This window comes from Ellagibacter isourolithinifaciens, assembly GCF_008831035.1.
In the GTDB taxonomy this organism is placed as follows: domain Bacteria; phylum Actinomycetota; class Coriobacteriia; order Coriobacteriales; family Eggerthellaceae; genus Ellagibacter; species Ellagibacter isourolithinifaciens.
Genome location: NZ_WAJR01000013.1, coordinates 1 through 54,259 on the forward strand (window position 1 = coordinate 1; position 54,259 = coordinate 54,259).

Sequence of the window (54,259 nt, forward strand, 5' to 3'; positions counted from 1 at the left end):
GGGATCACCCGATCCCATTCCGAACTCGGAAGTTAAGCCCCTCCTCGCCGAAAGTACTGCGGAGGAAGTCCGTGGGAGGATAGGGCGTTCCGCTCATGGGCGGCGCTTTTTCTTTTGCGCAGGGGGGGCCGCGGCCCGGGGGGACCCGGCCGCGGCCCCCTTTCCTTTGCGCCCGGGCGCATGTGCGCCCTCTGGGCGGGGCGCCGGTCGCGCAGGCGTGCTTCCCCTGCCATGGGCGGGCCTCCTTTTCCTTCTGCACAGCTGTGCCCGCGTCGCCGAAGATGGCGTTTTCTGCCTCTTGTATGTCGCGTTCTTAGATACTACTGAGCTTAACAATTTGTTTCGCCATTCGCGCGCTTCTTGCGGCCATTGTCGGGCTTTTACGGTGAAGACGCCGTCTCGTTCCCATTCAGTTTCATTTCGTGAAGTACAATAATCCAGTTTGAGTCGCATACCCAATCAATGGGTTTGATACTGCATATCGAGGAGCTTATTCAATGACGGACTTCAAGAACGAGTTTTGCATGCATACCGCAACATGCGGCGAGCTGCGTAAGAGTGATGTTGGGCGTGAGGTTGTGCTTACTGGCTGGGCTTGGCATAATCGCGACCATGGTGGGCTGATTTTCTGCGATCTTCGCGATCGCGAGGGCTATACCCAGGTTGTTGTTGACCCCGACTGCGTCAGTGAAGAAGAGTTCCATATCGCCGAGCATCTTGGGCGCGAATATGTTTTGCAGATTTCCGGTCGTGTGCGCGCTCGTGGTGAGGGTGCCGAGAATCCGAACATGGTTACAGGTGAAATCGAGGTTCTTGCGACCTCTGTCAAGGTTCTCAATACTTCCGTCACTCCGCCATTTTCCATCGAAGACGGCATCGAGACAGATGAAACCACTCGTATGAAGTGGCGTTACCTCGACCTTCGTCGCCCTGAGATGTATGCGAATCTCTTGCTTCGCCATAAGGTTGCGCAAGCGATGCGCCAGGCTCTCAACGAGCGTGGTTTCATCGAGGTTGAAACTCCGATTCTTGCAAACTCTACTCCTGAAGGCGCGCGCGATTACCTCGTGCCTTCCCGTCCGAACCCGGGCAAGTTCTATGCTTTGCCGCAGTCTCCGCAGCAGTTCAAACAGATGCTCATGGTCGGCGGCATTGAACGCTATTACCAGATTGCCCGTTGCTTCCGCGACGAGGATCTGCGCGCTGACCGTCAGCCCGAATTCACCCAGGTTGACATTGAGATGTCGTTTGTTGAAGAGACTGACGTGATGGATCTCATGGAAGGTGTCTTTAAGGAAGTCCTCAGCGCTGCCGGTGTGGAGCACGAGTTCCCTCTTCAGCGTATGCCTTGGAAAGAGGCGATGGAGCGCTTCGGTTGCGACCGCCCCGATGTCCGCTTCGGCATGGAGCTCGTCGATCTGACCGACCTTATCAAGGACTGCAATTTCAAGGTGTTCACGGGCGCTGCTGCCAATGGCGGTGTTGTGAAGTGCATCAACGCGAAGTCTGCCGGCAATTGGTCGCGCGGCGAGATTGAGAAGCTTGCCGACATCGCTGCCGCAAATGGCGCGAAGGGCATGGCATGGATCGCCTACACCGATGCTGATACCGAGCTTGTGGGCAAGAGCCCCATCATCAAGTTCCTCGGCGAGGAGACTCATAATGCGATCAAGGAAGCCGCAGGTGTCGAGCCGGGCGACCTGCTTCTCTTCGCGGCCGATACCTTCGACACGGCAAGCGCCGTGCTCTCCGCGTTGCGCCTGCATATGGCCGATGCTCTCGGTATCGAGCGCAACGGTCATGCTCTTCTGTGGGTCGTCGACTTCCCCATGTTCCGCTACGACGCGGTCGAGAAGAAGTACGCCGCCGAACACCATCCGTTTACGATGATTCCTGAAGAGGATTGGGAGAAGATCGAGTCCGATCCGCTTGCCTGCTCGAGCTATAGCTATGACATCGTTATGGACGGTTTCGAGATGGGCGGTGGTTCTATCCGTATCCATAATGCGGAGCTGCAAAAGCGCGTCCTTCGTCGTCTTGGCGTGGAAGATGACCAAATGGAAGAGAAGTTCGGCCACCTGATCCATGCGCTCGAGCTTGGCGCTCCTCCGCATGGCGGCATTGCACTTGGCCTTGACCGCCTGGTCATGCTGCTTGCAGGCAAGCAATCCATCCGCGACGTCATCGCTTTCCCGAAGACTTCGAGCGCATCCGACCCGATGACGGGCGCGCCGAATGAGGTAACTGGCCGCCAACTCAAGGAAGTCAACTTGCGACTTTTGTAATTCCCGATTCGCCTGACGGCAAATCGGGAACCGTCGACGCTGCGAGCCCGGTTGACGGTGCAGCTGGCGTTCCAAAGATTTGCAGGTTCGGCTTTGCCTTGCGGCAAACCCGGCCCGTCGACGCTGCGAGCCCGGCTGACGAGTGCAGCTGGCGTTCCAAAGATTGCTCACGTACCCAAGGTACGCTTCGCAATCTTTTCGCGCCATCTGCACTCGTCAGCTGGGCTCTCGCTGGCTTTAGGGCGGATAGGGCGTTCTCCCAACGCTTCTTCCCATCATTTGAAAGGACCCTTATGAAAACTCTACGCCCGTATCCTCGCGCGACCATTACGTCGAAGGGCGAGCATGCCTTGGAGAAGGGGCATCCTTGGGTGTACGAGGCGGAGGTTGTTTCGCTTGAGCCGGCGCCGGGCGAGGCTGCAGTTGCCAACGGCTCGATCGTCGACGTCGTGAGCCACAAGGGGTCGTATCTGGGGTCGGGCTTGTTGTCCGAGAAGAGCAAGATTCGTATTCGCCTCATCACCCGCAATGCGAACGATCGCTTCGACCGTGCCTTTTGGAAGCGGAAGGTGCAGTGGGCGTGGAATTACCGGAAGACGGTGATGGGCGCCGATGCAAGCGCATGCCGCGTTCTGTTCTCCGAAGCTGATGGGTTCCCCGGCCTTGTCGTCGATCGCTTCGAGGATGTTCTCGTAGCCGAGACGCTTTCGGTGGGGATGGAGCGTTTGAAGCCGATGATCTTCCCCGCGCTTCTCGAAGTGCTGGCCGAAGACGGCATCGCGATTCGCGGACTCTATGAGCGCAACGACGCTTCGACCCGCTCTCTCGAAGGACTCGCCCAGACTGCGGGATGGTTTGCGGGCGCCGCGGAGGATGCGGCCTGCTCGCTCGATCCGATCAATCCCAGCCAACCCGAGGCTGCGGTGTTCGGTCCCACGACGACGCAGATTATGGAAAACGGCGTTCGTTATGAGGTGGATTTCGAGAACGGACAGAAGACGGGCTTCTTCCTCGACCAGAAGTACAATCGGCGTGCCGTCGCGCAGCTCGCGGCGGGAAGGCGCGTTCTTGATTGCTTTACGCATACGGGCAGCTTTGCTCTGAATGCCGCCCACGGCGGGGCGGAGTACGTGAACGCGGTCGATATCTCCGAGCTTGCCGTCGCTCAAGCGCGTAAGAATGCCCAGCTCAATGAACTTGACGGCAAGATGGACTTCACGGCGGCGAACGTCTTTGACCTGTTGCCCCAGCTCGAGGCGGCGCACAATCGCACTTATGATTTCATCGTGCTCGATCCGCCTGCGTTCACGAAAAGCCGCAAGACCATCGACTCAGCGGCGCGCGGCTACAAGGAAATCAACTATCGTGCGATGAAGTTGCTGCCTCGTGGAGGCTATCTCGCAACGTGCAGCTGCAGCCATTTCATGGACACGGAACGCTTCCGACGTGTCGTGTCCTACGCCGCGCAGGATGCTGGCGTCCAGCTGCGCCAGATCGAGGAACGTCAGCAGGCGCCTGACCACCCGATTCTATGGGGCGTCCCCGAGACGGATTACCTGAAGTTCTTCTTGTTCCAGGTGGTGTAGAGAGGCTGCCCGCTGATGGAAGCCTCGCGTTTCCTTCATGACAGTTTGTTGACAGCCTGACGCCTTCGCGGCATCTGCACAACTTATGCGTATCATTGACCCTGTTCAACGAGTTCGAGGCGTTCTAACTCGCGTCCCGAGCAGATTTGAGGCCCGTGCATCTCGCGCGGGCCTCCTCGATTATTGGCGAAGGCGGGTGCACATTCGGATGAAGGGTTTTCTCGAGCGGATGCAGTGGAAGATGGCGGGCGCTATGCAGGGAAGGCGCGGCGCCGACTCCCTGTCGAATACGCTGGTCGTTGCAGGCATCGTCTGCCTGGTGCTGTCGGTTCTCCCCCATATGGGCCTGTTCTCATGGCCTGCGCTGGCGCTTTTGGCCTATGCGCTCTTCCGCACCTATTCGAAGAACATCGCTGCGCGCGATCGCGAGAACGAGGCGTTCCTGCGCGCGACTGAGAAACCTCGTCGCGCGCTTTCCATCGGACGGAAGAAATGGGAGAACCGTGAGACCACGCTGTACTTCAAGTGCAAGGGCTGCGGGCAGGAGCTTTCGGTCCCGCGTGGCAAGGGAACGCTTCGCGTGGTGTGCCCAAAGTGCAAGACCGAAACCGTAAAGAAGTCGTAGCAGCGCATGTTCGGCTACATCATGGCAGATGAGAAGCAACTTTCTCCTGAGGAGGTTGCCCGTTACCGCAGGGTGTACTGCGGTGTTTGCCATTCGCTGAAGGAACAGAACGGCCAGCTGTGTCGCTTGACGCTCACCTACGACATGACGTTTCTTGCGCTTCTGCTGAACTCGCTCTACGAACCGCTCGAGCACGAGGATTCTGCGCGGTGCGGGGCTCATCCTACCAAGCCTCAGCCATTTGCGACGAGCGAGTGCACGGAGTATGCCGCCGATGTAGCGGTGCTGCTCGCGTACCACAAGCTCATGGACGATTGGCATGACGATCACAAGGTCTCGCGACGGGCGATGGCGCAGGCGCTCTCTTCAGCGTATCGTGCGGCGTCGGCAAGACGCCCCGCAGTTGCCCAGGCCATTGAGTCGGGCATGGCTGATATCCGCGCAATCGAGCAGCGTGGGGACGAGTCTCTCGATGCTGCCGCCAATCGTTTCGGCATGATTTTAGGCTGTGTGTTCTCGTATCGGGAGGATTTCTGGGCAGGCGAGCTGCGCCGCATGGGAGCATGGCTCGGCAAGTTCGTGTACCTCATGGATGCGGTCGTGGATTACGATGAGGACCTGAAATCGGGCAGCTACAATCCGCTCGTCGCGGCTGGCGCGGTGCCCGGCGATGTTTCTGAGGGGCTTCGCTCGATTGCGGCCCAGGCGGCGCAATCGTTCGAGCGTTTGCCGCTTGAGCAGGATATTCACATTCTCCGCAACGTGATGTACGCGGGGATATGGGGACAGTATTGCGGGAAGTTCGGCGATACTGCCCATGATGATGGCGAAATGTCGTCGGCGGCTGCAAGGGCCGCCGACGACGATGATGGCGAATAGGGAACGCAATGGCAATGGACCCGTATAGCGTACTCGGTGTGTCGAGGGATGCCTCGCAAGACGAGGTGAAGAAGGCATACCGCAGGAAGGCGCGCGAGAACCACCCCGATTTGAACCCCAACGATCCGAACGCCGCCGAGCGGATGAACGAGGTCAACGAGGCGTACGATCGCATCATGAACCCCGAGAAATACGCCGCTGCCGATCGCCGTGCCTCCGCGGCTTCGGGCGGGGCTGCCGGTGGCGCGTCGTCGCAAGGCGCGTCGGGGTATGCAGGGTACGGTGGAGCGAACCCCTTCGGTGGCGCCTCGGGCGGCGGCTCGTACGGAGGCGGGCAGCAGGGCAATCCCTATACCTCCAGCGGCCCATACGGTTGGGCGGGAGGCTTCGGCTTCGATTTCGACGACTTTTTCGGATACGGTGCCTCCACGGCGTCCGGTCCGATTCATCCCGAGGCGAATGCGAGCGATCCGGCGGAATTTCGCGCGGCGATCGACCTGATCAACTCAGGGGATGCGGCGCAATGCAAGCGTGCGGCCGACATTCTGGCAACGGTAACGAGCGGCGGGCGTAACGCCCGGTGGTACTACCTTTCGGCGCTCGCGAACAACGGCGCGGGCAACACGGTGATGGCGCTCGATCAGATTCGCCGCGCTGTTCGCATGGATCCGAACAATGCCGATTACCAGCGCGCATACCGTGCATTCCAAAGCGCGGGGCAGTCGTACACGCAGGAGCAGCAGACGCGCGGGTTCACCATTTCCTCTATCGATCCCACGACGCTGTGCTGCGGCTGCTGCATGCTCCAGCTGTGCCTGCAGCAGTTCATGCGCTACGGGTTCATGGGTTTTTAGGGCGCTCGTGGCCCGTCGGCTGACGCAATGTGCCTCGCTTGCTGGCTTTGGTGCTGCTTGAATGAATCACCTTGTTCTCTCGGAAGGAGACTGATATGGCAACTATCGGGATTGACTTGGGCACAACGAACAGTTGCGCCGCGGTGGTCGAGGGCGGGAAGCCGGCCATCATCCACAACGCCGAGGGCTCTCGCACGACGCCGAGCGTCGTCGCCTTCACGAAAGATGGCGAGCGCCTCGTCGGTGCGACAGCTTGTCGGCAGGCGGCAATCAACCCCGAGCGCACTATCTCCTCGGTGAAGCGCCACATGGGAACCGACTGGCGTGCGAGCATCGACGGTAAACGATTCACGCCGCAGGAAATCTCCGCGATGATCCTGCGCAAGCTGCGCCGCGACGCTGAGGCGTTCCTCGGCCAGGAGGTGACGCAGGCTGTCATCACCGTCCCCGCCTACTTCAACGATATGCAACGCCAGGCCACAAAGGATGCGGGCCGCATCGCGGGGCTCGAAGTCCTGCGCATCATCAACGAGCCGACAAGCGCGGCGCTCGCGTACGGGCTCGACAACGGTGACCCTCAGAAGGTGATGGTCTACGACTTGGGCGGTGGCACGTTCGATGTGTCGATTATCGAGATCGGCGAGGGCGTGATCGAGGTGCTTGCGACTGCGGGCGACAACCATCTGGGCGGCGACGACTTCGACGAGCGCATCGCCGATTACCTGTTCGGAGTCTTCAAGCGGGAATCGGGCGTCGACGCGAGTCGCGATTCCGCCGCGGCGCAGCGCGTGCGCGAGGCGGCGCGCCAGGCGAAAGAGGAGCTGTCCTCTATGGAGACGGCGCGCGTGAACCTGCCGTTTCTGGCGCAGGGCGCATCCGGTCCGCTTCATCTGGAGGCGCAGGTCACGCGCTCGGAGTTCAACCGCATGACTGCCGATTTGGTCGAGCGCACTGAAGGCCCCGTGTCCCAGGCGCTCAACGACGCGGGCATTGCCGCCTCCGAGCTGGGAAGCGTGCTGCTCGTCGGCGGGTCGACGCGCATCCCGGCGGTTCAGGACAAGGTTCGCTCCCTTACGGGGAAGGAGCCTTCGTCGTCGATCAACCCCGACGAGTGCGTCGCCGTGGGTGCGGCCATCCAGGGGGCTACGCTCGCGGGGTCTTCGACGGGGCTTGTGAAGGCGAACTCCATCCTGCTGCTCGACGTGACGCCGCTTTCCCTTTCCCTTGAGACCGTCGGCGGCGTGGCGACGCGCATCGTGGAGCGCAACACGACGCTCCCCGTGCATTACTCGCAGATCTTCACGACGGCGGCGGCGTTCCAGACGAGCGTGGAAATCAACGTGCTTCAGGGCGAGCGCCCGATGGCGCGCGACAACAAGTCGATCGGCAAATTCCGTCTGAAGGGCATCAAGCGTGCTCCCGCGGGCGTTCCCCAGATCGAGGTGACGTTCGACATCGACGCGAACGGCATCCTCACGGTTTCCGCGGAGGACAAGGGGACGGGCAAGGAGCAGTCGATTACGATCGACGAGTCGGGCCGCATGTCCGACGAGGAAATCGATCGCGCCATCCGCGATGCGGAGGCCTATGCGGCGCAGGACGCGACGCGTCGCGATGCGATGGAGGTGCATGCGGAGGCGGCGCGCCTGGTCCAAGAGGTTGATGCGGCGCTCGCAAAATCGGGCAAGCAGTTGGAAAAGGAAGAGAAGAAGCAGGTCAAAGCCGATTCGAATGCGCTTCGCAAGCTCCTTTCGAAGAAGACCGAGAAGCTGGAGGAAGCGGACATTGCGGCAATCCGCTCCGCCAAAGAACAGCTCGACCGCTCAAGCGAGCATGTGAGGTCTTTGGGGTAGAGGGAGTCTTGGGGCGCGGGGCTTTCTAGGGCGGTGCGCTTCGCGGCTCGTTGCAAGACATTGCGCCAAGCGCTAGCTCTCGTGCGCTTAAAGCAAGGCGGACAACTGCCTTAAGTGCACGATGCGCGGCCAAGCAGTTGCCGGGGCGGCTTCCAAGGGGTTTAGGGAAGCCGCCCCTCCGCGCGGATCCTCGCGGTGCTTACGCGATATTGGCCGTGCTTTCGCGCTGCTTGCGGTGTTCGCGGCGCTCCCGCTTCGTCATGAGCGATTCGGGCAGTTCGCGGCGGCCTTGCTCTGCAAGCTTGCGCATGTCGGTGTCGGCCATGCCCTGCGTGAGGTCGTTTTTGCGCTTGTCGTAGAGCGGGTCGCCCTCGTCGTTCCAAATGCGCTCGGCGACAGGCGTCCATTCCGCGATGGAGTCATGGCATTTCGCGCAGAGATCCTCTGCGCTTTCTTTCTCCTGAAGGTCGGTGGAATGCGCGCCGGCGCGCTTCACCATGTCGGCGAGCAGCCCTTCGTTTTCCAAGATGGGGCATGGCTTGAGTAGGTTGTCGTTGAAGGGCTGGCCCTCGTAATACTGCATGAACAGAGGGGAGCGCAGCGCGTCGAGAAGGCTTGTTTCCCGAATGTTGACATTCGCGTAATGTGCGAACACGCACGGCTCCACATCGCCTGCGGCGTTGATGTGCAAGTAGCGGCGCCCGCCGGCGATGCAGCCGCCGACGAACTCGCCGTCGTTCTGGAAGTCAAGCGTGAACAGGGGCTTCTTCTCGCGCATCTCGCGGATGAAGCGGTAGAGGTGCTCGCGCTGGTCGGCGTGCACCATAAGCGAGGTGGGCGAGCCGACGCCAACGGGCATGTACGTGAAGACCCACGCGAAAAGAGCCCCCTTCTCGATGAGCCAGTCGAAGAACTCCTCGCTGGCGATGGAGCTTGCGTTGGCGCTGGTATAGCAGCATGACACGCCGAAGGGCAGGCCGTTTTCGCGCAGGAGCTCCATGGCGCGGGACACCTTGGCGTACGTTCCCTCGCCGCGGCGGGCGTCTGTGGCCTCCTCGAAGCCCTCGACGCTGATGGCGGGCACAAAGTTCGCGACGCGAATCATATCCTGCACGAACTCCTCGTCGATGAGCGTCGCGTTGGTGAACGACAGGAACGCGCAATCGGGATGCGCTTCGCATAGGTTGATGAGGTCGTGCTTGCGGACGAGCGGCTCGCCGCCGGTGTAGATGTAGACGTGGGTTCCCAGCTTGACGCCCTGGTTGATGATGGAATCGATTTCCTCGTAGGTGAGGTTTTGCTTGTGGCCGTATTCCGCTGCCCAGCATCCGGTGCAGCGCAGATTGCAGGCGCTCGTCGGATCGAGCAGGATGGCCCAGGGAATGTTGCAGTGGTACTGATCGCGCATCGCTTCCTGCTTCGGCCATGCGAGCATGTTCGCGTCAACGATGAATGTCTTGATGAGGCGGTCTCTGACCTGGGGATTCATGTCGGTGAGAATCTTCATGATAAGTTGATACCAATTCGATTCGTCATCGATTGCCTGGTGGAAGGCGGCGCGTTGGGTGGGGAACACGTCGTCGGGCGCAACTTTGTCGATCATGTCCATGATCTTCGCGACATTTCGCTCGGGATTTTCAAGTAGGTAGTCGATGGCTTTGTTGAGGGCTGCCCGCTTGATCTGGTCGGTTGCTTTCATAGTGTTGTACCTCCCATAAAATTATTCAACAAATGTGGAATAACTCTCTTAAGCGTGAGTATAGGTCGATGAAATAAAAATACAAGTGACAAATAAACAACGTTTGTGGTAAAACCTGCAGATGAAGTTATGCTGTCCATTTTTTGCGAGGGAGAGATATGGGCGACGTGGGGGAGAAGATGGCGAACGAGATTCAGCCGACTGGAGAGGGAGCCGCCTGTCGGGAATCCGGGGAGCGCACGGCGCCCGACCGCCGTGTTGTGCGCACGCGAAAGGCGATCCGCCAGGCGTTTTTGACCCTCATGCAGGAGACGGAGTACCAAAAGATTACCATCACCGGAATTGCCCGCGAGGCGGACATCGACCGGAAGACGTTCTATCTGCACTACCAGTCGGTCGAGGATCTGGCGAACGAGATCGTGCAGGACGAGGCGGACCGGATCGTGCGCACATGCCTGGACTCCCTCGAGAACAGCGACGACGGCGAGAACGTGGTCGACCTGTTCAAACGGCTTTCGCTGGGGCTGGCGCCCGACCTAAAGAGCATGAAGCTCATTGCCTCGCACACTCCCTACGAGCTCGTTTTGAAGAAGCTGGAATCGTCGCTTACTGCGTCGCTTATCGAGCAGGACACGCTTGGCCTGAAGAAGTTGGGGCCGTATCTCGATTTCTGCGTCGCGTATTTCAGTGCGGGGCTCGTGGCGGTGATTCGCCGCTGGATCTTAGACGAGTCGGAGATTCCCCTCGAGGATATCGCCCAGGTGACGCACGCGCTCGTCCATAGCGGTCTTGACGGCATCGTGCGGACTGTGGCCGAGGGCGGCGTAAAGGAATAGCCCCGCGTCCCTCGTGTCCGTTTGCACGGCTGAGCTGTGTGCATTTGGTTTAAGGCCCGCTCGCGCCATGCCACCTCGCGTATACTGGGAAACAACTTGAACTGAGCATTCTGAATGGGGCGGGGCGGCGACATGTTCCGAACCTGGTCAGGTCCGGGAGGAAGCAGCCATAAGGGGCCTCTGACGAGCGCCCTGTCCTATTCAGAATGCTCTATCTTGCAGGCGGCCACGAGCCGCCTGCTTGCTGCATGGGCCTCTTCTTGTAAGGACGCTATGGACATCATCAACTTCTTCGTCAGTCTCCTTTCCGACCCCCGCTCGGCGATTGCAGGGTGGATTGTGGCGTTGGGCGCCGCATGGGTGTACACCCCGTTGTTCCTGATCGTGTTTGTGGAGACGGGCCTTGTGTTCTTCCCGTTTCTGCCAGGCGACTCGCTTTTGTTTGCGGCCGGCGTCTTCTCGGCTGACGGGGGCGGTCTGCACCTGTGGGCGACGCTCATCGTGTTCTACGCCGCCGCCATCTTGGGCAACACGTCCAACTACTGGATAGCCCGCTTCTTCGGCAAGCGCATCATCGACTCGGGGAAGATCAAGGCGCTCACGCCCGAGCGTATGGCGAAGCTCGACCACTTCTTCGAGCGCTACGGCGGGCTGACTATCGTGATCACGCGCTTCATGCCTTTCTTCCGTACGTTCGCCCCGTTCATTGCGGGCACCGGCCACATGAATTTCGGCAAGTTCACGCTGTTCAACGCGATTGGCGGCATTTCTTGGGTCTCGCTGTTCGTTTTGGTGGGATACTTCTTCGGTGGCATTCCGTTTGTGCAAGAGCACTTCGAGATCATCGTTTTGGGCATCGTCGCGGTATCGGTGGCCCCTGCGTTTATCGGTGCGGTGAAGGCTGCGATGAGTTCGAAGAAGGGCGACAAGGCCAAAAACGCCAAGCACGCGAAATAATGCCGACACGTGCCGGCGAGGGGCGATCGGTCCCGGATACGAGGAGGCACGTGTCCGAGCTTCTATCAATACGACGAACTCTTTCCAGGAGCGTCCGGCAACCCCGGGCGCTTCTTCTATAATGGAGCGAAATGAACCGGGCGCCTTGCGCGCCGCATACGAATGCGAAGGACTCGCGCGATGTCGGAAGCTTTATACCGTAAATATCGCCCCCAGACGTTTGAGGACGTGGTGGGCCAAGAGCATATCGAGCGCACCATCAAAAATGCCATTGAACAGGATAAAGTCAGTCATGCATACCTGTTCTGCGGCCCGCGCGGCACGGGTAAGACGACCACTGCCCGCCTGCTTGCGAAGGCGCTTTTATGCGAGGGTGGCCCGACTGCAGACCCCGACGGAACGTGCGAGGACTGCCAGCTTATCGCCGCGGGAGAGCACCCCGACGTCTACGAGCTCGATGCGGCAAGCCGCACGGGCGTCGACAACGTCCGCGAGGAGATCATCAACCGCGTGCAGTTCGCGCCGACGCGCGGGCGCTACAAGGTCTACATCATCGATGAGGTCCACATGCTCTCGGTGGCAGCGTTCAACGCGCTGCTGAAGACGCTCGAGGAGCCGCCGAGCCATGTGGTGTTCATTCTGGCGACGACCGACCCGCAGAAGGTTCCCGAGACCATCCATTCCCGCTGCCAGCGATTCGATTTCCGCCGCATCTCCGCCGAGGCTATGGTCGCGCGTTTGGGTGCGGTATGCGTGTCCGAAGGGGTCGAGTTCGAGGGCGAGGCGCTCGATTTGATCGCGCATCGCGCGGAAGGCGGCCTTCGCAACGCGCTCACCTCCCTCGAGCAGATCATCGCGTTCGGCGAGGGCAAGGTGACGCTTGCGGGTGCCGAGGCGATGCTCGGGTCGCTCGATTCGAGCGAGATGTCCGAAATCATGAACGCGGTCGGCACCCGTGATGCTGCAGCGTGCTTCCGCTGGACGGCGCAATATGTGGAAACAGGCGCCGACCTGGCCCGATTTGTGGGCGATATGGCTGAGCGCGTGCGCAACCTGTACGTGATGTCGCTTGTGGGCGCCGACGTGGCGCTGGAGGTGTCCGAGTCCGAGCGCCGAGAGCTCACAAGCGAGTTGCCGTTGTTCGGCCCCGATCGCCTGGCGCGCTTGCTCGGCGTTTTGGGCGATCTGTCGGCCGAGTTGAAGACGTCCACCAATCCTCGCCTGTCGTTCGAGATTGCGCTTACGCGCATGGTGCGGCCCGACAGCGACCTGACGCTCGAGGCGCTCGCCGAGCGCATCGAGGCGCTCGAGTCGGGGTATTCGGCCTGTTCGCGGGTGATTGCCCCTGCTGCCGCTCCCGCCGCCGTCGCTCCCGCTGCTGCTGCGGCGACGGGTGCGCCGTCGGAGCCGAGCGCCCGGGCGCATCGGGGAGCGGCGAGCTCGGCGGGCTCGGCGATGGGGCAGGCAGGCGCGTCGTTTGATTCCCCCCATGCCCGCACCGCGGCAAGTGAAATGCCGGCTTCGCAAGAGGCTGCCTCTCGGGGGGCGGGCTCTCCCGCGGGGGGCTTCCAGGCGTCGGTCGAGGCTGTTCCTGCCGTGAACGCAGCGACGGCTGCGGCGGCGACCGAAGCGGCGCCCCGTGAGAACGCCGCTTCGACGGCTGCTGCGGTTGCTGGCGCTTCCGCAGTATGTGGCGCGATTCCCGCTGAGCTTGTGGGCACGCTGCGCAACGAGGCGGCGCTGCAGCGCATCTGGAGTTCGGCCATCGCCTCGCTCAAGAAGAGCAAGGCGGCCTACGGCGTGCTCTTCTTGAACACGAAGGCTGTGCTCGACGAGGGCCGCGGTATGCTCGTCATCGAGTTCCCCGTGGAAAACGCCTTTGCGTTCAATGCTGTGCAGAAGCCCGACGTGCAGGACGCCGTTTCTGCGGCGCTCGCGCAGTCGTGCGGTGCGGCAATCCCGTTTGCCTTCTCGAAGGGCCCTTCCCAGGGTGCAAGCGCGGCGGCGGCCCCGTCCGCTTCCTCGTCAGGGGTCTCTGCTCGATCGGCGACGCAGCAAGCGCAGCCTCGGGCGTCCCATGCTGAAAGACCAAGCGCCGCTCGCGAGGCCGCAGCTGCGGCGATGCGCGCGGTTCGGGAGCGAGAGGCGGCTGCGGCGTCTGCTGAACCTGCGCGCTCGACGGCTCGACAGCCCGTTTCATCTGCGAATGCGCGCCAGGCAAGCCCGCAGGTACGCGAGCCGCAGATGCGGGGCGCCCAGAACACGGGCGCGTTCGTTCCCGAGCCAGACTCCGTTCCGCTCGATGCATACGGCGACGCTCCCTACGACGAGCCGGTCCCCTATGGCGACGAGGACGCGTTCGTCGGGGATGCTCCCGCGTATTCTGCCGCGCCGGCTTCCCCTGCTAAACGACGCGACGACCGGGAAGCCCGCCGCTCGCCGGCCGCAGCTTCCTCCGTGCCTGACTTCAACCGCATGGCACGTGAGGCGGCGGCGCGAACCTCGGCGGCGGCTGGCCTTCCCCCTGAGCCGACCGATGCGAACACGTCGGCGTCGATCGACGCGACCGGTCCGAACGGCGAGCCTGCGGGCAGCGAGTTCGGCTCGCCCGATGACCTGGCCGCTATGCTCGCAGCGGGAGGTTTCGAGGGCTCGCGCGTCGAAGAAGTGAGAGAATAGCCCGACAGATAAGACGGGTTTTGCCCCGACAACGCGTTTTCGCGCGGGGCGTCGATACGTAAAGAACACTACCAGGAGGAAAAATGGCGAAACGAGGCGGATTCCCCGGCGGCATGGGCAACATGGGCGCTATGATGAAGCAGGCTCAGAAGATGCAGGCCGAGCTCGCGAAGGCACAGGAGGAAGTGAAGACGATGTCGTTCGAGGCTACGGCCGGTGGCGGCATGGTGAAAGTCACGGCGCTCGGCGACAACACGATCCAGTCCATCGTGATCGACCCCGAGGCTGTCGACCCAGAGGATGTCGAGATGCTGGAGGACATGGTCCTCGCTGCGGTGAACGAAGCGCTTCGCGGTGTCTCCGACATGGCGGCCGCCCGCATGAGCGCGGCGACCGGCGGCATGAACATCCCCGGCTTGGTGTAGGCGCTTTTCGTGAACTCCGCACCTGCGATTCAGAAGCTTCTCGATGAGCTCGAGCGTCTTCCTGGCGTTGGGCCGAAGTCCGCGCAGCGCATGGCGTATTGGATCTTGAACACCGATCGCGCGACGGCGCTGCGCTTGGCTCAGTCGATCATCGAGGTGAAGGACACCGTGCATTTCTGCTCGCGGTGCTTCAACTATGCGGAAGGCGACGTGTGCGAGATCTGCGCGTCGACCAAGCGCGACGGCGGCATCATTTGCGTGGTGAGCGAGCCACGCGACATTCCCCCCATCGAGCGCACGGGCGTTTTCGGGGGCGTATACCATGTGCTCGGGGGCGCGTTGTCGCCTCTCGAGGGCATCGGTCCTGATGACTTGCATGTGGCCGAGCTTATGGCGCGATTGGGCAGCGAGGGCGTGAGGGAAGTGGTGCTCGCGACCAATCCCAACGTCGAGGGGGAGACGACGGCGTCGTATCTTGCTCGACTCATCAAGCCCCTGGGTGTGAAGGTGACGCGCTTGGCGAGCGGCTTGCCTGTCGGTGGCGACTTGGAGTTCGCCGACGAGGTGACGCTCGGTCGTGCCCTCGAGGCGAGGCGCGAGCTTTAGCGTTTAGGGGCGGCGTTTATCGGACAAGGGTGGCAGGCGGTTCCGGCGATGACCCTTGATGGGTCACAAATCGGGACACGGTTGCTTCGTGGGCCAAACTTCAGGTCCTCGTAATGGCAAAAAATAAAGGCTCGCGTTTGCGAGCCTTTATTTGCTTCGTCCAACAGTGAGGAACCTGTCCCCTCCAAAAACAGGATTCTCGCTGTTGCCGAAGTCCGAACTGCGTAGTAGATCGTTGCATAGTATAGCACCATTTGGCCGAATGCGCGTAACTCTTTTCATCCTGCTTGAGTGATGCGCCTCGCCTCGAGCGATTGCGCGATTGGTACCCCGCTCAGCCTCTGGGGATGGTGAAAATCGAACGAATAGATCGAAGTGCGTGCACCTGCCAGGCGAGGTGCATACTCCTTGCCGCTCCCTTCAGTGATATACTTTCGCCTTACGGAATAAAGACGGGAGAATCTCAATGGTCAACGTGCCGAGCCCGGCAGTCTCGATCGTCGGGCGCCACAATTCGGGGAAAACGACCCTCATCGTGAAGCTTATCGAGGAGCTTGTTGCTCGGGGACACGACGTGGGAAGCGTGAAGCATCACAGCCACAAGGGCTTCGATATCGACTATCCGGGCAAGGATTCCTACCGCCATCGTGAAGCGGGCGCTTCGGAGACTGTCATCGCAGCGCCGGGGCAGATCGCCCGCATGAAGACGCTCAAGGGCGAGGCGGAATGCTCCGATATCGTGCGAAGCATGCCAGGCCACGATATCGTCGTCGTGGAGGGTTATCGCAAAAGCGGCCTGCCGACCATCGAGCTCATGCGTTCGGGAAACGAGGCGGACCAGCGCGTCGCTGAGGCGTTTGCCTTGGGCGCGGAGCGAGGCTGGGCGCTTGGGACCGACTTCACCCAGATTGCGAAATGCCTTTTCACGCCCGAGGGCGAGCGCATCGAGGGCGCGGAAGAGTCTTTGGACGACGACCTTCGCAACGACGGGGACCGCGCCGCGCAGGAACTTGCGGACGAAGCCCCCGGCGAGCCGGCGGTTGCGGATGCGGAAGATGGCGTCCACCCCGACCTTGCGCGCAAGATGCCCGGCGTGAACACCGTCGCCATCGTGACCGATATTCCCCGCGCAATCGAGGCTGCAGCGATTTACGGCATCCCCGCGTTCGACCTTAACGACACGGTTGTCCTCGCCGATTTCGTGGAATCCCATTTCGTGCGACCGCGCGTGACGGTGGTCATCCAGGCAGGCGGCGAGAGCCGGCGCATGGGCCGCAGCAAGGCGACGGTCCCGTTTTTGGGTCGTCCGCTCATCTGCCGTCTGGTCGAGCGGCTAAGCCCCGTGGCTGACGACTTAGTCATCACGACTAACGAGCCCGACAACTTGACGTTTTTGCACCAGGAGTTTCCGCAGCTCAATATCCAGCTTGTGTGCGATATCTTCTCGAGTCGCGGTGCTCTGCCAGGTCTGTACACGGCGCTCCAGGCCGCGCGCAACCCCTACGTCGCTATCGTGGCGTGCGACATGGTGTTCGCATCGGGCGCCCTCGTGGTCGCCGAGGCGCTGTGCATGAACCAGACCGGGGCCGACGTGGTCGTCCCTGTGAACAAGCACGGTTTCGAGCCTTTCCACGCGATGTACCGTCGCATGGAGTGCCTGCCTGCCGTGCGCCGTGCGCTCGATCGCGGCGAGAAGCGCGCCCAGTCGTTTTTCGGGGACGACTCCGTGGTTGTCCACGAGTTCCCGCAAAGTAAGGTGCTCGAGGCGGAGCCGATGGGCGGCTGCTTCATCAACGCGAACACGCCCGATGAACTGCATGCGCTCGAAGACATGGTGATGGAGGGCTAGGCTCTCCATCGAGGGGATGGCGCCTCGCCGCAGGTGCGAGGCCCGCGAAAGGCAGTGATCCCAAAATGCCGAACCTTTCTGACATAGCCGATGTTGCCGAGGCGCTGGGGGGCAAATCGGTCCTCGTGGTCGAGAAGCGTTGCGTGGCGGTGCGTAACCGCCATTCGTCGTGTCGCAAATGCATCGAAGCGTGCGTCGCGGACGCAATCTCGGTCGGCGACAACAACGTGAAGATCGACCCGGAGGCCTGCGTTTCCTGCGGTGCTTGCACGGTCGTCTGTCCCACCGAGGCGCTTGTTCCCGTCGAGCCTGCCGATGTTGAGCTCGCCAGTGCTGCCGCCGAGGCTACGCGCGCGCTCGGCGGCAACCTCTCCGTATTCGCATGTGCCCGCATGGCTGCGCGTCGAGAGGGCGATCCCGACAAATATGTGTCCGTCCCCTGCCTTGCGCGCATGGAGGAAAGCCTCCTTTTGCAGCTTGCCTCCCACGGTGTGGGCGATGTGGTGCTCGTCGACGGAACGTGTTCGACTTGCAAGTTCGGCGGTACGAGCGAGGGCGTCACGGCGACGGTTGAGTCGGCGAACTCCCTGCTCGCGGCGCAGGGGTCGAGCGTTCGCGTTCGCCGCGCCTCGGAGTTTCCGTCCGAGGCGATCGAGACGAGCGGGCGCAAATCGTTCGCCGCGGCGCGCCGCGGGTTCTTCTCGCAGGCGGGCGGTATGGCAAAAGACGCCGTGAAGGTCGCGACGGAGAAGGCGCTCGACGAGACGCTCGGCAAGCAGAATGAGAAGAAGGAGCTGAACCTTCGCGAGCTGCTTCGCCCCGACAAGGACGGTGGGCTGCCGCAATTCGAGCCTTCGCGGCGAATGAACGCACTCGACGCGATGGACGTAATCGGTCAGAGCGTCGTTCCCGAAATCGAGACGCGCCTGTTCGGAAGCGTATCGATTGACGAGTCGAAGTGCCGTGCGTGTGGGATGTGCACCGTGTTCTGCCCGACGGGGGCCCTTAAGAAAAGCGAGGAGAAGCCCGCTTCGGGAGAGGGCAGCTACTTGGAGTTCCAGCTGATGGAATGCGTGCAATGCAATCTGTGCGCCGACACCTGCCTGCAGAAATGCATCACGGTCTCCGATATGATCGCCACCTCCGAGCTCTTCGACTTCGAGCCGCGGCTTATCCATCTCCCCGATCCGCCGGCGCGCGGAAGCCTGCTCTCGCGCCTGAAGTCGACGGGTCGATAGCGCGTGCCGTCTACGGCCGGCCTCTCCTGTGGTCGTATTATTTCGACCGCTTGCGCGACGGATGGGTGTCTGTGGTATACTGGCAACACTTTAGCGCAGTAAAGTGCAGTAGCACAGGGAAGGGTACCGTGCGCGACGAGCGAGCGCGGTGTGCGAAGGAAGGAATCTCATGAAGAAACTGAAGGTAATGGCAGCAGCGGTATGCGCCCTCGCCTTGGCGGCGTGCATGCTGGCCGGTTGCTCCTCCAACAACGCTTCGAACGACAAGAAAGACGCGGCTGCGACCAGCTCGGACAAGACGACGCTCATCGTCGGCTTCGACCAGTCGTATCCGCCGTACGGTTTCGTCGGCAACGACGGCAACTTCACCGGTTTCGACCTTGACCTCGCTGCCGAGGTTGCCAGCCGCAACGGTTGGGACATCCAGCTCGAGCCCATCGATTGGGACGCGAAGGACACGCTCCTCAATTCCGGCGCCATCACCTGCATCTGGAACGGATTCACCATGGAAGGCCGCGAGAACGACTACACCTTCTCCGATCCGTACATGCTGAATGCCCAGGTCATCGTCGTAAAGAAGGGTAGCGGCATCGAGAGCCTCGCCGATCTTGCCGGCAAGAACGTCCTCACGCAGACCGACTCGGCCGCCTACGACGTGCTCGCGGGCGACGAGGCGACCAAGGCTGACCTTAAAGCCACCTTCGCCTCGCTCGATACCATCGGCGAGTACAACACCGCCTTCATGCAGCTCGAGTCCGGCGCCGTCGACGCCGTGGCCTGCGATCTCTCCATCGCGCAGTACCAGATGAGCGCCAAGCCCGATGCCTATGTCCAGCTTCCCGAGGACCTCTCCGACGAGCACTATGCGGTCGGCGTGAAGAAGGGTAACACCGAGCTTGCCGACGCGATCACCAAGACGCTCAAGGAGATGAACGAGGACGGCACCGTCGAGAAGCTGTGCGAGAAGTACGCTGAGTACGGTCTGTCCTACACGAACTGGATCCTCAAATAGCCAGTCGATAAGTTAGTTTGCTTGCGGGTATAACCTCCTGTAGGCAGAAGAGAATCGCGGACGGGGCAACCTGTCCGCGATTCGTGTTGCAATAAGAAAGAGGTTGCCGTGGAAATTGGAACCATGCTTTCCATGCTCGGGCAGGGCTTTGGCGTTACTTTGCAGATATTCTTCCTGACGCTGGTGGGGTCGCTGCCTCTTGGCGTGGTTGTGGCGCTTGCGCGCATGAGCCGCGTGAAGCCGATTGCCTGGATCATGAAGTTCTACATTTCCGTCATGCGCGGAACCCCGCTCATGCTGCAGATGTTCTTCATTTACTTCGCTCCCTATTATATCTTCGGAATTCCTCTGAGCATGGAGTCGAAGTTCTCCGCCACGATCGTCGCGTTCATCATCAACTACGCGGCCTACTTCGCCGAGATTTACCGCAGCGGCATCCAGTCGATTCCGCGCGGACAGTACGAGGCCGCCGAGGTCTTGGGCTACTCGCGTCTCCAGACGTTTATGAAAATCGTGCTGCCCCAGGTGATTAAGAGGATTCTTCCCGCTATGGGCAACGAAATCATCACGTTGGTGAAAGACACGTCGCTCGCGTTCGCTATCGGCGTGGCGGAGATGTTCTCGACGGCGAAGGCGCTCGTCGCCTCGCAGGTGAGCATGCTGCCCTTCGTGTTCGCAGCGGTTTTCTACTGGGTATTCAATTTCGTCGTGGAAGTGGTTCTCGGGCGCGTCGAGAAGAAGATGGGTTACTACCACGATTAGCCGTTGGGAAGGTGAGGTTTGGCAATGCCTGAAGATAATGTGCTGGTAAAGCTCGAGCACGGTAAGAAGAGCTTTGGCGATGTCGCGGTGCTTAAAGACATCTCGCTCGAGGTTCGCAAAGGCGAGGTCGTCGCCATCATCGGCCCGTCGGGAGGCGGCAAGTCGACGCTTCTGCGATGCATGACGCTGCTCGAGACGCTCGATGCTGGGTCGCTTTCCTACGGCGATTTGTCCGTGGCTGAAGATAACGGGGCGGGGCATGCCGTCTATGGCGGCAAGGATGTGATGAAGCGGGCGAAATCGCGCTTTGGCCTGGTGTTCCAGAACTTCAATCTATTCCCACACTATTCGGTGATCAAAAACGTCACCGACGCGCCGATCAGCGTGCAGAAGCGTCCGCGCGCAGAGGCGTTCGAGCGCGGGCGCGAGCTGCTCGCGAAGATGGGCCTCGCCGACAAGGAGGACATGGTTCCTTGCGAGCTTTCCGGCGGTCAGCAGCAGCGCGTCGCGATCGCCCGTGCGCTTGCGATGGATCCTGAGGTGCTTTTCTTCGACGAGCCGACGAGTGCGCTCGACCCCGAGCTCACGCGCGACGTGCTCAAGGTCATCCGCGACCTGGCTGCTGAGCGCATGACCATGGTCATCGTGACGCACGAGATGACTTTCGCCCGCGACGTGGCGGATCGCATCATCTTCATGGACGACGGCCTTGTGGTTGAGGAAGGCCGCGCCGTGGACGTGATCAACAACCCGCAGCAGGAGCGCACGCGCGCGTTCTTAAGCCAGTACCAGCAGGGATAGGGAAGTCGCGAGAGTGCCAGGCGCCCGCAAGCGGTTCGAAGTTGCTTGCGAGGGCCGGGTGCTTGCAAGGCGTCGCGTACTCGTGAGGCGCCGGGTGCGCGCAAAGGTAAGCTCCCTGCGCCTTAGGGGGTACACCCAGAGGTGTATCTGCGTGGTGCAACGATGACGATTGCGCCACGTTTCAGGAGCTCTTCAGGATGGCGTGGTAAGGTTTGCTCAACAACCCAATGCGGGCGAAGGAGCAAACGACATGAGCGATTACAATGAGAACAACCAGGGTGGATACGACCCCCAGTCATCCAGCCAGTCGTTCGGGCAGGGGACGGGCGGCGCGCCGATTCCCCCGAATTCTTACTATCATTACCAGGGCGCGGGCCCGGGCGGTGCGGCGGGGACGAATGCCACGGCGCCCGTCAATCCCGCGTCTCCCTATGCGCAGCCGGCGGGTGCGCACAACGCGCAGGCGTACGTTGCGAAGCAGGACCCAAAGCCTAAGAAGAACCATTCGGGTGCGAAGACGTTCGGAATCGCGTTTGCGGGCGCGGCTCTTGCATGCGTGCTCGTGCTCGGCGGCACCGGCGTCGTCAACACGGTGACGAGCGGCTCTCCGTCGGGCTCGACCACGGTGCTCGGCGGCACGTCTTCCGCATCCACGAGCGGCAATGTCGATGAGAACGCGACGCTTGCGGAAAGCGTCTCCCAGAAGTGCCTTCCGTCCGTGGTGGCTATCGACGTGTACACCAACCAGCAGAGCGGCTACTACGGCTACAGCACGCAGAATTCCCTTACCGAGACGTCTCTCGGCAGCGGCGTGGTGCTTTCCTCCGATGGCTACATCGTGACGAACTATCACGTGATCGAGGGCGCCGACGCTCTGAAGGTCACCATCGAGGGCGAGGAATACGATGCGGACATCATTGGCTCCGACCCCAGCTCCGACATCGCGGTCATCAAGGCGAAGAACGCTTCGGGGCTGACTGCCATGGAGCTGGGTGATTCCGACAATCTGACGGTGGGCGAATGGGTCATGTCGATCGGCAGCCCCTTCGGCCTTGAGCAGTCGGTGGCGACGGGCATCGTGTCGGCTACGAACCGCTCGCAGATCATGGACAACTCTTCCGACTCGTACCAGTACGGCCAGCAGCAGTCGAACACCACGACGGTCTACACCAACATGATCCAGACTGACGCAGCCATCAACCCCGGCAATTCCGGCGGCGCGCTCGTCGACAAGGACGGCAAGCTCATTGGCATCAACACGCTGATCACGTCCTACTCTGGCAACTATTCCGGCGTCGGGTTCGCCATCCCTGTGAACTATGCGGTCAACCTGGCCCAACAAATCATCGAGGGGAAGACGCCGACGCATGCGCAGTTGGGTGTGTCCCTGTCCACGATTAACGCGCAGACGGCCCAGCGCTACGGCTTCTCGGTGGATGAGGGCGCCTATATCGCAGCGGTGAGCAGCGGCTCTGGCGCTGACTCCGCGGGCCTTAAAGTGGGCGACATCGTAACCGCCTTCGATGGCAAGAAGGTCTCCTCCGCGAGCGATCTTATGCTCGCCGTGCGTTCGAAGAATCCGGGCGACACGGCCACCGTCACGGTCAATCGCGATGGCCAGAGCCAAGACGTGCAGGTGACGTTGGGCTCGGACGAGAGCTCGCAGGCGAGCGCAGGCGCAAGCTCGGGGTCTAACAGCTCGAACGGCAACGGGTCGAACGGTGGCTCGCTTGAGGACCTTCTGCGCCAATACGGTTACGGCGGCGGTTCCAGCTCGAGCGGGACGAGCGCCGATGCGGGATCTGGCGCGATTGCCCAGGCCGCGTAAGCGGGCACAACGAGCGAATCGGCACGGTTTCGGCCGCGTGGGGACTAATCCCACGCGGCCTTTTTTGTTTGAGGTGACGGAAAAGGCGTGCAGTTACGGCTCCGAGGCTCTAGCTGCGAGTCGATTCGGGTAAGATGATTCGAAATGGTTAAATCAAACGCAGAAAAAGGGGTTTCGATGGCCAACGAATACCAGTACAAGCGTGTGCTTCTGAAGCTTTCCGGCGAGGCGCTCGCCGGCGATTTGGGTTACGGAATCGATCCGAAGGTGGTCGATGACCTGGCCGACGAAATCGCGGAAATCGTGCACGACGGTGTCCAGCTCGCCGTCGTTGTGGGCGGCGGCAACATCTTCCGCGGCGTTTCGGGCGCGACGGAGGGCATGGATCGCGCGCAGGCCGACTACATCGGCATGCTCGCCACGGTCATGAACGCGCTCGCCCTGCAGGATTCCTTCGAGCGCCACGGCGTGTTCTCCCGCGTGCAGAGCGCTATCAACATGCAAGAAGTTTCCGAGCCCTACATCAGGCGTCGCGCCATCCGCCACATGGAGAAGGGCCGCGTCGTCATTCTCGCCGCAGGTACCGGCAACCCGTACTTCACGACCGACACCACCGCTGCGCTGCGCGCGTGCGAACTCGATGTCGATTGCCTCATGAAGGCCACGAAGGTCGACGGCGTCTACGACTCGGATCCCAAGGTCAACCCGGACGCGAAGCGATTCGATTCCATCAGCTACATGGAAGTGCTCAACAAGGGCCTTCACGTGATGGACTCCACGGCGACGTCGCTTTGCATGGACAACAAGGTTCCTATGATCGTCTTCGACCTGACGGTGAAGGGGAACATTTCTCGCGCGCTCAAGGGCGAAGCGGTGGGAACCACGGTAGAATAACGGCAACGGACAAGCGGGGGGTGAGGCCCTCGCGTCACGCTATCGGCGGCGACGCCGCTCGAAGGGGACGAAAGGAGCTCGGATGAGCATTGACGACATTAAGGCACAGGCCGAAGAGCGCATGGGCAAGGCCCTCTCGGCGCTGCACGACAACTTCTCATCGGTGCGCACGGGGCGTGCGAACGCGATGGCGCTCGACCGCATCAAGGTGGACTACTACGGGGTTCCCACTCCCGTGAACCAGATGGCCGGCGTGAAGACGCCCGATGCCCATATGCTCGTCATCGAGCCGTGGGACAAGACGACGCTGAAGGCTATCGAAAAGGCGATCCTCGAGAGCGATTTGGGCGTGACGCCCTCCAACGATGGTACGGTCATCCGCCTGCCGTTCCCTGCGCTCACCGAGGAACGTCGCCGCGAGCTCGTTAAGCAGTGCAAGGCGTACTCCGAGGAAGCGCGCGTCGCCATCCGCAACATCCGTCGCGACGCGAACTCCGCGGTCGAGAAGTGCATCAAGGAAGACAGCCTGCCCGAGGACGAGCAGCGCCGTGCCGAAGGTGCCATCCAGAAGATCACCGACAAGTTCATCGCCGAGGTCGACGAATCCTTCAAGAAGAAGGAAGCGGAGGTCATGGAAGTCTAGCCCCTTTTGATTCGAGGTCTTTTGAACAAACCGCTTGATATCATTTTTCCCAACCCGCCTTCGGGGCTTGCCCCCGAAGCGCTTGATGCTGCGCGTATTCCTGAGCACATCGCCGTCATCATGGACGGCAACGGCCGTTGGGCGAAAAAGCGCGCGCTCAACCGCCTGAAGGGACACAAGGCGGGAATCGAGGCGGTGCGCGAGACCATCCGCTGCGCGAGCGATCTTGGCGTTCGCTACCTGACCATCTACTCGTTCTCGACCGAGAACTGGAAGCGCCCTCAAGAGGAAGTCGTCGGGCTTATGGATCTGTTCGCTAAGACGATGCTCGCCGAGGTGGACGGCCTTCACGAGGAGCACGTTCGCGTGAAGACAATCGGGGATCTGTCCCTTCTGCCCGAGGAGACGCGCGAGGCGTTCGAGGAGGCATGGGAGAAAACCAAGAACAACACGGGGATGACCCTGGTCGTTGCCGTCAACTACGGTTCGCGCCAGGAGATTCTCCGTGCGGTCAATCGCTGCGCGGAAGAGGTGGCCGCCCGCACCGCCGACGGGCTTGCCCCGAAAGAGTTTTCCGCCGAAGACTTTGAGCGCGGGTTGTACACGGCGGGCATGCCCGATCCCGATCTGGTCATTCGGACGAGCGGAGAGGTTCGCCTGTCGAACTTCCTTCTGTGGCAGGTTGCCTATTCGGAGTTCGTCGTGACCGATGTGCTATGGCCGGACTTCGACCGCTACGAGCTTTTGCGCTGCCTGCTCGAGTTTCAGGGGCGCGATCGCCGCTTTGGGGCGGTGAAGTAGTGTGACCCGCAAAGATGCCGACACGCGAGATGCTGCGGAGGAGTGGAAGCGCTCGGCCGAGCGCAAGGCGAGTCTGAAGGCCGCGCGCGCAACCGATGAGGAAAACGCAGGCCCGACACGTTCTACCCGCATCAAGGATTTCGCTTACAAGAAGACGCCGCAAAAGCTGAAAAACGCGACTGACCTGCAGGTTCGTTTTCGCACAGGTGCGATTTACGTAACCTTGTGCATCGTGTGCATCCTCGTAAGCGACATCTCGACGCTCGTGTTTTTGTGTGCGACGGCGGGGATTTGCGCTGGCGAGTTTTACTACATGCTGCGCGCCGATGCGAAGCTTCCTAATGAGATGCTCGGCATCATCGCCGCGATGCTCTACCCCGTAAGCGTGTACTTCCTCGGCGTGGTCGGCGCGCTGTACGTGAGCATCGCACTTCTGCTCTCGCTTATCGTTTGGTACGTGTTTTGGCTGCGTGCGCGCGTGCCCGATGTCGGCGTGAGCTTTTTCGGTGCGGCGTACACAGGTCTTCTCCTTTCGGGCATCGTAGTCGTGCGCACAGCGCTGCCCGACCCGTGGGGCGGCGTGCTCGTCATCGGCATTTTCCTGAGCATCTGGGCGAACGATTCCTTCGCTTACCTGGTCGGAAGCAAGATTGGCAAACATAAGATGGCGCCGCGCGTCAGTCCGAAAAAGAGCTGGGAAGGCTTTTTCGCGGGCATCGTCGGCTCGATGGTCATCTGGGGGTTGTTCACATTGATCCCCGGCTTGAACCTGAACCTTCCCGAGGCGCTCGGGTTCGGCCTGGTTTGCGGCCTTATGGGCGTGCTGGGCGACTTGGCTGAAAGCCGCATCAAACGCAACTCCGGTTTCAAGGATTCTGGCACGATCATGCCGGGCCATGGTGGCCTCCTCGATAGGTGCGACTCCCTGTTTCTCGTTGCAGCATCGTCGGCTATCCTTTTGGTGATTTCCGGGGCAATTCCCTTTAGCGTTTAAACGTCGCTTTTCAAGAAAGGTGCTTTCATGAGGCGTATCGTTGTTTTGGGATCGACGGGGTCGATCGGCACGCAAACGCTCGACGTGGTGCGTCAGCATCCCGATAAGCTTAAGATCGTGGGGCTTGCCGTGAACACGCGCGCCCAGGATATGCTTGCGCAGGCGAAGGAGTTCGGCGTCGGTCACCTTGCCGTGGGCAGCGAAGATGTTGCTGCGGGCGAAAGCGCCCTAAATCTTGCCACGTTTGCGAAATCCTTTGGAGAAGACGGCTCGCTCGGTTTTGGGATGAGTGCCGTGGTCGACTTGGTCCGATTATCCGAGGCTGACGTGGTCGTGAATGCGCTTGTGGGTGCTGCGGGTCTGCGTGCAAGCTACGAGACGCTCAAGGCTGGTAAGGTCTTGGCGCTCGCGAACAAGGAGAGCCTCGTTGTCGGTGGCGACTTGATCATGCCGCTTGCAGCGCAGGTTGATGAGGCGCGCAGGGCATCGGGGACTGCTCCCGCGGTGGGGCCGGCGGGCGCGCTCATGCCGATCGACTCCGAGCACGGGGCAATCTATCAGTGCCTGCTCGGCGAGAACGAGCGCGAGGTTGCCAAGCTGTGGGTCACCGCATCGGGCGGGCCGTTCCGAGGTCGCACGCGCGACGATTTGCGTGACATCACGCCTGCTCAGGCGTTGAAGCATCCGACCTGGCATATGGGTGCCAAAATCTCGATCGACTCCTCCACGCTCATGAACAAGGGGCTCGAGGTCATCGAGGCGCATCATTTGTTCAACATGCCCTACGACAAGATCGAAGTCGTCGTGCAGCCGCAAAGCGCCATCCATTCCATGGTCGAATACGCCGACGGCAGCGTGAAGGCGCACCTGGGGACGACCGACATGCGTATCCCTATCCAGTTCGCGCTGTCGTACCCTGATCGATGGGAGGCTCCGGTCGCACCGCTCGACTTCCGGACGCTGGGATCTTTGGAGTTTGCCGCTCCCGATGAGAAAACGTTCCGCTGCCTTGCGCTTGCTCGTCATGCGGGCTCGGTGGGCGGAACCCTTCCCTGCGTGATGAACGCTGCGAACGAGATAGCTGTCGCCGCCTTCTTGTCCGAACGGGGAAGCTATCTGGGCATTGCGGAATGCGTCGAGGCCGTGATGTCCGAGCACGAATCGCAGGGCGTGCAGAAAGTGGAGAGCATCGAGCAGCTTCAGGCGCTGGACGCTTGGGCGCGTGCAGAAGCTGAGAGGCATATACGCTAGCCTGGAGCTTCATCGTTTTATTCGGGAGGCCGACGGATTTTGCCGTCGGCCTCCCGTGCGTTTCGTCCCCTAGCGTCTACCTGCCTTTCTCTTGCGGAGCGCAAGCGCTCCAGCTCCGATGCCGATCGCTCCCGCCGAGACCATGAGCGCAGGGATCATTTTCAGCGCGAAACCCATAAGCTCATCGCCGGTTTTTCCCAAGCCCTTACCCCTTGTGGTGCTGCCGCCTGAATCGACGATGGGCTGCGCGCCTTCGTCGACGTTCACGATGGCGTGGGCGATGCGCGCATCTTCAAGGCTGGGCGAGGTGAGCACTGCCCTGTTCGAGAACTTCGTTCCCGCCAGCGCCTCGTCGGCGATGTCGGCGGCGAAGGTAATCGTTGCGGTGCTTCCCTTTTCGAGCGTCCCGATGAGCGCGGAGAACGTGTTGCCATCGCTTTCGAGGGCGGCATCGACTGGTTTCCCGTCGATTGCGACCTGGATGCTGTCGAAGTCGATAGGGGCCCCGCTGGGCATCTTCGTGTCCGCGACGAGCACACTCTCGACTGTGCCGCCGATTGCTGTCGCTTCGATAGTGAAGCCGATCCGCTCGCCAACGGCTGTGCTCTCCCTATCGACGCTCTTCACGAGTTCGATGTCGACCTTGGAGGCGGGCCGTTCGATGACGACAACGCGCGCTGTGCTGTGTGGCCTATCGCTTAACGTAGGTGACTCGATCGTCGCGGTGTTTTCGACGGTCGACCCAACAAGGGACCCCTCTTCGATAAGTGCCTCGTATTCGACGGAAACGTTCGACCCCGCGCTCACCTTGCCGAGTTTCAAGGCGAATGACTGAGCGTCCCTGCTTGCGAAGTCGGGTTCAATTCGCTTGCCGTCTGCGGTCGCTACGAACGTGGCGTAGTCGATGGCGACTCCTTCGGGCATCCCCTCGTCCACGAGTAGCGCATCTTCGAGGTCTGTCTCGCCGACCTCGACCGATAGGGCGTAGGAAACCGTTTCTCCTGCAAAGGCGGATTCCGCCGATGCCGTCTTCTCGATGCTTGCCGTGCCTGCGGGTGCGACGATGTCCACCACTGCCTGAGCGGTGCGCTCGCCCTCGAGGGTGGGTGAGGTGAGCGTCGCGCCGTTTACCACCTTGTGCCCGATAAGGCCCTCATCAGCGACGTTCGCCTTGAACGACACCACGGCAACATCGTCTTTCCCCATCGTGCCGAGCTCGATCGCGAACGAGCTCCCTTCCTGGTGCACGATGGGCTCCTCTATGGCCTTTCCGTTCACGATGGCGCTCAGGCTGGCGAAGTCGACCTCGATGCCCGAGGGGAGACCGCTGTCGGTTATCACGGCGTCGCGCAAGGTCCCGTTGGTCGCGCGGGCCGTGATTGTGTACGTGAACGAATCTCCCACCTGCACGGTTTTCTCGCTTGCCTCCTTCTCAAGTGAGGCGTTCGCTAAGGGTTCACTCACCTCGATGTCGTTCGCGGCGCTCGATGCGGCAGCGTCGCTCGCTTTGGCCTGCGCGCGGTTGATGACGTGCTCGGATGCGACGGGGAGTTTGGCCGAGTACTCAACCATGAGGGTCTCGCTGTCGTGCAAATCGATGCCCGGTTGGAGGGAGAAGCCGAAGACGGCGCCGTCCCTGTTTTTCTCCAGCGTGACGTCAGGATTGTCGACGATCGTGCCATCAGGTCTGGTCACCAGGATGGACGAGGCGTCGATCGAGGCGAGCTCGTCGCTTTCGAAGCAGTCGGCGAAGGCAATGCTGTGCGCGGTCGAGCCCTTGCGGGTTTGGGTGACGGTGACGGTGTAGTGGGCAACATCCCCCGCCTCGTAGCGCTGCTTGTCGGAGGTCTTCGAGACCTGGAGCTGCGCATCCTTCACCGTAATCGACGCGTCGCCGCTTGTTTGCGTGTTGGGTTCGTCGGTTGCGGCTATCGCGGTGTTGCCGACGGTCGATCCGGCGAGCGCGGCGTCGGCGATGGCGACGGTGTAGTCGACGGACACGGTCGTCTCGCCTTCCTCGCCAAGGGGGTTCGTGCCTTGCTCTGCCTTCTCGCCGAAGCGATAGAACGTGCGCTCGGGCGAGTTGCTGACGAGATTGCGATTCGTCTCGATTGTAAAAGAGGGCTTTTCCCCGTTGGTGCTGATCACGCAGCTGTCGGTGATGTCGTTGCCCTCGGAATCCCAAACCTTGATGCTGTCTCGCTGCAATTCGACTCCCTTCGCTTGCAAAAGGTCGGAAATGACCAGGTTGCGCCCGATTGTCCCCGGCGTGTTGTTCGTCACCTTTACGTGGAAGGCCACAAGGTCGCCAACGTTGCAGGTGTCCTGTGATGCGGCCTTCTCCACCTGCAGGGTTGGCTGGTTCAGCCAGGTCAAAGCACTGTCGCGCACGTTGGTTGCATTGTCGGCGCTCGCGGTCGCCGTGTTCTCGATCTCCCATCCTGCGATGGAGTCTTTGGGATAGCATGTGCAGGTGATGGTGACGGGCATATTTGCGGGAAGGTGGCTTACGGTTGTCGCGAATCCGGTACCCGCAGGCTTTGTCGTGCAGGTGACTTCCCGCCGCTCGAGCTGGCTGGGGGTCGACCCTTCGGCTCCTATCGGATAGGAAACGCTCTCGGGGGCGCCCGAGACGTTGACCATCAACTCGTCTGCGTCCGTCCGCCCGATCTTGAGTCCCTCGGGAAGGCTCTCATCGCTTACGACCACGTTGTTCGCAATGGTGCCATCCTTCGTGTTCTCGACGACGATCGTGTAGACAAGCGCCCCCGCATCTTGCTCGGATGCCCCGATGAAGTGCTCGTAGCGATCGGCGGTCTTTTCGATGGACAGGCTCGCCGTGTTCGTCCAAACCTCGGCGGAGTCGGACGCTTCCTCGCAGTTGTTCGCGCGGGCTGTGGCGATGTTTACCTGCTCGGCGCCATTGCCCGCTTGGGTGGCGATGGCGGCGAAGCTCACGGTGAGCGTGTCCCCATAGTTGAACTTGTCGAGCTGGCAGCTCCAACGGTTGTCTTCGATGCTCGGGGTGGGAAGGTTCTCAATACCCGCGACCTGCACTGTTTCCGGGATGAGTTCAAGCCCTTCGGGAAGGTTGTCGGAGAAGACGGCCTCGCGGCACTGGGCGTTTTTCTCGCTTTGCGCGAAGGAAGCGGTGAAGCGGACTACCTCGCCTACTTCGTATTCGTAGGCGTCTGCGGTTTTGTCGACGGTGAGTCTCGGTGGGATGAGAGTCGTCTCGACGCTGTTGCTCGGATAGATTCCTTTGTCATTGACGTGGGCGTAGGCGCTGTTTGACACGGAGAGCGCGCCGTCGGCGGGGTACTCGGTGAGCTCAGCCTTGAACTCGAAGCGGTACGTCTCGCCCTGCATGCGCATGGAATGCTGCAGGTAGCTTTGCGAGAACACGAACTTCACGGCGTTTCCTCTCTCGCCCTCGCCCTCGTCGCTTTGGCCTGCGTAGACTACCTCACCCGCGTTCTCGATTAGCTGTCCCTCGCCGTCGGTGAGATAGCCGCTCCCGTCGACGTAGCGCATCTCGCGGGGAAGCGCGTCGATAATCTCGAAGTCGGTATAGGAGTAGCCGTTTCGGCAGGTCACGCCACGCTCATGGACGGGAACCTCGACGGTGTAGGCAACTACGTCGCCGATCGAGACCCCTTCGGTCTTGTCGGCGATCTTGCGCACGTCGAGCTTGCCGTCTTCGACGATGTCGTCGTTGGGGTTCGGTGCGGTGAGAAACTCGTTCGTCATGGCGAAAAACGATTGCGCCGTCGAGTAGGACCCTTTCCAAGACGATACGAAGGAAAGCTCGATGGGGGTTCCCTTCTGCGATCCGGTGGTGTCGAAATAGGCTCCTACCAGGCCGAGCTTGTAGAGAGGGTCGTTCGGGTCTGCGCTGATGGCGCCGTGCTCGTCTTCGACGCCGCCGCATGGGTATTCGGGCGAGGAGATGATGCTTTGCTCCTCGTCGATGGACAGGAAGTCATTCTTGTCGACAACCTGCGCGAGCGAGACGGCGCCTCCGAAGCCGAACTTTTGCCCCACATCCAGATCGATGCAGGTCATATGCCCTTTAACCTCGTAAGGATCGTCGGTTCCCGCATAGAAGAACTCGACGCTCACCTCAAGATCGGTCAAGCCCACCGTGTAGAAATTCAGGTTCTCGATGAGCGACCCTGTGCGCTGGTAACCGCTGTTCACGAATACGCCGGGCTGGAAGGTGTCGTAATCTGCCCGCTCTTCGTATTCGTCCCAGCCGGATGCGCCGTTCGACATGACGGGCTCCACGTAATTCCAGTTGGAAAGCGTGACAACGGCGTCGACCTTGTCGTTGCCATAGCTTGCGCCGGTGTAGCGAAGCGCGAAGCTGCCCTTCGGCGTCGTGCGGTCGATGCGCGCCGCGAATCCGGAATCGCCGGTTGCAGCAAGCTCGTCATAGTCTCGAGGGTAGTATTGCTTGATATTCGGCTCGCTCGTGAACCCTCGCACGGCTTCGACGTCGGTAAAGCTGATGCCCCAGTTGAATCCTTCTGGCGTGAACGAGTCCTCGGGGATGTATTCGATGGGAACCTTGCTCGCCGCCTGTGCGACCCCAGGTGTGCAAAGCGCAGCGCCAGGGGCGAGTCCGATTGCGAGGGCGAGTGCCAGAGCGATGTTGATTGTCTTGTGTTTTACCTGGTCAATCGGTTGAGGAAGCCTCCTTACGCTAGCCATAGGGGCCTCCTTGCGTGCTGAGTTCGAAAAGTTGGCTATTCATGGTGCTCCTTTCTCGCGAAATGCGCTCACTGCGCCGGGGAGTCTGAGCATAGCGTCGCGTTCTGGCGGCGAGGACGCACCAACCTTGCCGTTTCATCGCGCGTTATCTGCACGGAGGCCCCTGAAAGTCGGTGGGCAATCCCTACAAACTCGGCTGAAACTGCACCGCGATTCGAATATCTCCGACGCAAATTCGTCGCGCATTCTCGAAAACCTGGCAAAAATCTGCCAGGAAGCCGGCAATGGTTCGGCAACAAAAGCCGCGCACGGGTGTAGGTTTTCTGGGCTGGGCGCATTGGTCGGCGCGGCTTTCCTATAATGGGTGCTGAACGTGTTATTCGGCGACTCGCTTTCGCCCGCCTTGTATGCGAGGAGCTTGCTGCCCCGTACCCCTTCAAGCCTTCCGAGGAGTCGCTTGCATGGATATTGTCCTTATGATTTTGTACGTCTCGATCCTGCTCGGCTTCCTCGTGTTCATCCACGAGGGCGGGCATTATCTGGCGTCCCGCGCGCTTGGCGTGCGCGTGACCGAGTTCATGATCGGCTTTCCCGGGCCTGGCATCGGCTTCACCAAATGGGGCACGAAGTTCGGTGTGACCTGCGTTCCCCTTGGCGGCTATGCGAAGGTGTGCGGGATGGAGCCGGGCGAGATGAGTCCCCATCTGGAAAGCGTGCTCGCGGCGATATACCGGCGCGGGACGGCAAACATGGAGGATATCGCGCAAGATTGCGGCATCTCCAACGACGACGCCCTTGCTGCCCTCGATGAGTTGGTGGAGTGGGGAAGCATCCAGGGTCCTACGAAAAAGGACAAGTTCAACACCTACCGCGCGATGGCCACCCGTCCCACCAAGGGGCAGATTAAGCGCGCCGAGGCGGCGGGGCAGCCGGCTCCTCTCGCCTATGAGCTGGGACAGCCGCGCCTGGTCGACGACCCCCACGCACTTTTCGAAAGCGAATACAGCCAGCAGTACCGAAGCCTTCCCTTCTGGAAGCGAACGGTCATCCTTCTTGCGGGAATCGCCGTAAACTTGCTGTTCGCCGTCTTGGTCTTCGTGGTGGTGTACTCCATCGTAGGCGTCGATATGACGAACTCGCAGACGGGCGAGGTCTCGCATATCACCATGTCGCCCTTGCGCTCGGTGGAAGTTGGCTTCGCCTACATCGGCGCGGTGGTCCAGATGGTGGTAAGCCTGTTCAATCCGCAAACGGCGGCTGATGTCGTGTCGAACTCGACGTCGGTGGTCGGCATCGCCGTCATGTCGAAAACCTACGCTGAAGCGGGGCTTCTCGAGTTCATCTTTTTCATGGCGATGCTCTCGGTTTCGCTCGGCATCATGAACCTGCTGCCGATCCCGCCCCTCGACGGCGGCCGTTTTGTCATCGAGATCTTCCAGAAGCTCACGCGCAAGAACGTGTCGACGCGCGCCCTGAGCTATATGAGCGCGGCGGGAATGATTCTCTTTTTGGGATTCTTCGCCATCATGGTCAACCAGGACGTGCAGCGTTTCGTTTTCGGCAACTGGGGCTAGTCCGCGCGCCATTCGCCCAAATGCTTGCCTTCGAACCGCGGGGCAGCTTTCTTTCTTGCTAGGCTCTAGGGGAAAGAGGGAAATGGGCGAAAGGACGGCGAGGTGGCGAGCGAGGCTCCAATCGGCGTGATATTCGACTGTGACGGCACGCTCCTCGACAGCATGGGCGTGTGGCGCGAGATGGAAAGCGAGTTCGCACATCGTGCGGGCGGCGAGCTCTCGCCAACCGACAAAGACCGGCTGACAACGATGACCACCCCCGAGGCAGGCGAGTTCTTCCACACGAAGTTCGGGCTGGGCACGTCCCCTCAAGAGGTCGTGCGCATGGTGGGTGAGTACATGATGGAGTTCTACTCGACCCGAGCGACGGCTCGCCCGGGCGCGCTCGAGTTCGTGCGCTCCTTGTTCGAGCGCGGCATCAGGCTGTCCGTGGCATCTTCCTCTCCGATGCCGTATCTGCTCGCAGGGCTTTCCCATACAGGGTTCCTCCCGATGCTCGACGCGGTGGTGTCCGTCGATGATGTGGGGAAACCGAAGCGCGAGCCCGCGGTGTACGACCGCGCGCGCTCGCTTATGGGTACCGAGCTTTCCCGTACGTGGGGCGTGGAAGACGCACTGTACGCGATCGGTACGCTCAAGCGGGCGGGGTACCATACGTTGGCGGTGTACGACTGCGATTTGTCGGGAACCTATGCGGAGCTTTCCGCGTCTGCCGAGCGCGCGGTGCGCGACTTCCGCGATCTCGACCCTGACGAGTTCATCGAATTTGCCTGAATGGTTGCCATGCCGTAGGAAAACGTGCGACTCCATTCCCTATAATGGACGGCAGTGTTCATTCAGCGGGCAGCGTTCGAAAAGGGAGCATCATGGCGCATGGGGAAAGGGAAGAGATGGTCGTGGCCGAAGGTGGCGCGATCGATACCGCATGCGATCCGAAGCCGAAGATGCCCCTGCTGCTGAAGGTGTTTGGCGTGCTGTGCATCGTGGGCGGGGCGGTCTCCATCCCAAGCGGTGTTCTCGCGGTTGTCGTCATCGTACATTTTTTGCAGTCGGGCGGCCTTGCCGAAGAGGCGCTCACGCCCCTTGCCGTGACGGTGGTTCTCGTCCTTGCCCAAGCGGCTATGTTGGTGTTGTTCATCCTGCTGGGCGTGCGCCTTCTCCGCAATAAAAGACGCTATGCCGCGCTTACCGCTGAGGTCCTCATGGCGTTTGCGGCGGTGGCGTTCGCCTGCAACATCATGCTTAACGGCACCGATGTCCATATCGTGCCGACGCTGGTCATCCTCGTGCTCCTGTTCTTCGTGTCGGGCTACGTCGATCCGTCGCTTTCCGAGGAGCGCGAGCTGCAGCGCAAGCTCCGCGACATGGAGACGCGCGACCAGGCGGAGGAGGGAACGCTCGGCTTGGACTCGACAGGGCGCGGCTATATCGCGCTCAACTTCTTCAACGTGTTCTGGATCTTCGTGGTCTGTAGCGTGTTGGGCCTGATCATAGAGGTGGTATATCACTTCGTCATCGTTGTTCCCGGCGAGTACCAAGATCGCGCGGGCATGCTGTTCGGGCCGTTCTCGCCCATTTACGGCGTGGGCGCAGTGCTCATGACCATGGCGCTCAACCGCTTCCACGACAAACCGGTGCCGGTGATCTTTTTGGTGAGCGCCGTAATCGGCGGTGCGTTCGAGTTCTTCGTCAGCTGGTTTATGGAAACCGCGTTCGGCGCGGTGGCCTGGGATTACACGGGCACATTCCTCTCTATTGACGGCCGCACGAACGGCATGTTCATGGCGATGTGGGGCATGCTGGGCGTGCTGTGGATAAAGGCGCTCCTGCCGAAGATGCTCGACGTGGTGAACTTGATTCCCTGGAAGCTGCGCTATACCGTGACCGCAATCGCCACGGCGCTCATGCTCGTGAACGCCATCATGACGCTGCAATCGCTCGACTGCTGGTACGGACGGCTGTCGGGGCATGTTCCCGAAACGCCCATCGAACAATTCTACGCCACGTATTTCGACAACGATTTCATGGCGAATCGGTTCGAGAGCATGACCATCAATCCCGACAGCGCGACGCGAGGGCCGGGGGCGCCGTCGGATGGCGCTCTCGGCTAGGGGCTATCCGGCCGCGCGCTGAGACGGCGCGGCTTCGGGTCGGTCCGGTTGTCTTTGCGAGAAAAAGGCCGCTGCGGCGCAGTTCAGTTCATGCTGCAGCGGCCTTTTTATGGTGCGGTTCGTGAATAGGGGGCGACTTGCAATTGGGGGCTTCTACGCCCAGGGATCGCGCTCGAACAGGGGGTTCGTCTCCTGTCGGTCGGAATAGGGGTCGTAGCCGTCGTCGTCTTCGCTCTCGGCTCGGATACAAGGGTCGCGATGCGCGGGAGCATGTTTGCGCGCTGCCTCGGCAAGAAGCTCCTCGGCGGTTTTTCGCGCCCGGCCCTGCTCGTCTTCCGAAGCGCTATTCGTCATCTGCTGCCTCCTCGTGCCCAATCGCGTCGATCTCATACGGTGTCGTTTGGTACACATAGTAGTTCAGCCAGTTGGTGTAGAGCAACTGCGCGTGCGCGCGCCAGGTCGATTCTGCGGGCTGCGTAGGGTCGTCGTCGGGGTAGTAGTGCTTGGGCAGCGGCGCATTCGGATGGGTCTTCGAGTCGCGCTCGTATTCCACATTCAGGGTCTCGCGGTCGTATTCGGGGTGGCCGAACACGAAGAAATTGCGGCTGTCGGTGCTTTTCGCCATGTAGACGCCGGCTTCGTCCGACTCGGCGATGATTTCCAAGTTGGGGTTTGCCTCGATGTCCTCGGCTCGCACGTTGGTGTAGCGCGAATGGGGTGCACGAAAGCGGTCGTCGAATCCGCGCACCCAGGGGGAAGACGGCTTCACGACGCGGTGCTCGAACACGCCGGTCGTCTTCTCGTCGAGCTCGTACTTCTCGACGCCGTAGCGATAGTAGATGCCCGCTTGGGCTCCCCAGCAGATATGCAGAGTGGAATGGACGTTCGTCTTCGACCAGTCCATGATGCGCGTGAGCTCATCCCAGTAATCGACGTCGTGGAAATCGAGCAGCTCGACGGGCGCGCCCGTGATGATGAGGCCGTCGAAATGCTCATCTTTCACGTCGTCGAAGGAGACGTAGAACGTTTCCAAGTGCTCTTCGGAGACGTTTTTCGCGACGTGGCTCTTCGTGCGGAGGAGCTCCACCTCGATCTGCAGCGGCGTGTTCGAGAGCTTTCGCAGGATCTGCGTCTCGGTGGTGATTTTGGTGGGCATGAGGTTTAAGAGCAGAACGCGCAAGGGGCGGATATCCTGGTGCAGCGCGCGGTGCTCGGTCATGACGAAGATGTTCTCTTTTTCGAGTTGCGCGGTTGCCGGCAGCGAATCGGGAATCTTGATAGGCATGGCGCATCCTTCCGATTGATGGAAACTTCCTCGTTATCCTAGCAAAAAATCAGTTCACCCAATTATATGAAGCAGCGATAACACATTATCGCGGAAATCGGGAAAGCGGATGGTGCGAGGCGCTTTTCTCACTCCCGATTTCCGAAGACTTTCTGCAGATGGCCATGAATAAGACGATTCCGACTTGACTTCCCCTCGCCAAGCCAGGTAGACTGCAAAAGTTCGCTTTCAAAAGCCCCGTGAAAGCAGTAAAGGCAGAAGCGTTGTGCCAACGGAGTCCAGGCCTGAGGTATGCGCGTCGGCGTAGGAAACCGGCATCTGGCTGACCTGCACTTTTGAAAACAAACACCCGCTTGCGGTAACGCGCAAGCGCACCTTGGAAGGGCCCCTCGGCTCGTTCAAGGAACAGAGTATCTATTGGAGGAAGCAAGTGAAGACGTATCATGCGAAGCCCGGCGAAGTCGAGCGCGAATGGCTTCTGATCGACGCAACCGATCAGGTTCTCGGCCGCGTGGCCACCAAGGCCGCACAGATTCTCAAGGGCAAGCACAAGCCGCAGTACACCCCGCATGTTGATACGGGCGACTTCGTGATCATCATCAACGCGGACAAGATTCGCGTTACCGGCACGAAGGCTGCAGCGAAAGAGTATTACCGCCACAGTGGTTTTCCCGGTGGTCTCAAGTCCGAAACCTTCACCGAAGCCATGGAGAAGCATCCTGAGCGCGTGATTGAGCATGCTGTTAAGGGCATGCTGCCGAAGAACACGCTGGGTCGTGCCCAGGGCATGAAGTTGAAGGTGTACGCTGGCCCTGAGCATCCTCATATGGCTCAGAAGCCCCGCGAGATCAAGATGGAGGGTTAATCATGGCAGGTGAAGCTCTGTATTACGGCACTGGCCGTCGTAAGAACGCCGTTGCTCGCGTGCGCCTCGTCCCGGGCACGGGCAAGGTGACCATCAATGGTCGCGAGGGTGCTGAGTACTTTGGCCGCGAGGCTCTTCTCGATTATGCGAAGACCCCGTTCAAGGTGACCGACACCATGGATCACTTCGACGTGATCGCTCGCATCAACGGTGGCGGCATCTCGGGTCAGGCCGGCGCTCTGCGTCACGGCATCTCCCGCGCTCTGCTCGACGCCGGCGACTATCGCGCCGAGCTCAAGAAGGCCGGCTACCTCACCCGCGACTCTCGTGTGGTCGAGCGTAAGAAGTACGGCCTGAAGAAGGCTCGTAAGCGTCCGCAGTTCTCGAAGCGCTAGTTTCTTCTGGAACATACACGGTTGCAAACCCCGTCGCTCATCCGAGCGGCGGGGTTTCTTTTTTTTTGTCGCGTCGGGGATGTAGGTTGATACTTGGGGAGAGAGAGTTTCGAAAAGGGAACCCCACAGTAAATGGGCAAGTACGCGCTGCTCAAGAACCCCGAGAACCTCGCGGAGGCGCAGTCGGGCAAGCTCGCCGAGATCGCGCGCGAGGACAAGCGCCTGCACAGCGCCTGCCTGCCCAAGGAGGACCTGCGCGGCGTGTTCAAGCCGCCGGACGGCGCCGCCGCCGCGGAAAAGCCCGACAGGTGGCTCAGCAGGGCCTGCCGTAGCTGGACCAAGGAAATCAAGGAGCTGTCGAAGAGGGCCAGGCGCCGCAGGGAGGCGATCGCGAGGGCCGTGGAGCTCGGCGTCTCCAACGCGCGCGTCGAGGCCGTCAACAACAAGGTCGAGCTCACGGTGCGCATGGGCTGCGGCTTCCGCGACATCGACAACCTCATAGCGCTCGCCATGCTGCGCTGCTCGAACCTGCCGATAAAGCTGCCTGGAAGGGCTTAGGCCACTTGAAATCTACCCACACAAACTGGCGAAGCCTCCGTTATTTTGGCGTTTTCCGCGATGTCGTTTGCGGCTCTGACCGTCCCGGTTACGCTTCGCATCGTTAGGCACGGATTGCCCGGAGCAACACGGGCTTCAGCGTGCATCTGCGCAGCACCGGCGAGCCTGCTGCTCGTCGGCTACCTTGCCGTTACGGAGACCCCGAACACGGTTGCCGTGACGGTCTTTCTGGCGGTTGCGCAGGCTCTCTACTTCGGCGCCCTCGCGCAGGAGCCCGCCTGCGTCAAGGCGGGCTTTCACCCCTCGCACGCCGCCATGACCTTCCCCTTCGTTGTGGCAACGACGGCCCTCTCCTCCGGCATGTCATTCCTTTCGCCTGCGGGAATGGCACTTCCTCCAGCGCTTTTCGCGCTTTCAGCCGTGGAGAACGCGCTAGCCTGCGCCATGACCGAGCTCGTTCTTTTCAAATACGTGCGCTTCCTTTCGGAACGGTCCAACAACCGAGGCTGAATTCTGCAACAGAATGATTCGTTCGAATCTCATGAGTACCAAACCGAATCAAAGTCGACTGTGAGGTCTACTTTGAAGGAGGCTTGTCGCAGGGTGAACCTCAAGCGCATCAAACCCGACGCCCGTGCGATACCCAGTAGACCGCCAAAAGAACCGCCGAAACAGCGGCGCACACAAGGTAGACTCCCCGGCACCCAACATGCGGAATGAGCAGCCCCGCCGCCATAGGGCCCATTCCAAGGCCGAAATCGGCAAGCGCGTAGAAAGTAGAAGTAGCCAACCCGACGCGATGCGCCTCGACGGCCTTGACCGTGACGACCTGCACGTTCGAAAAGAAATTCCCGAAACCCACGGCAAGCAGGCAGGCGGAGGCGAAAAACGCCGCGCCTCCCGCGCAAAAAGCCAAAACGGCGAAACCCAAAGCCATCGAAACAACTGCAGGACCGATGACAGCGTTTTCCCCTTCCCTATCGAGAAGCTTGCCCGCATGCGGTCTCGTAAGCATCAAGGCGACAGCGTAAATGACGAAAAACCACGGCGCGTATGAAGAGAGCCCCAACGACTCAGCGTGCACGCTGAGAAACGAGTTCACGCTGCCGAAAGCCAAGGTTGCCACCATAGCCAAGGCCGAAAGGGACAGCGCCGCAGGCTCGAAAAAATCCCGCAGTTTGAAGCCGCTGAACAACTCGGCTTTCTGTTCGGGCGAAAGTTCTAGACCTCTCACCCGCATACATGCAATTGCCAGAAACGCGAGCGCCGAGCATACGGCATTCAACGCAAGTACAGCGATGAAACGGGAGCCGTGAACAAGGGCGATGCCCAGAAAAGGAGCCACCGCATTCGCGAGCGTCGATGCGAGCGAAAAGTACCCCAAAGCCTCGCCCCATCTTCGGTCGGGAAGATGTTCCGTGACGACCACCGTGAGGGTGTTGTTGTTCACTCCGAAAGCCAGACCGTGAAGAAAGCGCATCAACGCGAACGCAGAGAAGCCCATCGGGGCGAAATACGCCAAGGACAGCGCGAAATACACCGCGCCGCTCGCCAACAGAACCGTTCTTCTACCCGCCAAATCGGCATAGCGGCCGGCAAAAACACGGCTGATCAGCGCCGCCACGACGAAAACGCCGGCTGCCATGCCGGCCTCGCCCGTTCCAACGCCGTAGGCTTTCATGCAAAACGCCGTCATGGTGGTGTTGTTGAGCATGAAAGTAACGCCGTAGAAGAACCGCGATGTCGTGGCGAGGGCAAAATCCTTCGTCCAGATTCGCTGCGACGGCGCATCGGTCCCCTGAATGCTCGAACCCACGCCTAAGCCCCGCCTCAGTTCAGCGCCTTTTTGATGGCGACGAACGGGTTTCCGTACTTCTTGCCGCCGGTTTTGGGAATCCAGACAAGAACCAGCACGGCCATCAGAAGCACGCAAGCGGCATTGAAGAGCCAGATGGAGTTGTACGAACCGGTAGCGTCGATGATGCCGCCCGCGATAAACGGGCCAAAGAAACGCCCCACCAGCGAAATGGTCACGATAAGACCAGATCCGGTGCCCAGAATCTCAGGCGGGTACAGCTCGGTTATCTGGGATTCGTACACTGGAATGAACGCCTTGTTGAATCCCAGAAAGGCTATCAGGACAAAGCCGGTTGCGGCACCGAAAACAGCCGTTTCGACATCCTCCAAAAGCGCGAAGAGGGCAACGAAGGTAACGGCGCAGAGAAATCCCAGCAGCGCGAGGATGTACTTCCTCGCGAAGATGTCGGTCAACGGAGACCACACGATGCTTCCTGCCGTCTGCGCCGCGCGATGGGTTGACGATATGAGGCCCGCCGCCACCAGCGTGTAGCCCGCCGCCGTCATGGTGGTCACCATGAAAGTGGTGTTCGTGTAAATGCAGGCTTGGATGAGAATCATGATGATGCCCATCTTCCAAGTAACGGGCATCTTGAGCACTCGAATGACCTTCGCGCCCATGCTTTCGCGCTGAAGCTCGGCATGCTCGTCCATGCGGGAGGGCTCGATATCCTCTCCATCTGCGAGGCCGAAAGGGTGCTGCCCGTATTTTTTGGGTGCGTCTTTGGCAAGAAGCCCGATAGCCGCAGTTACGCACAGCCCGATAAGCGATATCCCCACAAAGCAGCCGCGCCATCCGAATCCCAGGATGAGCTGCGGAGCGAGAACGCCTATCACGACGCCGGCGATGGTTCCTCCCACCGAAACCACGATGAGCGCCTTGCCAACCCAGCGAGAGGCGAACCACGAAGAGACGAGTTTCGGCATGAGCGAAGTCCCCAGACCCGCCGTGAAAGCCCCGGCGCAAGCGTAGAGGAAAACCGCGACGGGCAGGCTGTTGGCGAACAGGCCGAACGACATCATGAATACAGCCGAACCGCAGCCGCATATCACAAGCGTCTTACGCGTCCCTATCCTGTCAGAGCAGGCTCCCCATATCATGCCGAAACCGCCGTAGGTGATCCCGTACACCGAGGAGACGATGGCGGCGTCCGTAACGCTCACGCCGAAATCTGGAGAGAAGTAGGCTATGGTCATGCCTACGGAGTTCAAAGTGAAGATGCAGATAATCTGGGCTAGAAAGCCCGACCCCGCCATACCCCAAGCGCACAACGCGTTTTTCGACAAGCCGTTCGACATAGCGCCCCCTACACAACTCGCGTCCGACAATGCCAGCCCATTGTCCGAAAAACCCGAAACGAGCGCGTCATGCAGAGATTGGGAATTTCCGCAGATTCGCCCATCGGCCCATCAACGAAACGAACCGCAACGCCTCGCTCGGGTCATAAAAATTTTATGACCCCGCTCAATCGAAGATACGAACAATCTAGCGCGGCGCGCCTGCGATTTGAAAATCATTTGATGACGATTTCCCCCTTCTCTTTTTCTTTAATGGATGCGCCGAAGGCGGTGCGCGGTCTCTTGGGAATGCTCCCTTTCAAACGGCGTTCGCTCCCATACCGCAGTGCCGCCCGGAAAACCAGTCGGTCCGCAAATTGCGAGAGGAGAGAGTATGTGTTTTAGACCAGCCGAGATTTCATCGAAGGCGATATGCCCCGATTGCGGAAAGAAGATCAACCCCGTAGCGGGCGTCCTGCCAAAAAAATGCCCGTTTTGCGGAAGCGAGGGTCCTTTCGAGATGGAGGACATAGCATCCGCTGCCCCCGAGATGGCAGCGCCGGCGGCTCCCGCCGCGCCGGCAGCCCCCAAGGCTCCCGGCGCCCCGAAAGCCTCGTAGCGCGCTGCGCGAAGGGCCTCGGAGCGACGAGATACCGACATGCTGGCACACGAGAGAGAGGAACGAAGAGGAATGGCTGAAGAGAACGCTTGGAGGAAAATCGAGGGGGACGAGGAAGTCGTCCGCACCTGCGCATGGTCGCCTCCGGGATGCCACCCGGTAGGTTGCGGCGTCAAACTCCACATCAAAGACGGCAAACTCGTCAAGGTCGAAGGCGACGAGACCCATCCCATCACGCAGGGCCGCCTGTGCGTGCGCTGCCTGACCCTGCCCGAATACATCTATCATCCCGACCGCATCCTCACTCCCCTCTACCGCGACCCGAAAGATCGCGGCAAGGACAAATGGAATCCCATCACCTGGGACGAGGCTCTCGACATCATCGAGGAGAAGGTCAACTATGTGAAGGAGAACTGGGGGCCGGAATCTCAGGTCGTCTTGCAGGGCACGGGTCGCGAGTCCACCCTGTACGCCTCCGCCATGGCCTACGCCTGCCTGGGCACCCCCAACCAGTCCTCCCCGCTGAGCGGCCAGGCCTGCTACGGCCCGCGCTGCACCGTCGCAGACTTCCTTTTGGGCGCGGGCTATCCCGAGCTCGACTACGCGGCGTTCTTCCCCGATCGTTACGACGACCCGCGCTACGAGGTGCCCAAGTACATCATCCTGTGGGGCAAGGACCCGCTGTTCTCGAATCCCGACGGATTCTTCGGGCACGCCATCATCGACCTCATGAAGCGCGGCACCAAGCTCATCACCATCGACCCGCGCGTCACCTGGCTGGGCGTGAAAGCCGAATACCATCTGCAGCTGCGCCCCGGCACCGACGCCGCCGTGGGTCTCGGCCTGCTCCATGTCGTGATAGGCGAAGACCTCTACGATCACGAATTCGTTGAGAAGTGGTGCTTCGGCTTCGAAGACCTGGCCGAGCGCGTGAAGGACTGGACGCCCGAGCGCGTCGCCGAGGTGGCCTGGGTTGACCCCGACGCCTTGGTGGGGGCAGCCAGAGCCTTTGCCACCAACGCCCCCTCCTCCATCATGTGGGGCCTGGCCCTCGACACCGCCACCAACGGCGTGCAAGCCAGCCAAACGCTGCTCGACCTTGCCGCCATCTGCGGCTACATGGATGTCCCGGGCGGCATCACGCTGGCCGTGCCCGCAAGCTTCATGGGCAAGTGGCGTTTCGAGATCATCAACAAGCTGCCCGCCGAGCTCAAGGCGAAGAAGATCCTCAACCCCAAGTATCTCGCCTGGAATGCCACGGCCACTCAGGCCCACGACGACGCGGTGCTCGACGCGCTGGAAACCGACAAGCCCTATCCCGTGAAGCTGGTGTGGATATTCAGCTCCAACCCGCTGGCCTGCTGCGGCGTGCAGCCGAAGCGCTGGCTGGAGGCCCTGAAGCGCACGGAGTTCAATGTGGTGCAGGATGTGTTCATGACCCCGACCGCCATGGGCGCCTGCGACTTGTTCCTGCCGCTTGCCACCTACGCCGAGCACGACGGCGTCGTGCTGCCCCACTTCGGACGCAACACCCATTTCCTCGGCGCCATGAACAAAGCCATAGAGGTGGGAGACTGCAAGTCCGACATCGAAATCTGCATCGCCGTCGGCAAGAGGCTGAACCCCGCCGAATGGCCCTGGGACACCGCCGCCGAGTTCTTCACGGCCCAAATCAAGCCCAACATCGGCCTCACCTTCGAGGAGCTGCAGGACGAGGGCATCCACATGCAGAGCTTCGAGTACCGCAAGTATGAAACGGGCGGGCTGCGTCCCGACGGAGAGCCCGGCTTCAACACCACCACGGGCCTCATCGAGCTCAAATCGACGCTGTACCCCGACTGGAACGAAGACGCGCTACCTTACTTCGAGGAGCCTTTCTACAGCCCCTACAGCGACAAGATCAGCGACGAGGAGAAGGCCGAGTACCCGCTGGTCCTCACCACGGGCGGGCGCGTGACGGCGTCTTTCCACTCGGAGCATCGCCAGATTCCCTCGCTTCGCGCCATCACCCCCGATGCCATCGTGGAGATTCACCCCGAGACCGCAGCGAAGTACGGCATCGAAGAAGGCGACTGGGTGTGTATGGAGAACTCCCTGGGCCGCGCCATCGAAAAGGCCCATCTGACCACCAAACTCGACCCGCGCGTCGTCCACGCGCATCACGGCTGGTGGTACCCCGAGCAGGAGGCCGAAGAACCCAACCTCTACGGCGTGTTCAAATCAGCCGTCAACGAGCTCATCCCCCACGACAACTGCAGCGTCCTTGGCTGGGGAGCCCCGTACAAAAATGTCATCTGCAAGATTTATAAAGTAAACAGCTTGGACGATTAGGGAAGCGGAGAGGAGGAACGACCTATGAAAACGCACGGTTTGCTCATTGATTTCAAATACTGCACCGGCTGCCACGCCTGCGAGATAGCCTGCAAGAATGAGCACGACATCGCCATGGACGAGTGGGGCATCAAGGTGTTCGAGTTCGGCCCGCAGAAGCTCAAAGGCAAGTGGGCTTGGGACTACCTGCCCATGCCGACCGACCTGTGCGACCTGTGCACCGAGCGGCGCGAGGCCGGCAAGAAGCCCGCATGCGTGCACCACTGCCTGGCTGATTGCATGGCCGTGGTTCCCGTCGAGGAGATATCCGCGCGCATGCAGGAAGCCGGCGACAAGGTTGTGAGCTACATCCCCTAGCGCTAAGGCGCGCCGCCCATGCGGCGCGCCTCGCTACAGCGAAAGTGAGAGGTTGAAGATGTGCTACGGCTGCAGACCCACCTGCGAAAACTGCAAACCCAAGTTCGTCAGGTGCCCTCAATGCGGATGGCAATGCTGGATTTGGCAGAAAGCCTGCGTCAAATGCGGCTGCGCCATCACAGAGGAAGCCGTCGAAACCGCATGGCGGGTCTGGCACGAAAAGCACATTTCAGAGGAATAGGAGGAGAGGAGAGCTTATGGCGAAATGTCCGCGAAAGATCAACGACGAGCTCTATCGCGACGAATGGCAGTGGCAGGAGGGAGACCTCACCGTCACGCGCAACACCCAGTGGTCGGGGCCGGGCTGCCACAACGGCTGCGGCGTTCTGCACTACACCGACAAGGACGGCAAGCTGGTGAAGATCGAGGGCGACCCGAAAAGCCCCATGTTCAACGGGCGTCTCTGCATGCGCTGCCTCGCCGTGCCCGAGGCGGAGAACCATCCCAACCGCATCTACCATCCCATGAGGCGCGATCCGAAAGACCGCGGCAAGGACAAGTGGGAGGAGATCGGCTGGGATGAGGCCTACGACGCCATCGCGTCCGAGGTGAAGAGGGTCTCCGCCGAATACGGCGCGAAAGCCATCTTCACCATGGTCGGCACAGGCCGCAACGCGGGTTGGCAGGCCCATGCCCTGTGCAACTCCATTTTCGACAGCCCCAATGTGGGATTCGGCTTCCTGTCGGGAGAATCCTGCTATGTGCCCCGCATCGCAGCCATGGCCATGATGGGCGGCGCCATCCAGGTGATGGACTGCGCCCAGGTTCTCGAGCAGGGCTACGACGACCCCGAGTATGTGGTGCCCGAAATCTGCCTCATCTGGGCGAACAACCCCATCGTCTCCAACGCCGACGGCTTCTTGGGGCACTGGGTGGTCGATCTCATGAAGATGGGCATGAAGCTCATCGTGGTAGACCCGCGCATGTCCTGGCTTGGCGCCCAGGCCGAAATGCAGCTCATGCTGCGCCCCGGCACCGACGCCGCCCTGGCCTTGGGCTTCATGAATGTCATCATCAACGAGGACCTCTACGACCACGAGTTCGTGGAGAAGTGGACCTACGGCTTCGACGAACTCAAAGAGCGTGTGCGGGACTACCCCGTCGATAAGGTGGCCGAGATAACCGGCGTGCCCGTGGAAAAGATCGTAGCCGCCGCCCGCCGCTACGCAACGGCAAAACCCGCCACCGTGCAGTGGGGCCTGAAGCTCGACCAGCAGACCGACGGCATGGGCGCCACCCAGGCCCTGCAGTGCCTGTGGGCCATCACCGGCAATGTCGATGTGCCCGGCGGCAACATCATCGTGAACACGGGCTACATCCAAAACGACGCCCGGCGCCTGGTGGTCAAGCATGTGACCGATGTTGACGAGCGCTTCGGCAACGATTTGTTCCCGCTGCGCAAGATGGGCGTGACCGAGATGTCGTCCACCGACATCCTCATCGAAGCCCTGGAAACCGGCAAGCCCTATCCCGTCAAGATGCTGTACCTGCAGTCCACCAACTGCCTGGCCAACATGGCCGCCGACCCGCAGCGCTGCATGAAGGGCATGCTCACCTGCGACACTATCGTGGTGTCCGACTACTACATGACCCCCACGGCCGCCGCCACCGCCGACATCTTCCTGCCGCTTGCCATGAGCACGGAGCGCGTGGGCTGCCGCGGTTGGTACAACCCGCTGCGCACCATCAACAAGATCCACGAGACCGAGGCCCGCTCCGACGAGCAGATCATCATCGATCTCGGCAAGCGCGTGAACCCCGAGGCCACCCCTTGGAACACCCCCGAGGAGTTCTGGGAGGATGTTATGACCCACCTCGAGACCATCAAGGTGCCCGAGGACTTCTCCTACAAGAAGCTGCAGGAGGATATGTACTTCTGGCAGCCGACGGCCTACCGCAAATACGAGAAGGGACTGCTGCGCTCCGACGGCGAGGAGGGCTTCAACACCCCGACGGGCCTCTTCGAGCTGAAGTCCACCATGCTCGAAGCCGCCGGCCTCGACCCGCTGCCCTACTACAAGGAACCCGACCCCAGCCCGGTGTCCAACCCCGAATACGCGGCCGAGTACCCGCTCATCTGCACCACCGGTCGCCGCTCCTGGGAGTTCTTCCACTCCGAGCACCGCAACCTCAGGTCCATGCGCGAGTTCCATCGCTGGCCTCGCGTCGAGATGACGCAGGAGGTGGCGGATCGCTACGGCATCAAGGAGGGCGACTGGGTGCTCATCGAAAACGCCCAGGGCTCTGCCCGCGAGGTCTGCGTCATCAATCCCAAGATGGCGCCGGACACCATCTGCGCGGAGCACGGTTGGTGGTTCCCCGAGCAGGAGGCGCATTCGTCCAACCCGTTCGGCGTGTTCGATGTCAACATCAACCAGCTGGTGCCCATGTGCAAGGAAGGCCCGTCGGGCTTCGGCGCCCCCTACACCACGCAGATGTGCCGCATTTCCAAATGCGAGGACTTCGATCCGGAATATCCCAGCGATGTTCCCTACGACAATGTCGCGCACTTCAGCTTGTAGGATCCAAGCTTCGAAAGATGTTTGAGGAGGTTATATGAGTCAGGAGAAATACGGCCTTTTGATCGACTACGAGTTCTGCACGGGCTGCCACACCTGCGAGATGGCATGCAAGGTGGAGCACAAGCTGCCCGAAGGGCAATGGGGCATCGAGCTGGCCAAGATAGGGCCGCGCGAGATAGCGCCCGATGTGTGGGACTTCAAGTACGTCCCGATGCCGACGGCGTTGTGCGACCTGTGCGCCGACCGCGTGGCCGAAGGCAGGTGGCCCACCTGCGTCCACCACTGCCAGGCGCAGGTCATCGAGTACGGAACAGTGAGCGAGCTTGCCCGGCAGATCGACAAGCAGAAGATGGTTCTGTTCGTTCCGTAAGGGAACCTCAAGGGGACTTAAAGCGGCTTTCGACCCCCTTGCGAGGCGAAGGCCGCTTTGATCAGGGAATGATACATCGCAAACAAAAGGAGGAAGAAAATGAACGGCATGAGCACAGCGAACGCCATCCGCTCCTGGGGCGTCTGCCTAGCGGGCTTCTGCACCCAGCTCATCACGGTGTTCTCGCTGAACGCCCTTTCGATGACGATGGCGTCCATGGCGCTTGACTTCGGCGTCAAGGCGACCGATTTCGCCATCGCCGCATCCATCTACGGCGTTCTGGTGTCCGGCATGGGTCTGGTATGGGGATACGCCGTTGACCACATAGGCATCCGCCTCACCATGATCATCGGCTCTTTGGGCGCCGCCATCATGCTCTTCTTGTGCGGCACTTTCGGAAACAGCGTCACTTCCATAGTGGTTCTGTATTCGGGAGCCGCTCTGTTCGTGGCCGCCATGGGCATGGCGACTACCCCGAAGCTGATCCGCACCTGGTTCAACGCGAAATGGGTGGGCAAGGCCCTGGCCCTCGTCAGCGCAGGCGGCACCATCGCCGGCATCGTCGTCGGCATCATCCTGCCCCCGGCCATCGAGTCGGGCGGCTGGAGCATGGGCTTCTATATTATCGCCGCCCTTATCGTCGTATGCTCTATTGTCATGGTGATCTTCGTCAAGGACGACCCCTACAAGATGGGCATGGTTCCCTTCGGCGACGACCCCAGCACCGCGAAGGCTCCCGTCAAGGAGGAGAAGAAGGTCCTCACCGAAGAGGAGAAGGCCGCGAAGCGCAAGGCCAACATCGACGCCCTCCTAGGCGTCTTGAAGAACCCCATGCTGTGGGCGGTCGGTCTGGTGTGGCTGCTCTACCAGGGCATCGCCTACACCAACACCACCTACATGGTAGTAACCATCAAGGAGGCCGGCTGGGCCCTGGCTCTGGCGGGCATCGCTTCTTCGACCATGCGCACCGCGCAGACCTTCGGCAACATCGGATGGGGCGCCATCTCCGACTTTTTGTCCCGCAAGGTGACGGTGCTCGTTCTCGGCATCCTCGCCGGCATTGTATGGATTGCCATGTTCTTCGTGCTGAGCGACCCCGAAGCCTCCCCGTTCGGCGACAGCTCCATCTTCGTCATGATGGTGGCCCTGGGTCTGACCTTCTGCTTCATCCCGGTGCTTAACTCCATGAACACCGATGTGTTCCCCAAAGAGACGCTGGGCACCTGCAGCGGCGTCACCACCGCCCCGACACCTGGCTTCTCTACGCGGCGCCGGCTTTCGTAGCCGTTCTTGCCGGATTTCTGCTAGCCGCCCTGCTCCTGCTTTGGGGAGGAATATGGGGATCGCTCTTCTCCACCTTCGAGGACAAGAGAATTTGCTTCTATGCGCTCTGCCTCGCCTTTCTCATTGCCTTCGCGGGTTTAGGGGTTATCCTGAGCATGAACCTATCCCGGGGGATCCTCGGTGTCGCCTCGCTGGCGCTCGTATGCGCGACCGTCGCCCTCGAGGCGACAGTGCGCGGCTCGCTGCCCCCCGCGAAATCTTGGGAAGCTTCCGTCTCGTCCGACTCCTCGGCCACCATGCTGAGGCTTCGGCCCTACAGCGCCGCCTTCACGCTGGCGGCGTTCGGCTTGCTTTTGGTGCAACGCATCGGCTTTCGCAGCACGGCGCTGGGTTTTGCCTTGGGAGGCTCGACGGCCCTTTGCGTGCTGCTCGCCTTCACCTCGTCCCGCAAGGAGATACCGCACTTCTCCATCGAGTCGTGGACCTTCTTCGTGGCGGAGCTGGCAGTGCTTCTCGCTTACGCGTTCGCCCCTCATGCGCTGTTCGCAGCCGTTCTCGGCGGCGCCTTTTCCGTGTACTATGCGTATTACCTGCTCGCCATCGACCTCACCATAGCCCGCGACGGCTTCAATCCCTACGCGCATTTCTCTTTAAGGATCTCGCGCCCGCTGGCAGGCGCCGTGCTGGGACTGGGATTGACGCTTGCCTGCACTTTCCTTTTGCCCGTAAGCGAGCAAACGGCTGCATCGATCATCACGCTCGCCGCATTTTCGGTGCTTTGCCTCAACCACATGAAAGACCCCCACTACTGGCAAGAATGGGCGAGCCTGTATCGTTACGCGAACGACATCGAAGAAACCAGCTCCGATACGGAACTCGGCGTGCGTGCATTAAGCGTGCTGCGCTGGGAGGACACCTGCCGGAAACTGGCCGACGACTTCGATTTGAGCGACCGCGAGAAAGATGTGTTCATCCTGCTCGCAAAAGGCCGCAATGCCGCGCTCATCGCCGAGAAGCTATTCATCTCCGTCAACACGGCACGCACGCATATATACCGCATCTACAGCAAAACGGGCCTTAAAAACCAGCAGGAACTCATCAGCTTGGTCGAGGAAAAGCAGATCGAGGCCAAAAAACGGCTGGCGGAAAAAGACAAGAACTAAAGGGCTCTTCGCCACTTTGTGTGGGTGATTTTTAGATAGATTCCCAGATGACACGGGGAATCTCGGTTAAGGTTTTTTCGCCAAAAAAGAACCGCCGAGAGAAAGGCCCCCGTGTCGGATACCGGTCTGCTCAAAAAACTGCTCGGCATCGACCTCGCGGTCGTGGAATCCGCGAGAACCGGCGAGGAGGACGGCTCGCTCGCCGTCGAGGTCAGGCCGCGCAAGTCGCAGCTCTGCCGCTGCCATGGATGCGGCAAGAAGGCCCCGTCTGCGACGTGCCGCCGCAGGCGCGCAGGCGGCGCGCGCCCGACTTCGGCGCCGCGAGGGTCTTCCTCGAGTGCAAGCTGCCCCGCGTCGAGTGCCCGGGTTGCGGGATCCGCTCGGCGGCCGTCCCCCGGGCCGGGCGCGCCTCGGGGTTCGCGCGCGAGCTCGAGGAGCAGGTGGCGTGGCTCGCGGCGCGCGCCGGCAAGAAGGCCGCCGCGGCGCTCATGCGCATCGACCGGAAGAGCGCCGGCGGCATCTGCAAGCGCGTCTGCGACCGCTTGGACGGCCGGGCGGGAAACCGCTTCGACGGCCTGGCCGGGACAGGGATCGACGAGGCCTCGCACAAGAAGGGCCGCAAGTACACGACCGTCGTGCTCGACCACGACGCGGGCCGCGTCGCGTGGTGCGGCGAGAAGCACGGCAAGGCGGTCCTCGAGTCGTTCTTCGACCTGCTCGCGCCGGAGCAGCGCGCCGCGATCACCGTCGTGACCGCCGACGGCGCCAGGTGGATCGCCGAGGTCGTCGAGGGCAAGTGCCCCGACGCCGAGCGCGTCATGGACCCCTTCCACGTCGCGGGCCGGATGACCGACGCCCTCGACGAGGTGCGCAGGCAGGCGCGGCGCCGCGCCGGGGAAAGCGAGAGAAGCGGGCCCAAGAGCCCCGTCGGGCGGCCCGAGAAGGGCGATGAGAAGAAGCCAGACAAGGCCTCCGAGATCAAGGGGTGTTCCTATGGTTTTGTCAAGTGATTTCACTGGGATCACTTCCTGTATTTGACAACGCTGACGCTGGCCCCTTGGGGCCGGCATTTTTCTACTCAAGGCAGCTGGTCAGGCTGCGTAAGGGACCTTGTCCCTCATGATCGCGTATATGACCTTCAGTCTCTTTCTGGCCACAGCTTTCAAAGCCTCGCCGTGGCACATTCCCCGATCCCTGCATTTCCTGTAGTACTCGCCGAACCTGTTTCGGCTCCTCACCAGCGAGTTGCAGGAGAATATGAGCAGGTTCTTGAGCCTTTTGTTGCCTTGCCGGGATGCGCTGACCGACGAGATCGAGGTGCCCGATTGGCGATTGCGCGGCGCGATGCCGCAGTAGGACGCCAGGTGGTCATGGTCCGGGAAATCATCTATATGGATCCCTATCACCAGCTCGGATGCGGTCCTCGGGCCGATTCCCGGCACGGTGAGCAGGCAGGCGTAGGTGCTGTCCGCCTCCAGAAGCGATGCGATCTCCGCATCCAGCCTCGCAACCTCGTCCGCTGCTTCCCTGATCCTGTGCGCCAGCAGCATGACCTGCGGATTCTCCGCCGAGACCTTGAAGGCCGACGGCCTGGAGGACTCGGAGATCGCATCCCATGCGGCATCCATCCCGGCCCTGTTCGCGCCACGCGTGACAGCCCCCATTGCGGCTTTGCCGGCATCGGCGATGCCCCATGGGCCGCCGAGCTTCTCGAGCATTGCGAGCCAATGGTCATTGCGCAGATCGCACTGAGCTTCGAAAGCCGGGCAAGACTCGAGAAGGATGCTCCTCAGCCTGTTCTTGTCGCGCGTGGCGCAGGCGATCAAGTGGTCCCTCTGCGCGGCCAGCGATCTGGCGGCCTCGAGCTTCTCATCGGGAGCGGAGATGGGCAGCAGCGCGTCCGGGATGCCCAGCGCCGTTTTGGCTATCACGAGGGCGTCGCGCTCGTCGGTCTTGGCGTCGCCCGCGAACAACTTGGACGCCTCATGCGCCGCGATGCCGGGCAGATACGCGACAGGCAGTCCTGCCAGCCTTGCGCGCCTGATGGGGAGCGATCCAATGTTGCGGACCTGGTCGACCACGACGAGCGTTTGCGGTCCAACCTGCGAGAACAGCGCATCGAGTTCCTTCTCGGCATTGCCGACGGGTTTGTTCAAGGTGACTTCGCCGAGCCTTGTGGCGCAACAGGCCCAATGCGAGAACTTGCCGACGTCCATGCCGAGGACGGCGGTGCATGAAGATGCTTCGGGGACCATCATGGTGGTATCCTCCTAATCGTCGGTCGATCGGAGGCTGTCTACCTCGACACCCACATTACTTGGCCGTGGCGCTCTTTGGTCGGAGGAGCCCGGCAGTTTCCTATCAGTCGTTCGAGACAGCGACGCCCGCGTCGGCAACACCCCCCGGGCCCTCAAGGGGCAGGGGCAAATGGCCGTCCGCGGGCGCCCGATCGGCAGTCCCTCGGGACATACATCAATCGTAGTCCGACTTCTTTCGAGTGCTCTGCTCTCGTCGAACTAACTTCATCTCAAACTGTAATGGGCTGTAAGGTTTCCTTGGAGGCGCATTGAAAACGTGAGCTCACGATAGAACATAGAAAATGTTACTAGTCAATACGCAATTCAGAGAAAGTTAGATTTGCGGTTGAAAATATTTAGTGAGTGGTCAAAAAAGTATCCAAATATGGTTGCATTAGGCTACTAATAACGGTATCCTGAATGCGTTTTTTAGGGGAGCGGTTGCGGTGAAAAGGGGCACGGCGGCCATCAATTGAGAAAGGGGAATCTCAATGAATGCAGCACTCGATAGGATCATGGAGGCTCGCAAGTACGACGGTGTTGCCGTGAAAGGCCAAAAAGTACCGCAGCCTTCGGGAAACCTGACGACTGCAGAGCATGATAAAGCGCGCGCTGGCTTGTTCCCGGCGCTCGTCGGCTCGGGCAAGTAGCGATTATTTTGCTTCGATGACAAGGCCGGATCGGTTGCGAGGGGGCAACCGATCCGGCCTTTCTTGTACGGAGAGATCAAGATGCTTTGGGCGGACGAATAGGCTTCTTCTCTCCCAAACTTGGCGCTCTTGCCCTCTCCAATGGATGCGTCGCAATGGCGCAGGGCGCCAAAACCGTGTTCGTATCCATCGGCATCACCCCAATCTTTCAGGAGCGCCGCCCGACAAGCAAACACTGCGAAGCGCATTATACGCGAAGGTCCCTGTCGTTATATCTGACGCTGAGTGGCGGAGAGGTGCCCGTTCAGTTCTTCCTGGGCGCTTCCCGTCATATAGTGGCTCAGGTCTTGTAATGGATGAGTTGCAACAGGCAGTCTCCTTCGTGCCCTCGAAGCGCTGAATGCCGAAGAGCCTGTTTGCGAAGCCGCCTTGAAACGCATGTGCGCGACTTTGCGAGAGCCGTCGCGCACTCGTTCGGAAGGTGACGTGCGAGTTAAGTTTTTGAGGAAAAACAGCCGAGAAATCTGCTAGCGAAGGAAAAGGGCCCTTCGGTATGCTTGCGGGTGTCTAAGCCAAAGCAAGCGGGAGAAAGGCCCTTCGCGATGAATCTTAC

The 54,259-nt window shown here is 60.9% G+C and carries 46 protein-coding genes, 1 rRNA gene and 1 other RNA gene; 41 read left to right on the plus strand and 7 right to left on the minus strand.

The genetic code is table 11. The features are described 5' to 3' along the window. From rrf to dnaK, 7 genes are all read left to right on the plus strand, one after another. A 5S ribosomal RNA gene (rrf, locus tag F8C90_RS06315) occupies window positions 1-96 on the plus strand; the annotation flags it as partial. Window positions 97-497: 401 nt separating this feature from the next. Next, window positions 498-2,285: an aspartate--tRNA ligase gene (gene aspS, locus F8C90_RS06320; protein ID WP_158049626.1), complete on the plus strand. Its 1,788-nt coding sequence runs from the start codon at window positions 498-500 to the stop codon at window positions 2,283-2,285. Between the two features lie 293 nt (window positions 2,286-2,578). Continuing rightward, the gene (locus F8C90_RS06325; RefSeq protein ID WP_158049627.1) at window positions 2,579-3,871 is read left to right on the plus strand and encodes a class I SAM-dependent rRNA methyltransferase; all 1,293 of its coding nucleotides are present in this window, start codon (window positions 2,579-2,581) and stop codon (window positions 3,869-3,871) included. Window positions 3,872-4,079: 208 nt separating this feature from the next. Continuing rightward, on the plus strand, window positions 4,080-4,496 hold the full coding sequence (locus tag F8C90_RS06330; RefSeq protein WP_158049628.1) for a hypothetical protein: 417 nt from the start codon (window positions 4,080-4,082) through the stop codon (window positions 4,494-4,496). A gap of 6 nt (window positions 4,497-4,502) precedes the next feature. Then, complete coding sequence (locus tag F8C90_RS06335; RefSeq protein ID WP_281350322.1) at window positions 4,503-5,375, plus strand: DUF5685 family protein; 873 nt, start codon at window positions 4,503-4,505, stop codon at window positions 5,373-5,375. Window positions 5,376-5,389: 14 nt separating this feature from the next. After that, window positions 5,390-6,229, plus strand: a complete 840-nt coding sequence (locus F8C90_RS06340; protein WP_246155828.1) for a J domain-containing protein — start codon at window positions 5,390-5,392, stop codon at window positions 6,227-6,229. Window positions 6,230-6,324: 95 nt separating this feature from the next. Then, on the plus strand, window positions 6,325-8,082 hold the full coding sequence (dnaK, locus tag F8C90_RS06345) for a molecular chaperone DnaK (RefSeq protein ID WP_158049632.1): 1,758 nt from the start codon (window positions 6,325-6,327) through the stop codon (window positions 8,080-8,082). Between the two features lie 199 nt (window positions 8,083-8,281). Here dnaK and F8C90_RS06350 read toward each other — a convergent pair whose 3' ends face one another. Beyond that, window positions 8,282-9,781 carry a radical SAM/SPASM domain-containing protein gene (locus F8C90_RS06350; RefSeq protein WP_158049634.1) on the minus strand — a complete coding sequence of 500 codons (1,500 nt, stop codon included), beginning with the start codon at window positions 9,779-9,781 and terminating at the stop codon, window positions 8,282-8,284. 158 nt (window positions 9,782-9,939) lie between these two features. On the opposite strand from F8C90_RS06350, the gene F8C90_RS06355 reads away from it, so the two are divergent. The 17 genes from F8C90_RS06355 (at window position 9,940) to dxr (ending at window position 27,357) form a co-directional block, all read left to right on the plus strand. Further along, window positions 9,940-10,617: a TetR/AcrR family transcriptional regulator gene (locus tag F8C90_RS06355; RefSeq protein WP_211361048.1), complete on the plus strand. Its 678-nt coding sequence runs from the start codon at window positions 9,940-9,942 to the stop codon at window positions 10,615-10,617. Between the two features lie 111 nt (window positions 10,618-10,728). Then, an RNA gene (ffs, locus tag F8C90_RS06360) (signal recognition particle sRNA small type) lies at window positions 10,729-10,824 on the plus strand. A gap of 66 nt (window positions 10,825-10,890) precedes the next feature. Continuing rightward, entirely contained in the window at window positions 10,891-11,574 is a 684-nt protein-coding gene (locus F8C90_RS06365; RefSeq protein WP_158049636.1) for a VTT domain-containing protein, read from the plus strand. Window positions 11,575-11,754: 180 nt separating this feature from the next. Beyond that, a complete protein-coding gene (dnaX, locus tag F8C90_RS06370) occupies window positions 11,755-14,253 on the plus strand; it encodes a DNA polymerase III subunit gamma/tau (RefSeq protein ID WP_158049638.1) in 2,499 nt (832 codons plus the stop codon). 83 nt (window positions 14,254-14,336) lie between these two features. After that, a complete protein-coding gene (locus F8C90_RS06375) occupies window positions 14,337-14,678 on the plus strand; it encodes a YbaB/EbfC family nucleoid-associated protein (RefSeq protein ID WP_158049640.1) in 342 nt (113 codons plus the stop codon). A 9-nt stretch (window positions 14,679-14,687) separates the two neighbouring features. Continuing rightward, on the plus strand, window positions 14,688-15,284 hold the full coding sequence (gene recR / locus F8C90_RS06380; RefSeq protein WP_158049641.1) for a recombination mediator RecR: 597 nt from the start codon (window positions 14,688-14,690) through the stop codon (window positions 15,282-15,284). Between the two features lie 466 nt (window positions 15,285-15,750). After that, a complete protein-coding gene (gene mobB / locus F8C90_RS06385; RefSeq protein WP_158049642.1) occupies window positions 15,751-17,133 on the plus strand; it encodes a molybdopterin-guanine dinucleotide biosynthesis protein B in 1,383 nt (460 codons plus the stop codon). 65 nt (window positions 17,134-17,198) lie between these two features. Beyond that, window positions 17,199-18,371: a 4Fe-4S binding protein gene (locus tag F8C90_RS06390; protein ID WP_158049644.1), complete on the plus strand. Its 1,173-nt coding sequence runs from the start codon at window positions 17,199-17,201 to the stop codon at window positions 18,369-18,371. Between the two features lie 169 nt (window positions 18,372-18,540). Then, window positions 18,541-19,383 carry an amino acid ABC transporter substrate-binding protein gene (locus F8C90_RS06395; RefSeq protein WP_158049646.1) on the plus strand — a complete coding sequence of 281 codons (843 nt, stop codon included), beginning with the start codon at window positions 18,541-18,543 and terminating at the stop codon, window positions 19,381-19,383. A gap of 108 nt (window positions 19,384-19,491) precedes the next feature. After that, a complete protein-coding gene (locus F8C90_RS06400) occupies window positions 19,492-20,145 on the plus strand; it encodes an amino acid ABC transporter permease (RefSeq protein WP_158049648.1) in 654 nt (217 codons plus the stop codon). Window positions 20,146-20,169: 24 nt separating this feature from the next. Continuing rightward, the gene (locus tag F8C90_RS06405) at window positions 20,170-20,946 is read left to right on the plus strand and encodes an amino acid ABC transporter ATP-binding protein (protein ID WP_158049650.1); all 777 of its coding nucleotides are present in this window, start codon (window positions 20,170-20,172) and stop codon (window positions 20,944-20,946) included. Between the two features lie 250 nt (window positions 20,947-21,196). After that, entirely contained in the window at window positions 21,197-22,774 is a 1,578-nt protein-coding gene (locus tag F8C90_RS06410) for a S1C family serine protease (RefSeq protein ID WP_158049651.1), read from the plus strand. A gap of 177 nt (window positions 22,775-22,951) precedes the next feature. Then, on the plus strand, window positions 22,952-23,668 hold the full coding sequence (pyrH, locus tag F8C90_RS06415; RefSeq protein WP_158049653.1) for a UMP kinase: 717 nt from the start codon (window positions 22,952-22,954) through the stop codon (window positions 23,666-23,668). 82 nt (window positions 23,669-23,750) lie between these two features. Then, window positions 23,751-24,311 carry a ribosome recycling factor gene (frr, locus tag F8C90_RS06420; protein ID WP_158049655.1) on the plus strand — a complete coding sequence of 187 codons (561 nt, stop codon included), beginning with the start codon at window positions 23,751-23,753 and terminating at the stop codon, window positions 24,309-24,311. 21 nt (window positions 24,312-24,332) lie between these two features. Continuing rightward, complete coding sequence (gene uppS, locus F8C90_RS06425) at window positions 24,333-25,112, plus strand: undecaprenyl pyrophosphate synthase (protein WP_158049656.1); 780 nt, start codon at window positions 24,333-24,335, stop codon at window positions 25,110-25,112. A gap of 73 nt (window positions 25,113-25,185) precedes the next feature. Further along, entirely contained in the window at window positions 25,186-26,106 is a 921-nt protein-coding gene (locus tag F8C90_RS06430) for a phosphatidate cytidylyltransferase (RefSeq protein WP_158049703.1), read from the plus strand. Window positions 26,107-26,133: 27 nt separating this feature from the next. Next, window positions 26,134-27,357 (plus strand): 1-deoxy-D-xylulose-5-phosphate reductoisomerase, encoded by a 1,224-nt coding sequence (dxr, locus tag F8C90_RS06435; protein WP_158049658.1) that lies wholly within the window; start codon window positions 26,134-26,136, stop codon window positions 27,355-27,357. 69 nt (window positions 27,358-27,426) lie between these two features. Here dxr and F8C90_RS06440 read toward each other — a convergent pair whose 3' ends face one another. Continuing rightward, a complete protein-coding gene (locus F8C90_RS06440) occupies window positions 27,427-32,070 on the minus strand; it encodes an isopeptide-forming domain-containing fimbrial protein (RefSeq protein ID WP_158049669.1) in 4,644 nt (1,547 codons plus the stop codon). Between the two features lie 10 nt (window positions 32,071-32,080). Between F8C90_RS06440 and F8C90_RS11145 the strand changes: the two genes are divergently transcribed. The 4 genes from F8C90_RS11145 to F8C90_RS06455 all read left to right on the plus strand — a co-directional run bounded on the left by F8C90_RS11145 (window position 32,081) and on the right by F8C90_RS06455 (window position 35,755). Continuing rightward, entirely contained in the window at window positions 32,081-32,431 is a 351-nt protein-coding gene (locus F8C90_RS11145) for a hypothetical protein (RefSeq protein WP_211361049.1), read from the plus strand. A 100-nt stretch (window positions 32,432-32,531) separates the two neighbouring features. Further along, the gene (locus F8C90_RS06445; protein WP_158049671.1) at window positions 32,532-33,644 is read left to right on the plus strand and encodes a site-2 protease family protein; all 1,113 of its coding nucleotides are present in this window, start codon (window positions 32,532-32,534) and stop codon (window positions 33,642-33,644) included. A gap of 102 nt (window positions 33,645-33,746) precedes the next feature. Then, the gene (locus tag F8C90_RS06450; RefSeq protein WP_246155829.1) at window positions 33,747-34,418 is read left to right on the plus strand and encodes an HAD family hydrolase; all 672 of its coding nucleotides are present in this window, start codon (window positions 33,747-33,749) and stop codon (window positions 34,416-34,418) included. Window positions 34,419-34,510: 92 nt separating this feature from the next. Further along, a complete protein-coding gene (locus tag F8C90_RS06455; RefSeq protein WP_158049673.1) occupies window positions 34,511-35,755 on the plus strand; it encodes a putative ABC transporter permease in 1,245 nt (414 codons plus the stop codon). Window positions 35,756-35,908: 153 nt separating this feature from the next. Here the strand turns inward: F8C90_RS06455 and F8C90_RS06460 are convergent, their stop codons facing one another. Further along, a complete protein-coding gene (locus F8C90_RS06460; protein WP_158049674.1) occupies window positions 35,909-36,109 on the minus strand; it encodes a hypothetical protein in 201 nt (66 codons plus the stop codon). Beyond that, window positions 36,099-37,040: a homoserine O-acetyltransferase MetA gene (metA, locus tag F8C90_RS06465; RefSeq protein ID WP_158049676.1), complete on the minus strand. Its 942-nt coding sequence runs from the start codon at window positions 37,038-37,040 to the stop codon at window positions 36,099-36,101. Before metA ends, F8C90_RS06460 begins: the two co-directional genes overlap by 11 nt. A gap of 430 nt (window positions 37,041-37,470) precedes the next feature. On the opposite strand from metA, the gene rplM reads away from it, so the two are divergent. The 4 genes from rplM (at window position 37,471) to F8C90_RS06485 (ending at window position 39,368) form a co-directional block, all read left to right on the plus strand. Next, window positions 37,471-37,905, plus strand: coding sequence for a 50S ribosomal protein L13 (gene rplM, locus F8C90_RS06470; protein WP_158049677.1), 435 nt, complete (start codon window positions 37,471-37,473; stop codon window positions 37,903-37,905). Between the two features lie 2 nt (window positions 37,906-37,907). Continuing rightward, window positions 37,908-38,300: a 30S ribosomal protein S9 gene (rpsI, locus tag F8C90_RS06475; protein WP_158049679.1), complete on the plus strand. Its 393-nt coding sequence runs from the start codon at window positions 37,908-37,910 to the stop codon at window positions 38,298-38,300. A gap of 132 nt (window positions 38,301-38,432) precedes the next feature. Then, window positions 38,433-38,858 (plus strand): transposase, encoded by a 426-nt coding sequence (locus tag F8C90_RS06480; RefSeq protein ID WP_158049681.1) that lies wholly within the window; start codon window positions 38,433-38,435, stop codon window positions 38,856-38,858. A gap of 114 nt (window positions 38,859-38,972) precedes the next feature. Beyond that, window positions 38,973-39,368, plus strand: coding sequence for a TDT family transporter (locus F8C90_RS06485; RefSeq protein ID WP_158049682.1), 396 nt, complete (start codon window positions 38,973-38,975; stop codon window positions 39,366-39,368). 109 nt (window positions 39,369-39,477) lie between these two features. On the opposite strand, the gene F8C90_RS06490 is transcribed toward F8C90_RS06485, so the two are convergent. Continuing rightward, window positions 39,478-40,674, minus strand: coding sequence for an MFS transporter (locus F8C90_RS06490; RefSeq protein ID WP_158049684.1), 1,197 nt, complete (start codon window positions 40,672-40,674; stop codon window positions 39,478-39,480). A 14-nt stretch (window positions 40,675-40,688) separates the two neighbouring features. After that, window positions 40,689-42,014: an MFS transporter gene (locus F8C90_RS06495; RefSeq protein WP_158049686.1), complete on the minus strand. Its 1,326-nt coding sequence runs from the start codon at window positions 42,012-42,014 to the stop codon at window positions 40,689-40,691. A gap of 373 nt (window positions 42,015-42,387) precedes the next feature. Here F8C90_RS06495 and F8C90_RS06500 point away from each other — a divergent pair, with 373 nt between their 5' ends. The 8 genes from F8C90_RS06500 (at window position 42,388) to F8C90_RS06535 (ending at window position 51,709) form a co-directional block, all read left to right on the plus strand. Next, window positions 42,388-42,612, plus strand: a complete 225-nt coding sequence (locus tag F8C90_RS06500) for a hypothetical protein (protein ID WP_158049688.1) — start codon at window positions 42,388-42,390, stop codon at window positions 42,610-42,612. 72 nt (window positions 42,613-42,684) lie between these two features. After that, window positions 42,685-44,943: a molybdopterin-dependent oxidoreductase gene (locus F8C90_RS06505; protein ID WP_158049690.1), complete on the plus strand. Its 2,259-nt coding sequence runs from the start codon at window positions 42,685-42,687 to the stop codon at window positions 44,941-44,943. A 24-nt stretch (window positions 44,944-44,967) separates the two neighbouring features. Next, window positions 44,968-45,300 carry an oxidoreductase gene (locus tag F8C90_RS06510; RefSeq protein ID WP_158049692.1) on the plus strand — a complete coding sequence of 111 codons (333 nt, stop codon included), beginning with the start codon at window positions 44,968-44,970 and terminating at the stop codon, window positions 45,298-45,300. A gap of 257 nt (window positions 45,301-45,557) precedes the next feature. Continuing rightward, on the plus strand, window positions 45,558-47,882 hold the full coding sequence (locus F8C90_RS06515; RefSeq protein WP_158049693.1) for a molybdopterin-dependent oxidoreductase: 2,325 nt from the start codon (window positions 45,558-45,560) through the stop codon (window positions 47,880-47,882). A 34-nt stretch (window positions 47,883-47,916) separates the two neighbouring features. Further along, window positions 47,917-48,252, plus strand: coding sequence for a 4Fe-4S binding protein (locus F8C90_RS06520; RefSeq protein ID WP_158049695.1), 336 nt, complete (start codon window positions 47,917-47,919; stop codon window positions 48,250-48,252). Between the two features lie 99 nt (window positions 48,253-48,351). Continuing rightward, complete coding sequence (locus F8C90_RS06525; protein ID WP_158049696.1) at window positions 48,352-49,536, plus strand: MFS transporter; 1,185 nt, start codon at window positions 48,352-48,354, stop codon at window positions 49,534-49,536. Window positions 49,537-49,691: 155 nt separating this feature from the next. After that, window positions 49,692-50,699, plus strand: coding sequence for a helix-turn-helix transcriptional regulator (locus tag F8C90_RS06530; RefSeq protein ID WP_158049698.1), 1,008 nt, complete (start codon window positions 49,692-49,694; stop codon window positions 50,697-50,699). Between the two features lie 248 nt (window positions 50,700-50,947). Next, complete coding sequence (locus tag F8C90_RS06535) at window positions 50,948-51,709, plus strand: transposase (protein WP_170264576.1); 762 nt, start codon at window positions 50,948-50,950, stop codon at window positions 51,707-51,709. Between the two features lie 81 nt (window positions 51,710-51,790). Here the strand turns inward: F8C90_RS06535 and F8C90_RS06540 are convergent, their stop codons facing one another. Beyond that, window positions 51,791-52,957 carry an IS110 family RNA-guided transposase gene (locus F8C90_RS06540; RefSeq protein WP_246155830.1) on the minus strand — a complete coding sequence of 389 codons (1,167 nt, stop codon included), beginning with the start codon at window positions 52,955-52,957 and terminating at the stop codon, window positions 51,791-51,793. A 530-nt stretch (window positions 52,958-53,487) separates the two neighbouring features. On the opposite strand from F8C90_RS06540, the gene F8C90_RS10930 reads away from it, so the two are divergent. Continuing rightward, window positions 53,488-53,646 carry a hypothetical protein gene (locus tag F8C90_RS10930; protein WP_170264577.1) on the plus strand — a complete coding sequence of 53 codons (159 nt, stop codon included), beginning with the start codon at window positions 53,488-53,490 and terminating at the stop codon, window positions 53,644-53,646. Window positions 53,647-54,259 lie beyond the last annotated feature (613 nt).

What these genes read in the sequence shown, in the direction of transcription:
- aspS (WP_158049626.1), top strand. Translation starts at nt 498, where the DNA reads ATGACGGACTTCAAGAACGAGTTTTGCATGCATACCGCAACATGCGGC.
- F8C90_RS06325 (WP_158049627.1), top strand. Translation starts at nt 2,579, where the DNA reads ATGAAAACTCTACGCCCGTATCCTCGCGCGACCATTACGTCGAAGGGC.
- F8C90_RS06330 (WP_158049628.1), top strand. Translation starts at nt 4,080, where the DNA reads ATGAAGGGTTTTCTCGAGCGGATGCAGTGGAAGATGGCGGGCGCTATG.
- F8C90_RS06335 (WP_281350322.1), top strand. Translation starts at nt 4,503, where the DNA reads ATGTTCGGCTACATCATGGCAGATGAGAAGCAACTTTCTCCTGAGGAG.
- F8C90_RS06340 (WP_246155828.1), top strand. Translation starts at nt 5,390, where the DNA reads ATGGACCCGTATAGCGTACTCGGTGTGTCGAGGGATGCCTCGCAAGAC.
- dnaK (WP_158049632.1), top strand. Translation starts at nt 6,325, where the DNA reads ATGGCAACTATCGGGATTGACTTGGGCACAACGAACAGTTGCGCCGCG.
- F8C90_RS06350 (WP_158049634.1), bottom strand. Translation starts at nt 9,781, where the DNA reads ATGAAAGCAACCGACCAGATCAAGCGGGCAGCCCTCAACAAAGCCATC.
- F8C90_RS06355 (WP_211361048.1), top strand. Translation starts at nt 9,940, where the DNA reads ATGGGCGACGTGGGGGAGAAGATGGCGAACGAGATTCAGCCGACTGGA.
- F8C90_RS06365 (WP_158049636.1), top strand. Translation starts at nt 10,891, where the DNA reads ATGGACATCATCAACTTCTTCGTCAGTCTCCTTTCCGACCCCCGCTCG.
- dnaX (WP_158049638.1), top strand. Translation starts at nt 11,755, where the DNA reads ATGTCGGAAGCTTTATACCGTAAATATCGCCCCCAGACGTTTGAGGAC.
- F8C90_RS06375 (WP_158049640.1), top strand. Translation starts at nt 14,337, where the DNA reads ATGGCGAAACGAGGCGGATTCCCCGGCGGCATGGGCAACATGGGCGCT.
- mobB (WP_158049642.1), top strand. Translation starts at nt 15,751, where the DNA reads ATGGTCAACGTGCCGAGCCCGGCAGTCTCGATCGTCGGGCGCCACAAT.
- F8C90_RS06390 (WP_158049644.1), top strand. Translation starts at nt 17,199, where the DNA reads ATGCCGAACCTTTCTGACATAGCCGATGTTGCCGAGGCGCTGGGGGGC.
- F8C90_RS06395 (WP_158049646.1), top strand. Translation starts at nt 18,541, where the DNA reads ATGAAGAAACTGAAGGTAATGGCAGCAGCGGTATGCGCCCTCGCCTTG.
- F8C90_RS06405 (WP_158049650.1), top strand. Translation starts at nt 20,170, where the DNA reads ATGCCTGAAGATAATGTGCTGGTAAAGCTCGAGCACGGTAAGAAGAGC.
- F8C90_RS06410 (WP_158049651.1), top strand. Translation starts at nt 21,197, where the DNA reads ATGAGCGATTACAATGAGAACAACCAGGGTGGATACGACCCCCAGTCA.
- pyrH (WP_158049653.1), top strand. Translation starts at nt 22,952, where the DNA reads ATGGCCAACGAATACCAGTACAAGCGTGTGCTTCTGAAGCTTTCCGGC.
- frr (WP_158049655.1), top strand. Translation starts at nt 23,751, where the DNA reads ATGAGCATTGACGACATTAAGGCACAGGCCGAAGAGCGCATGGGCAAG.
- dxr (WP_158049658.1), top strand. Translation starts at nt 26,134, where the DNA reads ATGAGGCGTATCGTTGTTTTGGGATCGACGGGGTCGATCGGCACGCAA.
- F8C90_RS06440 (WP_158049669.1), bottom strand. Translation starts at nt 32,070, where the DNA reads ATGGCTAGCGTAAGGAGGCTTCCTCAACCGATTGACCAGGTAAAACAC.
- F8C90_RS06445 (WP_158049671.1), top strand. Translation starts at nt 32,532, where the DNA reads ATGGATATTGTCCTTATGATTTTGTACGTCTCGATCCTGCTCGGCTTC.
- F8C90_RS06455 (WP_158049673.1), top strand. Translation starts at nt 34,511, where the DNA reads ATGGCGCATGGGGAAAGGGAAGAGATGGTCGTGGCCGAAGGTGGCGCG.
- F8C90_RS06460 (WP_158049674.1), bottom strand. Translation starts at nt 36,109, where the DNA reads ATGACGAATAGCGCTTCGGAAGACGAGCAGGGCCGGGCGCGAAAAACC.
- metA (WP_158049676.1), bottom strand. Translation starts at nt 37,040, where the DNA reads ATGCCTATCAAGATTCCCGATTCGCTGCCGGCAACCGCGCAACTCGAA.
- rpsI (WP_158049679.1), top strand. Translation starts at nt 37,908, where the DNA reads ATGGCAGGTGAAGCTCTGTATTACGGCACTGGCCGTCGTAAGAACGCC.
- F8C90_RS06480 (WP_158049681.1), top strand. Translation starts at nt 38,433, where the DNA reads ATGGGCAAGTACGCGCTGCTCAAGAACCCCGAGAACCTCGCGGAGGCG.
- F8C90_RS06495 (WP_158049686.1), bottom strand. Translation starts at nt 42,014, where the DNA reads ATGTCGAACGGCTTGTCGAAAAACGCGTTGTGCGCTTGGGGTATGGCG.
- F8C90_RS06500 (WP_158049688.1), top strand. Translation starts at nt 42,388, where the DNA reads ATGTGTTTTAGACCAGCCGAGATTTCATCGAAGGCGATATGCCCCGAT.
- F8C90_RS06505 (WP_158049690.1), top strand. Translation starts at nt 42,685, where the DNA reads ATGGCTGAAGAGAACGCTTGGAGGAAAATCGAGGGGGACGAGGAAGTC.
- F8C90_RS06510 (WP_158049692.1), top strand. Translation starts at nt 44,968, where the DNA reads ATGAAAACGCACGGTTTGCTCATTGATTTCAAATACTGCACCGGCTGC.
- F8C90_RS06515 (WP_158049693.1), top strand. Translation starts at nt 45,558, where the DNA reads ATGGCGAAATGTCCGCGAAAGATCAACGACGAGCTCTATCGCGACGAA.
- F8C90_RS06520 (WP_158049695.1), top strand. Translation starts at nt 47,917, where the DNA reads ATGAGTCAGGAGAAATACGGCCTTTTGATCGACTACGAGTTCTGCACG.
- F8C90_RS06525 (WP_158049696.1), top strand. Translation starts at nt 48,352, where the DNA reads ATGAACGGCATGAGCACAGCGAACGCCATCCGCTCCTGGGGCGTCTGC.
- F8C90_RS06530 (WP_158049698.1), top strand. Translation starts at nt 49,692, where the DNA reads ATGAACCTATCCCGGGGGATCCTCGGTGTCGCCTCGCTGGCGCTCGTA.
- F8C90_RS06535 (WP_170264576.1), top strand. Translation starts at nt 50,948, where the DNA reads ATGCGGCAAGAAGGCCCCGTCTGCGACGTGCCGCCGCAGGCGCGCAGG.
- F8C90_RS06540 (WP_246155830.1), bottom strand. Translation starts at nt 52,957, where the DNA reads ATGATGGTCCCCGAAGCATCTTCATGCACCGCCGTCCTCGGCATGGAC.
- F8C90_RS10930 (WP_170264577.1), top strand. Translation starts at nt 53,488, where the DNA reads ATGAATGCAGCACTCGATAGGATCATGGAGGCTCGCAAGTACGACGGT.